Genomic DNA, 47,629 nt, shown 5'->3' with positions numbered 1-47,629 from the left:
AAAACTGACTCGATCCTCCCGAAGAAGAACCGAACATGTTTTACTGTGCGAGCACTTTATAACTTGTAAGCTCCRRTGCTTGCGCACCGGGCATCCGCTATCAAGCGCCCACACTTATCGGTTGTTTGTTTGTTAAAGAACTTGCCGCGGYTCGCTTTGCTTACCGCGYCGCTGCTTTGTTGTCAGCAGCAGAGAAACGAGATTATGAAGAACTTTCTACGTTTCGTCAACAKGTTTCGCAATCTTTTTTTGCTCCGGTTCGCCGCGCTRTYCGCACCGCCAACCTCACCCGTTCACCCCGCAACCCTTGTCCCGTCTGCTTTGCAGCCGCGCTTCGTGTTGCGAGGGAGCGAATATTAAGGCCCGCCCACGGTCCTGGCAAGCCTTTTCTGAAATCATTTTCTTGCGGCGCAAAAAGTATTTCTCAAGGCACACGGCGGCCCTGCACCGAGTCAGAATCGTGCTGTCGGGGCACCCCCAGGGATGCCGCAACTCACGTTCGCAGTGCTTCTATATATAAGGAGATGCAGCAATGACGATCCGTATCGTGAAACTGGGCTCGCMACGCGCGCCTGACGAAGGACTTCGGATTGGCACCGTGCGCCGGCCACCCCGAGGCGTACCCAAGGCGGAGTTCGCATCGCGCGACTACTACGATGTCTGGTACCCGGAGCTTTCGCCGTCGGCGGACCTCGTTGCCCAGGCGCTAGCCATCCAGGCAGACGGCGACGACAAGGCCTGGCGCGCGTTCGAAAAGCACTTTCGCGCGGAAATGGCCCGCCCCGAGGCTAGCCGGACGCTGGACCTGCTGGCCGCGCTGTCACGGCAGACAAATTTTTCGCTTGGATGCTACTGCKAGCAAGAAAGCCGCTGCCACCGCTCGATATTGCGGTCGCTGCTGGAAAAGAGAGGGGCGGCCATGGCGTAGCCGCCAAGCGCGGGACGAGTCAGATCGTCTTGTGGCTGCCGGCGCACTGCCGGCGGAACAGCGTGCGCAGCGCGCTCCACTGAATGGGGAGCAGCGGCGTGCAATGGCGCACGGCGTCGCGCCTGGCATAGTGGGCCAGCAACTGCTCTCCGACCGACTGCCGGAAATAGGAGGGCGTCGGGTAGCTCATGGTCAATCCCTATTGTGGTTCATCAGGATTGACAGTATACCAAATTTGGTGCGCTGCGTCATGACGGGGCAGGCAACGGCTCCGTTCTGGTGCATCCCGGCAGCCAATAGCACAATGAAATCAAGGGCTGGACCACTCTTCGCGCCCGGCCGCCTGCTCGTGCCGCATCCGGCATATCGTATACCGGAAGCGCCGAGATCCTCCACCAAGCCGGGACTAGCTGGCGCTCGCTACGCGACCGCTGCGCTTCGCCGGGCTGGTGGCGGTGCGCTCCCCGGCCACGTCAGGTGCGCCGCTCTCCGCCTGCGCCAGCTCTTCCGCGGCCTTCGCCGCGCTATAGACATGCCGGGTCGCCAGCAGGGCCGCAAGATCGGCATCCCCGGCAATGACGGCCTGAAGGATCTGCGCGTGTTCTTCCCAGTTCTGGCGGGCACGCGTCACATTGGCCGGCGCAAACAGCAAACCCGTACGCTCCCGCAGCGTCCGCACCATGTCCTGGAGCACGCTGTTGGCGGCGATATTGCCAAGCACCTCGTGAAAGTGGGAGTTCAGTTCGACAAAGCGCTCGGACCGGCCGCTGGCAGCCGCTTCGGTCCCCTGGCGCAGGACCTCGTTGAGCTCCGCGAGCAGGCCGGGATCGCGCCGCTGGGCGGCCAGCTTGGCATTGAGCCCTTCCAGAGTGGCCCGGACCTCGACCATTTCCTTGGCGATATTCGGCGACAGTGTTGCCACCGAAGCCCCGCGCCGCGGCTCGATGCGGACCAGGCCTTCCGCGGCCAGGGCGCGCAGCGCTTCCCGCACGGGGATACGCGACACGCCGAGTTCGGTCGAAAGCTTGTTTTCGACCAGCCGGTCACCCTGGTTGTACTCGCCGGCCAGGATGCGCTGCCGCAAGGTATCGGTGACGAGGGCGAACAGGGGCGAATGCTGGGCGCCAAGGCTGGTGCCGGCGGAATCCGAAGCGGCGTGAGCGTGTTCGGTACCAGGGGCGTCGGACATAGATTCTGGCTTTGCTCGGCAGGACACCGTCGCCAGGCTGGCCGCGCATGCGAGCCGTCGCGGACGGGTCAAAGGGATCAAGGACCGCGGCGCGCCCTGTAAAGGATGCCGCAGCGGCGATATTGTCCGCATTGTATACCGGCGCAACGCCGTTTTTGCGCGCCGCGGCGCACCCGGTCCTTGCCCGTGATCAATTGCGACACCCTGCAGCACCCGGTGGCCGGGATGGCTCGCCCGGCACGCTATGATGCGTGGGCCCGAACTTTCCACAAACCCGCCCTCCTCCGATGCGCAGATGGCACTGAATATCGTCTGGCTGTCCTTCTTCCTGCTTGCCTTCATCGTCGCCTGCATCCGCCTGGCCATGGGAGACACCAGCGTCTTCCCCGCCATGCTGACGAGCCTGTTCGACAGCGCGCGCACCGCATTCGAGATCTCCCTGGGGCTGGCTGGCGTCATGAGCCTCTGGCTCGGCATCATGCGGATCGGAGAACGTGCCGGCGTKGTCGATGTCTTCGCGCGCGCGGTCAACCCGCTGCTGCGCCACTTCTTCCCGGGCGTCCCGCAGGGCCATCCGGCCCAGGGCGCCATGATGATGAACGTCTCGGCCAATATGCTGGGCCTGGACAACGCAGCGACGCCGCTCGGCCTGAACGCCATGCGGGAGCTGCAATCGTTGAATCCGCGCCCGGATACGGCCAGCAATGCGCAGATCATGTTCATCGTCCTGAACACGGCCGGGCTGACCCTGATCCCGACCTCGGTGATCGCGATGCGGCAAGCGATCGCCGTCAAGCAGGGCCTGACCGGCTTCAACGCAGCCGACATTTTCCTGCCCACCCTCCTCGCCACCTGTGTTTCCTGCGTGGCCGGCCTGCTCGCGGTGGCCTGGGCGCAGCGGCTCAACCTGCTCAAGCCAGCGGTGCTGGGCGCCMTGGGCTTGCTGGCGGCCGCGGTCGGCGGTCTGTTCCTGTGGCTGCGTCATGCCCCGCCGGAGCAGGTCAGCACCGGCACGGCGCTGGCCGGTAGCGGCTTTATCATCACATTGATCATCGTCTTCCTGGTCTGCGGCGCCGTACGCGGCATCAACGTCTACGACGCCTTCGTCGACGGCGCCAGGGAAGGCTTCGGCGTGGCCGTGCAGATCATTCCCTACCTGGTGGCAATCCTGGTGGCGATCGGCCTGTTCCGCGTGACCGGATGCATGGATGTGCTGATGCGGGGACTTACCGCGGCCTTTGCCTGGCTGGGCCTGGACACGGCGTTCGTGCCGGCCCTGCCGGTCGGCCTGATGAAGATCCTCTCCGGCGCCGGCGCGCGCGGCCTGATGATCGATGTGATGAGCACCTATGGCGTCGCCTCGTTCCAGGGCAAGCTGGCCGCGATCATCCAGGGCTCGACCGAAACTACCTTCTACGTGCTTGCCGTTTATTTCGGCAGCGTCAACATTCGCGATACGCGGCACGCGCTCGCCTGCGCCCTGTTCGCCGACCTTGCCGGGCTATGCGCCGCGGTAGGCATTGCATACCTGTTCTTCCGCTAGGGGCATTCCCCCATCGGCCACTACGCCGCGAACACATCGGCAAATTGCCGACGGAATCAGGGCGTGAAATCAGGAAAAAGTGGAGGCGGATGTTGTAAACGGCTACTTTGTTGTGCACAAACAACATGTTTGTGAAGCMAGACACGCACAGCCAATATGACGCTTGGTGCGTCGCAACAAATCGTATATAGTGGAGTCTGTCTCCTCCACCACCTCGGTGGATTCCAGCCCGCGCACGAAACTGCGCGGGTTTTTTTTGCCCGATTTTCGGCGCGCACCTGCGTTTCCCCCTGAAACGCCAATGCATTACCGGCCGGGAACCAACCCGTCCCCACCGTCGTGCCAGGTTGGCGATTGCGCGCACCGGGACGATGCGGCGGCGCACCTCCCCAGTGCAAATCGCCCGAGATGACACGATATGTTGCAACGCACCATACGGTGATCTAGAGTCAAGCCATCGCTTGCATCCGCCGGCGTCCTTACTTAGTTGTCGACATGTTTTCCGTGCCGTACCTGCCCCGTCCCGACGCCTCGATGCTGCAAAGAGGCCTGGTCTACGCTTTCTCGTTCCTGGCCCTGGCCGGAGCGGGATGGCTCACGGATCAGCCGGGCTACTTGTGGGCAGCCACCGCCTCGCTCTGGACCTGCCTCGCCGACCGCGGCGGCACCGCAGGCGAGCGGCTCAGGGCGCTGGGTTCGGTCGGCATGGGCKGCACGGTGGCGTGCGCGGTGGGTGTGGCCGTCGCCGGGTCTGCGTGGGCGGCGCTCGCCGCGGTCGGGATTGCCGGGCTCGCKGCTGGCCTGGCAGAGACCCGTGGGCCCGGCGCGGCCCTGCCCGCCAAGCTGCTCTACGTCATCCTGATCGCCGCATGCCTCCAGCCGGCCGGCGATGCCGCGCTGGCCGTACACGTGTTCGAGCGTAGCCAGGAATTCCTGCTCGGCGGCGTGTTTGCCTGCCTGGTGAGCCTGGCGCTGATTCCGTCCGCGCGCGACCAGCGCCCGMGCGCGGAAGTCATGGCGGTGTTCGGCGCCTTGTCGCGTCTTGCCGGGGCGCTGGCCGGCACTGAAGCGGTCGGCGATGCGGCTGCCAGCAAGCGCGACATCCGCGAGCGGATCGAGGCCGCGCATCTGGCCGTGCGCGCGCGCCGCAGCCTGCGCGATCCGCTGGGGCGGATGCGCTATGCCTATATCGTCAGCCTGGCCGATGCCATTTTTGCCCTGCTGATCGTCGCCGCCGAGTTGCGCAGCCGCGCAGACAGCGCGCCGGCAGGCGACCCGGGCGAGGGCAACGTCAGCCCGCTGCCGCTCCAGTACCTGCAGCGCTGCGTGGCCGAGATGCGTTTGCAGGTGGACGAGGCCCTCGCCCGGCCCGCGCCTGACCTGCCTTCGCTGTGCGCCGCACTGGTCCGCGAGTTGCGGCGCCTGCATGCGCCCCTGGCCAATGCCGACGCGCCGGCCGTGTACCAGTCCGCGGTGGGCGCCCTGGCCCGCTACCCGGCCTTCGCCACCTGGCATGGCGCGCACCGCCGGCCGCGTCACACGTTCCGGCAAAGGTGGCAGCGCTGGCGTGCCGCCCTGGCCGAACACACTGCCCGCGACGCCCGCGTGGCGCGCCATGCGGTGCGGCTTGCGCTGGCCGGCAGCCTGAGCCTGCTGCCAGCACAACTGTGGCGGGTGGATCATGGCTACTGGGTAGCGGTCACCGTCATCATGGTGCTCAGTCCGCAACTGCAGACCACACGCAGGATCTCCTTCCTGCGCTTTGCCGGTTCGCTGGCGGGAGCGCTGCTGGCCTGCGCCATCGGCCTCGCCCACCCGCCGGCGCCGCTGGCGCTGGTGATCAGCGCAGCGTGTCTCGCGGCAGCCTATGTCTTGCGGCTCGCCGGAAGCCCGGGGCTGTTCGCCCTTTGCCTCACGCCGGCTGTCATCCTGTTCTCATGGGTGGGCGCCCCGGCGGCGGACAGCAGCCACTTCGCCGCGCTGCGCGGCATCGATACCGCGCTTGGCTGCCTGATCGCGCTGGCCAGTTACTACGTGCTGGCACCGCGCGCCGAGCTCTCGCGGGTGCATCGCCACGGCGTCGACGCACTCGCCGCGAATGCCGCGTACCTGCGCGCGGCATTCGCGGGCGCCGGCGCGTTCACGACTTCGCCCACGCGCTCGCCCGCGCCGACCGCGGCCCGCCTGGAAACACTGCGCATCGGCGCGGGCCGCGCGTCCGCCCGGGCCGAGCTGACGCTGCAGCAGGCGGAGGCGGAACTGATGCCGGAACTGGCTGCGGCCTACGCCGGGCTTCACCTCACCTCACGCCGCATGGCCGCGCTGGCCGGCGTGGTGCGCGCCGGGCTGGCTGCCGGGAGCGGCGCCGGTGCACCACTACCAGCCACGCTGGCGACGCTGCAGGCCCTGGCGGGGCGGCTTTCGTCACTGGCGGCGCGGCCCGGGGAAAGCGCAGGCCCCCTAGCCAGTCCCGCGGACCACGGAACCGCCGCACCGCTGGACCGCTTCCTGCTCGAGCAGGCCGCGTTCGCCGCGGCGCAATCTGAGGCCGCGCACGAGGCGCTMGCCAGCGTGCGCCAGTTGACGGCCGGGCTTGCCGTTGCCGGCCAGCACTTGCCCCATCCCGGTTGATGGCGGTCAAGGCGACGCGCCGCACGGCGTCGCTCGGCMGCGCGATCTCCTAGAATGGTGTCATCCTCAGCGACCGGTGTGAGGCACGCCATGCCCGAGATCTCGTTTCCCCGCAGCGTTCCCACCTACTGTGCGGCCAGTCTTACGCTTTCCTGCCCCGCCACCGTGAACGGCAAGCCCACGCTGTATTCCATTACCGCCGAGGCGCTCGAGACGCACTTTGGCGCCCGTTCTCCGCGCGAGGAAGACCTGGTGCGTGCGTTCACCAGCCATCGGCAACGCATCGAACATATTGCCGAAGACTTGTTCGAACTGACCCAGGCCAGGGAGATCGTGCTGCGCAGCGGGCACATCCGCTTCGCAGGATAGGCGCGCCTGCGCGCTGCCGCCTTGCGCTTGCGCCGGCGCCAGTACGCCGCCGCCGGCGATATCACTCGCCTCGTACTGCACTTGCCGGGACGGACGGATCCCGCGCGCCCGAGTCGACGATCACCAGATAGCGCCMCGGCCGCGACACCGGTGTGCGATCCGGCGCGAGAACCCAGAGCGCATCGCCCCGCTCCACGGCGTCGAGGTAGTCGGCGTCGATCAGGCCAAAGCGGTCGATCAGCCGGTTGAGGGCGGCAGGAATGCGCACGCAACCCTTCGAAGCCGGATGCCCGAGGCGCGCTTCGAGATGTTCGGGATCGGTCGCGTGCATCTGCAGGCGCATCTGGCTTTCGCCGCCCTTGCCCCAGCCGCGCTCTGCATCGACCCAGCCGAAGTCATAGACGCGCATGCCGCGCGCGCCATAGCCGCGGATGCCATTCTCGTTGACGGTGCCCTCGGCGCGGAAATCCATGTTCTCCAGGCTGTGGTCGAACACGCCGAGCGGCGTGATGAAATGATCGAAGGTGCCCGGCTTGCCGGTCGAGGTGGGTGCCGAACCCACCCACCGCCAGGGCGCATCGCCATCGGACCGGGCGAACAGCATGGCAGCCTGTACGCGCGGGTTGCGGTCGACCAGCACCACCCAGTCGCCGGCGTCGGCGTCGTGCCCCACAGCCTGCAGCGCCGAGGACAGCAGGCCGGCATACCGTTGCGCCTGCGCGGCCGGCAGCTCGAGGCGGTGCGGCACCTGCCGGGCAAACGCCTGCCGCACGGTACCGAACTCGTTGTTGGCGCTGGCGGCCTGGGGCAGGAGCGACAGCGCGGCCAGCAATATCCACAATGCCAGCCAGCCGAATCGGTGGCGCAGGCACGGGCCGAAAAGCCCGTCATGGGGACTGCATTGCATAATTGCCTCCTTGCACAAGATCTTGCACCGGCCGCTGCGATCATCATTCGCCCGTGCCCGACTTCGCGCACTGCCCTGCGTCAAGGCACATGCGCGAAGCCGGCGTGGCGAAGCCAGTAGCGAAGCGGCCTCCATATTTAGACTGCCGGCGCGGCCATGATTTCCCGACGCCGCACGGCCACAGCGTTTGTCAATGGATCAGACTCAAGTCATCAACCAAGCCCGCCAGCGTCTCGCCGCGGGTGATTTCGCCGGCGCCCGCGCGGCGCTCGAAGCCCTGCTTGCGCAGGAACCCGGGCACGGCGGCGCCCTGGAACTGCTGGGGCTGGCCGCAGGCAACCAGGGAGATTTCCGGGCCGCGGCGGCGCATCTCGACAGCGCCGCGCAGGCGGGTGCGGGCTCGCCGGAGCTCTACTACAACCTGGCGGTGGCGCGCCAGAAACTGGGCGAACACGAGGCGGCGATCGCTGCCTTCTCGCAAGCAGTGGCATTGCGCAGCTATTTTTTCGAAGCCCACCACGATCTCGGCCTGTCGCTCGCGGCATCCGGCAACGCATCTGCGGCCATCGCCGCGTTCGACGCCGCGCTGAAGCTGCGCCCGGGAAGCTTCGAAGCGCTCTACAACAAGGGCAAGGCGCTGAGCGAGCTCGACCGCTTCGCCGACGAGATCGACTGCTACCAGCGCGCCAWCCAGCTGCGGCCCAACTTCGCCGGCGGGTACGTCAACCTGGGCGTGGCGCTGCGCGACCTGCATCGTTTCGACGAAGCCATGCGCCACTTCAAGAAGGCCGTCACGCTGGACGCAAACGACGCGCTGGCGCGTTGCAACCGCGCCCAGACCAATCTGCTGATGGGGGTCTTCGATCACGGCTGGCGCGAATACGAATGGCGCTGGCTGGACGGCACGCCCGCGCACCGCCTGCCGGGCAAGCCCTGGCTGGGCGAAGGCAGCCTGGCCGGCAAGACCATCGTGCTGCATAACGAACAGGGATTCGGCGACACCATCCAGTTCGCCCGCTACGTGCCGGCCGTCGCGGCCATKGGCGCGCGCGTCATCCTGCAGGTGCAGCCCGCGCTGGTGCCGCTGCTGCAGGGCCTGCCCGGCGTCGCGGAGCTGATCGCCGAAGGCGACCAGCTGCCTGCCTTCGACTGCCATTGCCCCTTGATGAGCCTGCCGCTGGCCTTCCGCACCAGCCTGGCGACCATTCCGCCCGCGCCTTACCTCAACGCCGACCCCGCGCTCAGCGCAGCCTGGCGCGCCCGGCTGGAGGCGGACTCCGCCGCCGGCCGCCGGCCACGCATCGGCCTGGTCTGGTCCGGCAGCACCTGGCACCGCAACGACCGCAACCGCTCGCTGGCGCTGGACCAGCTGCGCCCCCTGCTCGCGGCCGATGCGAGCTTCGTCTCGCTGCAAAAGGACGTGCGCGCCGCCGACAGCGCCACGCTTGAAAGCCTGCCGCAGCTCATGGACGTATCCGGCGAGATCGCCAGCTTCGCCGACACCGCCGCCCTGATCGACAACCTCGATCTGGTCATCAGCGTGGACACCGCCGTCGCCCACCTGGCCGGCGCGCTCGGCAAGCCGGTCTGGCTGCTGCTGCCGTTCTCGCCCGACTGGCGCTGGCTGCTCGAGCGCAAGGACTCGCCTTGGTACCCAGGCATGCGCCTGTTCCGGCAGGCCGCGATGCGCGACTGGAACGGCCCGCTCGACGAACTTGGCGCTGCGCTTGCCGCCCTGCCAGAAGCTCACCCGCGCGGCTAGATATGCGTGCTTGCGGCCGGTGCTTCACGTGAAACGCCGGCCGCGCTGGGCCTCGGGAAAACACCATTCCCAGATAAAGTGACCGACCAGTCGGTTTATATATAATGCTCCTACCCGCTGCCAATCCATGAAAGCAACAAACGCGCGGCCCCGTCAAAGGAGGCGTTATGTACACCCAGAGTCTGGATCTTCCCGGCGGCGTAAACGCACAGGCCACGCCTGACGGACTGCGCGCCGCCCCGGACGCGGCCAGGCAGGAAGCCTTCKACACCCGCATCGCGGCCGATGCCAAGATCGAGCCGCAGGACTGGATGCCCGAGGCCTACCGCAAGACCCTGGTGCGGCAGATCTCCCAGCACGCGCATTCCGAGATCATCGGCATGCAGCCCGAAGGCAACTGGATCAGCCGGGCTCCGTCGCTCAAGCGCAAGGCCATCCTGCTGGCGAAAGTGCAGGACGAAGGCGGCCACGGCCTCTATCTCTATTCGGCGGCGGAAACGCTGGACGCTTCGCGCGACGACCTGGTCGACGCGCTGCACGCGGGCCGTGCCAAGTATTCCTCGATCTTCAACTACCCCACCCTGACCTGGGCCGACGTCGGCGTGATCGGCTGGCTGGTCGATGGCGCGGCGATCATGAACCAGATCCCGCTTTGCCGCTGCTCCTATGGCCCCTACGCGCGCGCCATGATCCGCATCTGCAAGGAAGAATCCTTCCACCAGCGCCAGGGTTTCGACGCGCTGCTGGCGATGATGGGCGGCACCGACGCCCAGCGCGAGATGGTGCAGGACGCGGTGGACCGCTGGTGGCTCCCGGTGCTGATGATGTTCGGGCCGCCCGATGCGGCATCCACCAACAGCGCCCAGACCATGGCCTGGGGCATCAAGCGCATCTCCAATGACGACCTGCGCCAGAAATTCGTCGACGCCGCCGTCGCGCAGGCCAAGGTGCTGGGCGTGACGCTGCCCGACCCGGGCCTGCGATGGAACGCCGAGCGCGGCCGCCACGACTACAGCCCGCTGGACTGGGACGAATTCTGGCGCGTCATCAACGGTGACGGCCCCTGCAACAAGGAGCGCCTCGCCACCCGCGTGAAGGCGCACGACGAAGGCGCCTGGGTGCGCGAGGCCGCGCTGGCCTATGCCGCGAAACAGAATGCAGGACAGGCCGCCCTGCGCGCGGCCTGAACCGCAGGCCAGAGGAGACAAGCAACATKACCCAAGACACTTCGACCCAGGACCGGGCGCGGAAAGATTGGCCGCTGTGGGAAGTCTTCGTGCGCAGCAAGCAGGGACTCGAGCACAAGCACTGCGGCAGCCTGCACGCCGCCGATGCACAGCAGGCGCTGCACATGGCGCGCGACGTGTACACGCGGCGCCAGGAGGGCGTGTCGATCTGGGTGGTCCCGTCGGTGGCCATCACCGCGAGCGCGCCGGACGAAAAGCCCGAGCTGTTCGACCCGATGGCCGACAAGATCTACCGGCACCCGACGTTCTACCAGCTGCCCGATGAAGTCAACCATATGTAAGGGCCCGGCACCATGACCAGCATGCCGACACTTGCGCCGCCCGCCGCGCCGGCCACCGCCGCCCTGCCCGCCACGCTCCAGTACATCCTGCGCCTGGCCGACAATGCCCTGATCCTCGGCCAGCGCAACGCCGAGTGGTGCGGCCACGGTCCCGCGCTGGAAGAAGACATCGCGCTCGCCAATATCAGCCTGGACCTGATCGGCCAGGCGCGCCTGCTCTACGCGCACGCCGGCGTGCTCGAGGGCCGGCTGGCCGGGCAGGCCGGCCCGGCGCGCCTGGAAGACGACTACGCCTACTGGCGCCCCGAGCGCGATTTCCGCAACTGKACGCTGACGGAGCTGCCGCACACCGGCCCGCTGGCCGGCACTGCCGCGGCAGAKCGCGACTACGCGGTCACCATCGTGCGCAACTTCCTCTACAGCGCGCTGATGGTGGAGCTGTGGACGCGCCTGCAGGCAAGCAGTGATGCCGAGCTCGCGGCCATCGCGGCCAAGTCGGTCAAGGAGGCACGCTACCACCTGCACCATGCCGCCGGCTGGGTCGTGCGCCTGGGCGACGGTACCGGCTTTTCCCATGCGCGCGCGCAGCAGGCGCTGGATCACCTGCTGCCCTATATGAACGAGTGCTTCGCCACCGATGCGGTGGAGCATGAAGCCGCGGCTGCGGGCGTGGGCGTGCCGGCGGCGGATTGCCGCGCCGCCTGGCAGGCCACGGTGGACGAGACCGTGGCGGCGGCGACGCTCGCCCTGCCTGCTGCCGGCGGCTTCGTCCCGACCGGCAAGCAAGGCGTGCACTCGGAACACATGAGCCGCCTGCTGAGCGAACTGCAAAGCCTGGCACGCGCCCACCCTGGCGCGCAGTGGTGAGCACCATGGCCACCGGCACCGGCACCGCCGCGCAAGCGCGCGCCACGCTCGCATGGAATGCGCTGGAAGGCGTGCCCGATCCGGAAATMCCGGTGGTCTCGATCCGCGACCTCGGCATCCTGCGCGATGTGGTGGTCGCCGGCGACGGCAGTATMGAAGTGGTCATCACGCCGACCTACTCCGGCTGCCCCGCCATGTCGCAGATCGCCGAGGATATCGGCCACGCCCTCGATGCCGCGGGCCTGGGCCCCTGGCGCATCCGCACGGTGCTGTCGCCGGCCTGGACCACCGACTGGATCAGCGCCGGGGGCCGCGACAAGCTGCGCGCCTACGGCATCGCGCCGCCGACGCGCTGCCACGATGCGCAGGGCACGCACGCCACGCCGCAGCCGCTGCGCTTCGTGCCGCGCGCGGCGGCGCCGGCCGCCTGGCAGGACCGGGTACCCTGCCCGCGTTGCGGCAGCCTGCATACCGAGCAGCTGGCGCGCTTCGCCTCGACCGCCTGCAAGGCGCTGCACCGCTGCCTGGACTGCCGCGAACCCTTCGACTATTTCAAACCCTATTGATGCGCTGGCGTCGCCGGCCCACGCTGCCATGACCCCTCAGTTCCACCCGCTGCGCGTGGCGCAGGTCCGCACCGAAACCGCCGACACCATCTCCATCGCCTTCGACGTGCCCGCGGCGCTGCGCGACGCCTACCGCTTCACGCAGGGCCAGTTCCTCACGCTGCGCGCGCCGGTGGACGGCAATGACCTGCGCCGCTCGTACTCGATCTGCTGCGGCGTGCAGGACTACGCCGAGCGCGGCGAATTGCGCGTGGCGGTMAAGCGCGTGGAGCATGGCGTGTTCTCGCAGCATCTGCACGACGGCCTCGCACCCGGCCACGTGCTMGACGTGATGACGCCCGACGGCCGCTTCCATGTGCCGCTGGAAAGCGATGCTAGCCGCCACTACGTCGCCTTTGCCGCCGGYAGCGGCATCACGCCGGTGCTGTCGCTGATCCGCACCACGCTGGCCACCGAGGCGAACAGCCGGTTCACGCTGGTGTACGGCAACCGCAGCGTCGACAGCATCATCTTTTCCGAAGCGCTCGAGGACCTGAAGAACCAGTACCTGGCGCGCTTCACGCTCCATCACGTGCTGTCGCGCCAGCCGCAGGAAGTGGACCTGCTGCACGGGCGCCTGGACCGCGCCCGCGTGGGCGCATTCCTCGAATCCCTGCTGCCTGTCGGCGACATCGACGCCGCCTTCGTGTGCGGGCCGGCCTCGATGATCGACGAGGTCGAGGCCGCGCTCAAGGCGGCCGGCCTCGACCCCCACCGCATCCATGCCGAGCGTTTCGGCGTGCCAGTGGCGCAGGCGCCGCGCCCGGCTGCGCGCGCGGACCAAGCCAGCCATGCCGGCACGGCGGAACTGGTGGTGGTGCTCGACGGCAAGCAGCACGCCATGCGCCTGCCGATGGCCAATGCCAATGTGCTTGACACCGCGCTGGCGGCCGKGCTGGACCTGCCCTACGCGTGCAAGGGCGGCGTCTGCTGTACCTGCCGCGCCAAAGTGCTCGAGGGGCAGGTCGAGATGGCGAAAAACTACACGCTCGAACCGTGGGAGATGGAAAAGGGCTTCGTGCTGACCTGCCAGGCCCGCGCCGTCACCGGGCGCGTGGTGGTGAGCTACGACKAACGCTGAGCAGCGCCGGGCTCCGGCGGCGCGCCGCAAGCGGCGCAACCGCGTGATTAAAATGGAAGCAGCCGCGCCACGCATCCATATACAATCACGCCCATGCAATACATCCATGTCGTCAACGGTGACGTAGCGGGCAACACGCTACGGCAAGCCCTCGCCCAGGCCGCCCGGCCCGACCCGGTCGTCGTGCTGCGCGACGACCTTGCCGTCGGCCCGATCGCCGACGTCGACAGCAGCGGCCTCGTCCGCTCCGGCTTCTGGCAGCGCGTGGCGCCGCGCAGCGACATCGACTTCGCCGCCGAGATGCAGCACGCGCTCACCCAGCTGCACGGCCTGCGCAAGGAAGAACTGGAGATCGCGCTCTGGCATGGCCAGAGCGCGTCCGACCAGCTGATGCTGCGCCGGGTGGTGTTCCATCTCTACCAGTCCCCCCAGCGCATCAACGAAGTCGCGATGGACCTGCGCGAACTGGAAATCCCCGCGCGCGGCAACCTGGCCGCCATCGGCATGTATCCCGCGGCGCGCCTTGCGCGGCGCTTTTCCACGATCGCCCCGGTTTCGGTGCTGCGCCTCGGCCGGCTTGGCTACGAGTGGCAGCAGAACGTCAAGGAGAACGCCGACGTGCGCCTGTGGAAGGGCAACACGCTGGTGCCCGCCGCGTACCACACGGTGGATGAGGTGATCCTGGAGCGCGCGCCGCTGGAATGGGCGCCGGCCGCGCAAGTGGTGGGCGCCGTGATGGGGGCCATCGAAGGGCTGCTGGCCAGCGACTGGTTCGTGTTCTGGCGCTGCCGGGAGCTGATCGGCGCCGGCCAGCTGGTGCTGCGCGGCAATGCCGAATCACTGCAGACCTGCGAGCTGCGCCGCAACCTGTCCGCCAGCGGCGAATAGGCCGGCAAGCCGGGAACAGCAGAATCAAGCTGAAACAAGCGGAAATAATCGGAAATAAGCGGACGTTTACATGGCCCGTACCAAGGCACCCGATTTCGAGGCGCAGCGCGAGCAGATCCTGGACCTGGCTGCCGCCGCTTTTGCCGCCAGCAGCTATCCCAGCACCTCAATGGCCGACCTGGCCGCCGCCTGCGGCACCTCCAAGGCGCGCCTCTATCACTACTACGAGAGCAAGGAAGCGATCCTGTTCGACCTGCTCGACCGCTACACGCGCCGGCTGATGCTGATCGTGACCGAGGTCGAGGCGGAGGCCGGACGCCGGGGACGCAGCGAGCAGGAGACCTTCGCCAACCTGATCCGCGCCTTCCTGGCCGAGTACGAAACCTCGCAAACCCGCCATGTCGCCCTGATCAACGACGTCAAGTTCCTGGCCGACGAGCAGCGCGACCAGATCCTCCGGCGCGAGCGCGACGTGGTGGCCGCCTTCTCGCGCCAGCTGCGCCGCGCCTACCCGGAGCGCGTCACCCACGACAACCAGGCCGCCCTCACCATGACGGTGTTCGGCATGATCAACTGGACCTTCACGTGGCTCAAGCCGGGCGGCAAGCTGTCCTACGCGGAGTTCGCCGAGATKGTGATCGACCTGCTGGCTGGCGGCCTGCCGGGCGCGCCCGCGGCCGCCGCCCCTTCGGCGCGCGGCGTAGCGTAGCGTCCGGGCGGCCGCCGCCCCCTCAGGACCAGTCCTCTTCCTCCTTGCGGCGGCGCTGGTCGCGGTCCTGGCGGAACATCTCCTGCAGCTCGTCGCGCGCCTGGCGCGCCAGCGAAACCAGCTTCTTCTGGTCCGTGTAATGCGGGTAGAAGCGATCGATGGCCGCGATATTGTGGCGGCGAAAGCGCAACGCCACCGAGCGCGCCTGGACCGGGTCGTAGCCCAGCCCCTCGAGCACGTGCCGCCCCAGCCGCAGCGATCCCTCGAACAGCTCGCGCTCGAACAGCTCCACGCCGCGGTCCTTGAGCTGGTAGATATGCGATACGTGCCGCGCCCGCGCGTAGATGCGCAGATGCGGGAAGCGCTCGCGCACTTTGTCGATCAGGGCCAGGCTCTCTTCCATGCCGTCGATGGCCACCACCAGGATGCGCGCGCGCTCGGCACCGGCCGACTCGAGCAGGTCCATGCGCGTGGCGTCGCCATAGAACACCTTGAAATCGTACTGCCGCAAGAATTCGATCTGGTCGGGATCGTGGTCCAGCACGGTGACGCCGATGCCTTGCGCATAGAGCAGGCGGCCGATGATCTGGCCGAAGCGGCCGAAGCCGGCAATCAGCACCGGGTTGTCCTGCGGCGCGATCACATCGTCAGGGCGCCGCGCCAGGCGCGCCAGCCGCGGTGCCACCAGGCGGTCGTAAGCCAGCAGCAACAGCGGCGTGACCACCATCGACAGCGCCACCACCAGCACCAGCAGGGCCTCGGTGCGCGCCGGCAGCAAGCCGGCGCCGCCGGCCACGCCGAACACCACGAAGGCGAACTCGCCGCCCTGCGAGATCAGCAAGGCGAACAACAGGCGCTGGCCGTGCGCGATGCCGAAGCGCGGCGCCAGCACGGCCAGCACCACGGTCTTCAACAGCACGAGGCCGGCCACCAGCGCCACCACCGTGCCCGGCGCCTGCATCAGCACGCCGAAGTCGATCGACATGCCCACCGCCATGAAGAACATCCCCAGCAGCAGGCCCTTGAACGGCTCCAGGTCGGCCTCGAGCGCATGCCGGTACTCGGAGTCCGCCAGCAGCACGCCGGCCAGGAAGGTACCCAGCGCCATCGACAGGCCCACGGCGTCCATCATCAGCGCAATGCCCACCACCAGCAGCAGCGCGAAGGCGGTGAACATCTCGCGCATGTCGGTGCGCGCGATGAAACGCAGCGCCGGGCGCACCAGGTAGCGCCCGCCCACGATCACGGCACCGATCACGCCCACCGCCTTGGCGGCGCCCAGCCAGCCCGCCGTGCCGGACGCGCCGGCTGCCCCGRCCTCGRCACCGCCGGCGGCAAGCAGCGGCAGCAGCGCGATCATCGGAATCGCGGCGATGTCCTGGAACAGCAGGATGCCGAAGCTGGCGGCGCCCGCCGGCGTGCCGAACAGGTTGCGCTCGGTCAGCGTGGCCAGCGCGATGGCGGTGGACGACAGCGCCAGCCCGAGCCCGGCCACCAGCGCCACCTGCCACGGCGCCCCCACCAGCGAGGCGACGCCGCCGATMAGCACCGCGCAGGCCGCCATCTGGCCGCCGCCATAGCCGAAGATCACGCGGCGCAGCTCCCACAGCTTCTTTGGCTCCAGCTCCAGCCCGATCACGAACATCATCAGCACCACGCCGAACTCGGAGAAATGCAGGATGGATTCGACATTGGTGACCAGGCGCAACGCCCACGGGCCGATCGCCACGCCGGCCAGCAGGTAGCCCAGCACCGCGCCCAGACCGAAGCGGCGGGCCACCGGCACAGCCACCACCGCGGCGACCAGGAAGACCACCAGCGCCACCAGGAAATCGTGTTGATCCATGGCGCGCTCCTCAGCCGGCCGCGACGCCGGCGGCGCCGCCGAGCACCATCGATACCCGGCCGATATGCTCGGCCAGCACGTCCTCGTCCACCTGGTTGGCGTCATGCAGGACCAGCGGCGTCAGCMAGTTCATGCCGCACAGCACGGCTGTCTGCGCCAGCGGCAGCATGTATTCGCCGATGCTGTGGCCGTGCGTGCCGTCGGGACCGTAGGAATCGGCATGTCCGCCGGTGCTGGCCACCACCAGCAGGGACTTGCCGCGCAGCGCCRTGCCGCCGGGGCCAAAGGCCCAGCCGCTTTCCAGCACATCGTCCATCCACAGCTTGAGCAGCGCCGGCATGCTGTACCACTGCACGGGGAACTGCAGCACCACCGTGCCCGCGCGCGCCAGCGCGCGCTGCTCCTCCACCACGTCGATGTCGTAGTCGGTATAGCGGGTGTAGAGATCGTGCACGGTGACAGCCGGCAACTTTTCCAGGGCCGAGGCCAGCGAGCGGTTGACGCGTGACTGATGCGGCCTGGGGTGGGCGTAGATGACGAGAATCGGTGGCTCGGCCTTGGGGTCCACAAAGAATCCTGAAAAACGTAAGGTGCGCCGCGCGAAACGACGGTCTTGCGATAAAAAAGAGGCCCAAGGCGCACCAGAATGGCACCCCGGGCCTGGCGCCSCGATGTTAAATCAGGGCAGGCCGGCTGGCGGCACTGGCGATGCCTCGATATGCGGCGTTGCAACAAACCCACATTCCAGGGGCTCGCCGGCTTCATGAAGCACAATTCAAGCTATTGATTTTATTGAATAAATCCCGATATTACAAAATGTAGCCAGCTTGGCCGTCCCGCTACCTTACGCGAGACTGACAATTCCACTACAATACTTTTTGCGTTGCAGCAAGATAGTGTTTGCCCTTGGCCAAGGCTTCCAAAGCCAGGCCGCACTCGAAAGTGCATGGACAAACACCTGCTGACTGCTATTTTTATACCTGATTACGTCGCGAGGAAAACAAAGTGAATCCGCTCGAACTGAGCAAGGCCGTCGGGGCCGTATCCGACGAAGATCTCCGCCGCGCAACCGCAGCCGCGCAGGCCTCGCATCGCCCCACCACCCTGGTGCGCGAGCTGGCCGCGCATCACCGCTCGCGTCTGCTCAAGCATTTCCTCGCCCTGGGCGAGGAGGATCGCCTGCTCCGTTTTGGCCAGTCGGTCGGCGACCATGTGATCGAGGCCTATGTCGACAGCATCGACTTCGACMACGACACCGTGTTCGGCGTCTACGACGAGCACCTTGAACTGATCGGCGTGGGCCACTTCGCCAACCTGCGCGACAACACCCAGGGCCGCGTTGCCGAATTCGGCGTGTCCGTGTCGCAGAGCGCGCGCGGCCGCGGCATCGGCAGCTCGCTGTTCGAGCGCGCCGCCATGCATGGCCGCAACAGCAATGTGCGCACGCTGTACATGCACTGCCTGTCGCGCAACGCCGCCATGATGCACATCGCCAAGAAAGCCGGCATGAAGGTGCAGTACGCTTATGGCGAGGCCGACGCCTACCTGGAACTGCCGCCCGCCGACACCGTCAGCCGCCTGACCGAGGCGCTCGACGAGCAGGTGGCCGACCTCGACTACATGGTCCGCCGCAACCTGCGCGATGCGCGCCGCTTCGGCCTGCGCTTCTGGCGCTCGATGCTGCCGCAAAAGCGCACGGCCTGACGGCATTGCGGCCTTGCCAGGATGGCGCGCCCGGCGGCGCGCCATTTTCATTGCCGCCCCGGCCGTCGCCTGCGCCCTTCAGCCCCCCGCCACCGGCAGCGCCGTCGTGTCCTTGATGCACTCCAGCGCGAAGCTCGAGCGCACGTCGATCACCGCCGGGTGGGCCAGCAGGTGGTCCTTCATGAAGCGCGCGAAGTGCTCCATGTCCTCGACGTAGACCTTCAGCAGCAGATCCATTTCCCCGGTCATGGCATGGCAGGCGGCCACCTCCGGCCAGATCGCGATGGCGGCGCGGAACAGGTCCAGCGGCGCCTTGCCCTTGGGCGCGCCACCATGCTTCTCCAGCCGCACGTTGATATAGGCCAGCAGCCCGAGCCCGATCCTGCCCGGCTCCAGCAGCGCCGCGTACTGGCGGATCACGCCAATCTCCTCCAGCCGCCGGATGCGCCGCAGGCAGGGGCTGGGCGACAGGTTCACGCGCTCGGCCACTTCCAGATTGGTMAGTCTCCCGTTGGCCTGCAGCACCTCCAGGATCTTCCTGTCGATCTTGTCCAGCTCCACCTTGCTCACGATATTGTTGCTCCGCAATATGTTTGACGGCAATTTTTTTGCGCAAATTTAGCAAGCTGTGCACAACTACGCAATTTTTTGTGTAGTCCGGACTATAGACGCAGCTTATCAGCCCCCCTCCCTGCCCCGGCCGCCGCCCCCCTGCACGGCCCCGTCGATCTGCGCGATCGCCTTCCGGGTGCACGATGCCGCCCCCGCCCATGGCCGTGCACTGGAACCGGGCGCCTGGGGCTTCGACAACAAGCGCGGCCCGATGGAACTGAACATCCCGGCCATCGAGGCCATCGAGGCCATCAAGGGTATCGGCGATTCGCTGATCTGCCTCGCCGACCGATGGGAAGGCAAGGATGGTGCCAAGGCTGGCGAGGCGGGCAATATCAGCATCTACGACGTGGACTTCGCACCGATCGCCCGCGCCAAAGAAAAAGCGCGACCACGGATGGTCGCGCTTTTTCTTGCCCGCGGCGCTGGTCTGCCGCGGGATCCTGCCAGGCATCGATCAGCCGCCGCGGCCCGAAGGCGCCGCCGGATTGGACGGGTTGCCGCGCTGGCCCCACTGGTCGTGCATCTTCTGCATGCCGGCGCGGATCTCGTCCATGGTCAGCTTGCCGTCGTGGTTGGCGTCGAGCTGGTCGAAGCGCTTGGCCAGGCGGGGAAAGCCGGCCTGGACCTCGGCCTTGGTCAAGGCACCGTCGGCGTTCTTGTCGGCCGCCTTGAAGCGCGCCTCGAAGTCAGCCTGCATGGCTGCGCGGCGCTGCTCCATGCTGGTCTTGTGGAACGCCGCCAGCTCGCTCTTGTCGAGCTTGCCGTCGTGGTTGGTGTCGATCTTGTTGAACAGCGCGTCGGCTTCGGCCTTGGAGATGGTGCCGTCGCCGTCGGTGTCGATCGACTTCATCCACATGCCGTCGCCGTGCCCCATATGGTGATGCATGCCGCCCTGTTGCGCCTGTTGCGCGCCGGGGGCGGGAGCTGCCGGCGCGGGTGCCGCGGTCTGCGCGAAAGCCGTGCCGCCCATCGCCAGKATCACCGCCGAAGCGGCCATGAAATTCCGGATCGAACGCGTCTTGAGATTGCCTTGCATGTCTTTGCTCCTTTTTCGTCTCGGTGGACTGGTAAGGATTAGAACGCACGGCAGGCAGGAAAGTTGGTCTCTCTAATACGTTGTTACGCGGCTCACAGTTAGGGMGCTCCTGCGTAAACCGCTGAAAGTATTGGTAAATATCCGGCCGATGGCGGTTACAAAGAGTCACCGCGGCAAACCCTGCCCTCGGGGCGGCAATCAGTCCTTCGCGGAAATGGGTTCGCCCGGGGCCCCGGTGGGCTGCGCCGGCGCCGGTTGCATGACCGGCTGCGCCTGCGGCGGCACGGCCGCGGGCATTGGCGTCGACAGCGGTGCCGCGGCGCCGGCCGGCAGCGAYGGCTGGCCCGCCGCGGCCGGACCGCGCGTGACGATGGCCGGCACCGGCAGCGCGATTTCCTGGCGCACGCCGTTGCGCTCGATCACCACGCCGCGGTCGCGGATCTCCACCAGGCGCAACTGCGCAGACAGCGCCGTGCCCGCGCGCACCGCCTTGGGCGGGCCGCCGTCGAGCGAGAGAATGGCCGCGCCAGCGCCGCTGCCGAGATCGGCCACCACGCCGATCAGCTGCACGTCGCGCACGCCCGACTGCGCGGCGCCGCCGAACAGCGTGCCGGCGGCGCCGGTCTCGACCGCCTCGGTCTGCGCCACGCGGGCGGTGCGCGGCACCGGGATCGTCTTCATCGCGCTGAACGTCAGCGCCCAGCGCGTGGCCAGCGCACACAGCGCGACGAACAGGACGAGCCCCGCCAGGCGCGGCAGCCAGAGGCCGGCAGGGTCGAGGCGAAAGGCGGGCCGCATGGAGAGTTGCACGGKGATCAGGGCTGCAGCAGGCTGCAAGGCGTGGAAAACGCCAAGCCTACCAGAGCCGCATGACAACTGTCTTCCCCGCGCCKGGACCTGGCAGGCCGCGCGCGGCCGGGATGCAGCGAGATGCCGCTTGCCCGCACGACCGGCCGCGGGTGAACATGCGGGCGCACGTCCGCAAAGCCGTCATGAAGTGGCGGTTATACTGTCTGGCGAGCCGCAGCGCCGCCMGCGTTCGAGGTCCCTGCGCTGCACCAGATATTCCAAAAGGCTATCCATGATGCGTAGGTTCGCTGCCAGCTTCGCCGATTCTTCCCGCCGTCCCGCCCGTTGCCAGTCCCGCCGCCAGTCGCGCGGCTTCACCCTGATCGAGATCATGGTCGTGATCGTGATCCTCGGCGTGCTGGCCGCGCTGGTGGTGCCCAAGATCATGAGCCGCCCCGACGAAGCCCGCATCGTCGCCGCGCGCCAGGACATCTCCTCGATCATGCAGGCGCTCAAGCTGTACCGCCTCGAYAACAGCCGCTACCCCACCACCGAGCAAGGCCTGGCGGCGCTGGTGGTCAAGCCCGCCACCGAGCCCATCCCCAACAACTGGAAGGGCGGCGGCTACCTGGAAAAGCTGCCCAAGGACCCCTGGGGCCATCCCTACCAGTACCTGAACCCGGGCGTGCGCGGCGAGATCGACGTGTTCAGCTTCGGCGCCGACGGCCAGGCTGGCGGCAGCGGCAATGACGCCGATATCGGCAACTGGGAATAGGGATCCGTCGCCAATGACCGCGGCGGGCATGCAGCCATGAACCTCCGGCCGCACGGCCGCCGGCGCCAGCCCGGCAGCCACGGCTTTACCCTGCTGGAGCTGCTGGTCGTGATGGTGATCGCCGGCATCGTGATCTCGCTGGTGGCCGTCAATGCCACACCCAACGAGCGCGGGCGCGTGCTCGACGACGGACAGCGCATCGCGCGCCTGTTCGAGCTGGCTCAGGAAGAAGCCCAGCTGCGCGCCCGCCCGATCGCCTGGGAAGCCAGTACGTCCGGCTGGCGTTTCCTGCAGGCCACCCCGGCCGGCTGGAGCCCGCTYGCCAGCGACGTCTTMGCGCCCGCCAAATGGCGCCTCCAGCTCGACAATGTCGCCGTGACCGAAGGCGGGCGCGGCAACAACGGCACGCGCCTTGTGTTCGGGCGCGAGCTGATCGACGGCCCCCAGCACGTGGTGCTGGTGCGTGGCGACATCCGCGTGGACGTGGCCGGCGACKGCACCGGCCGCTATTTCGCCAGCACGCCATGACGCGCCGCGCCGACGCACGCCGCGCGGCCCCGCCCGGGCGCGGCTTCACCCTGATCGAAGTGCTGGTCGCGCTGACCATCCTGGCCGTGGCGCTGACCRCCGCCATGCGCGCGATGGGCTCGATGATCGAGGCCAGCGCCTCGCTGCAGACGCGCATGCTGGCCGAATGGAGCGCCGAGAACCACTTCGCCACGCTGCGCCTGTCCAAGACCTGGCCMGAGCCCGGCACGCGCGGCTACGCCTGCCCGCAGGGCGGCGTCGCGCTGTACTGCGAGGAAACCGTCTCGGCCACGCCCAACCCCTCGTTTCGCCGCGTCGAGATCGCGGTCTACCCGTCCGGCGCCGACAAATCCGTGCGCMTGGCCTGGCTCGTCACCATCATTCCCAATGAAACGCGCAACCTGCTCTAGGCGCCCCGTGCGCCCCGTGCGCCGCGCCGCCGGCGCGCGTGGCTTCACGCTGCTGGAGATGCTGGTGGCCATCACCCTGCTGGCGGTGATCGCGGTCATCGCCTGGCGCGGGCTGGACGCGATGACGCGCAGCCGCGAGCGCCTGACCGACCACGACGAGCGCCTCAATTCGCTCAAGCTGCTGTATGGACAGTTCCAGTCCGACTGCGAGCACCTCGCCAGCCCCGCGCTGCTGCAGCGCAGCCCCGTCGAACTGGGCAACGGCCAGCTGCTGATGGTGCGCGACCGCCGCGACGAAGGCCGTCCCACGCAGTGGCAGGTGGTTGCCTACCGCCTCGACGGCAATACCGTGGTGCGCTCGGCCAGCCCCCCGGCGGACAACCGCAACGCTGTACAGTCGGCGCTGCAGACGCAGCGCCAGGCGGGCGGCGGCGGCAACCTGGCGCGCGCGCTGGTGGGCGATGCCGCCGGCCTGTCCGCACGCGTGTGGACCGAGCCGGGTGGCTGGCAGTCCGAGAACGGCCGCATCGCGGCGGCCCTGCTCAGCGGCAACGCCAGCGCCAGCGCCGTGGCCGCATCGGGCGCGGGCGCGAGCCTYGGCGTGGCCACCACGGCGGTGCGCGCCATCGAGCTCAGCCTCACGGCGCGCATGGGCGACGGCGACGCGCCCCGGCAGTTCCAGAAGATCTGCATGACCGGGCTATGAGCAAGCGCACCGCATCCTTCGCCCGCGCCCCGGGCCTGCCCTCGCGCCGCCGCCAGCGCGGCGCCGCCGTGGTGACGGCGCTGCTGGTGGTGACGCTGGCGGTGGTGGTGGTGTCCGGCATGCTGTGGCGCCAGCAGGTGCAGATCCGCTCCATCGAGAACCAGCGCCTGCTGGCCCAGGCCACCTGGATCGAGCGCGCGGCGGTCGACTGGGCCCGCCTGATCCTGCGCGACGACCAGCGCCGCACCAATGTGGACCAGCTCGGCGAGCCCTGGGCCGTGCCCATCGCCGAGACCCGGCTGTCCGACTTCCTCGGCGCCGCGCTGCGCACCGACCAGGAAGGCGAGACCTCCTTCCTCTCGGGACGTATCCAGGATGCGCAGGCCCGCTTCAACCTCAGCAACCTGGTGCTGTGGAGCGCCAGCGAAGCGCAGGGCCGCGTTGCCAGCGTCGACCCGTCCAGCCTGGCGATCTACCGCCGCCTGCTGCAGACGCTGGGCCTGAACGCGGCGCTGGCCGAGCCCACGGCGCGCTACCTGGTCAACGCAGCCATGGGCKGCGATGGCAACGGCGGCCGGCAAGGCCTGCGCGCGCCCGACGGCGCCGACGACCTGCTCGCCATTCCCGGCTACACGCCCGACATCGTGGCGACGCTGGAKCCCTTCGTCGACCTGCTGCCCGAGCGCACGCTGGTCAACGCCAACACCGCCGAGGCCGAAGTGCTGGCCGCGGTCATCGACAAGCTGCCGCTGGATCGCGCKCGCGAGCTGGTACGCCAGCGCGACCGCGCCTACTTCAACAACGTGGCCGACGTGCAGTCCCAGCTGCGCACGCTGGCACCGCAGGCCGACCCCAACACCGCCACCAGCACGCTCGATGTGCGCACCCACTATTTCCTGGTCTACGGCCTGATCCGCCACGAGCGCGCCACCCGCATGCAGGTCTCGCTGGTCTATCGCGGCGAGGTGATGGGCAATGCCAACACCACCCGGGTGGTCTGGGTACGCGATCTGGAGCGCATGCCCGAGCCACGCTGAGGCCCCGGCGCGCCCTTTGTTTCCCCCCTTCCGGGTGGCGCCCCGGATACCTCCGGCGACCCCGCCGGCTGCCGCCAAAGGCGCTTGCCTGCAAGCCTTGCGGGCGCTCGAGGGCAGCTGTCACACAGATACGTATTGACGCCAATTCGTCACACAGGCAAGGTATGCTCCGGCCCGGCGCAAGCGTAGTCCGAGCGGTAGTCCAGCTCTTGCGCTTCCATCAGTGCAGTGCCGCCGGCGGCAACGCAGCCGGCGTCTTTCGCGTAGCGGAGCGGTCCGCCGCGCGGGCCGCCCGTCCCCCGCCATCGTTCATCGACGCCATTGCTGGCGCAGTAGCAAGGAAATCTTGAGCACCACCCTGTACGTCCGCCTGCCGCACAGGCCGCACGACCAGCCGCAACCCTGGCACTTCGGCGCCTTGCCGTTCGCGCTGGTGCGTGCGGCCGTGGCCGGACGCGGCCGTCGCCAGGGGCCCCAGGCGGCCCCGCAGCTGTTGCGCGAAGGCCACGCTCCCATTGCCGAACTGCCCGCGGCCGAACGGCTGGTCCTGATCCTGGCCGCCAGCGACGTACTGCTCACCCAGGCATCGGTGCCGCCGCTGGCGCCGGCGCGCCTCAAGCTGGCGCTGCCCAACCTGGTGGAAGATGTGCTCGCCACCGACGCCCAGCTCAGCCATATCGCCGTCGGCCCCGCGCTGGATGCGCCGGCCGGCAAGCCTGTGGCCGGCGCCCGCAAGCGCCTGCTGATGGTGACCGACCGCGCCTGGCTGCGCGCCGTGCTGGACGCTTTCGCCGAGCACCGCCATCGCCGCCGGCACGTGCTGCCGGCGCAGCTGTGCCTGCCCTTGCCGGCGCAGGGTGCCGCGCAGGCCCCGCAGGACGACGGCGCAGCCGCCGAAGACAGCACGCCGATGGCGGCCCTGGCGCTCGAGGCCGCCACGCTGACCAGCGCCTCGCCCCTGTTCGACACAGCGGGCGTGCCCGCGGCCGAGCAGCCCCCCCGCTTCTGGCAGCTGACCGTGCGCAGCGGCGAGTACGCCGKCTACGGCCTGCTGCTGGGCAACGACGCCCTCGGCGCCTGGCAAGGCCTGGCCCCGCCCGGCGACTGGTATGCCGCGCCGCAGGCGCTGGCGCAGGGCGCCCCGCAAGGCGCGCGCGCGCTCGGCTGGCGCGTGTGGATCGAGGGCGCGCGGGCCAGCCTGCTCGATCCCGCGCTCGACCTGGCCCAGTTCGAATTCGCCCAGGGCCGTGCCGACCGCTGGAACCTGAAGGCCTGGCGCCTGCCGCTGGCGCTGGCCGCTGGCCTGCTGCTGGTGCAGCTGATCGGCATGAATGTGCAGTGGCTGATGATGAGCCAGGAAGAAAAGCGCCTGCAGGCCGGCCAGGAGCAGGTCTTGCGCAGTGCCTTCCCGCAGATCCCGGTAGTGATCGACGCGCCGCTGCAGATGCGCCGCCAGGTCGACCAGTTGCGCCTGGCCTCCGGGCGCAGCACGCCCGACGATTTCCTGCCGCTGGCCGACCGCTTCGGCCAGGCCGCCCGCCAGCTCGCGCCCGACGCGCTGCTGGCGCTCGAGTACCGCGGGCACACGCTCTACGCCACGCTCAAGCCCGGCGCCAATGCCGAGGCCCTGCGCAGCGCGGCGCGCCAGTCCGGCCTGGCCATGGAGCCGGACAACAGCCCGCCGGACGCCACGCGCGGCAATACGCCGGCCGGCACGCGCTGGTCGATCAAGCCCAGCCTGTGAGCGCGGAGCGCCAAGTGAACCCGATGAAAGACACCGCATCCAAGCCCGGCTCCGCCGCCCGCCCGCGCGCCGCCGAGCGGCTGGCGCGCCTGCGCCCGCGCGTGCCGCAGCGCTGGCAGGAGCGTTTCCAGGCCTTCTGGTCGGCACGCAACCCGCGCGAGCAGGCCATCCTGGCCGGCGGCGGCACCGTGCTGGCGCTCGTGATCGGCTACAGCGTGCTGTGGGAGCCCGCCGCCGACGGCCGCGCCAGGCTGGCGCGCAGCCTGCCGCAGCTGCGCGGCGACCTGKCCGAGATGGAAACGCTCGCGCAGGAAGCGCGCGGCCTGGCCGCCAGCCCGGCGCCATCGCTGCGCGGCGAGGCGCTGACGCAGGCGCTGCAGGACAGCCTGGCCCAGCACGGCCTGAAGGCCACGCGCCTGGCCAGCACCGGCGACAACGGCGTGCAGCTCCAGCTCGACAAGGTCCCGTTCGGCGCCGTGGCCAGCTGGCTGCAGGACGTGCGCCAGCAACAGCGGCTCAAGGTAACCGACACGCGCATCGTCTACGTGGGCGCCACCGMCATGGTGAACGTCACCGCTACCCTGCAAGGCCCGGCCGCCAATCCGGGCGGGCGAGGCTGATGGCGCGCCTGGAGGCGCTCCGGCTGGCCCGCCGCGGCATGCGCAGCCCGCGCGGCTGGCGCCGCCTGGGCTGGCTTGCGCTGGGCCTGGCGACGGTCGCGCTGACGGTGCTGGCGGCCTTTCCCGCGGCCTGGATCGCCGACGGCATMGCCACCCGGAGCCAGCGCCGCGTGCTGCTGGCCGACGCCGAGGGCTCGCTGTGKAACGGCAGCGCGACGCTGGCGCTGTCCGCCGGCGCCGGCAGCGAGACCGCCACCGTGCTGCCCGGGCGGCTGCACTGGTCGGTGGCGTTCTGGCCGCTGCTCACCGGCACCCTGCGCCTGGTGGTCACGCATTCGGAAGCGATGAGCGGCCCGGTGGGCGTGGCAGTCACGCCGCTGGGCTGGACCGCGCAGGCGGGCGCCATCCGGCTGCCGGCTGCGCTGCTCGAAGGCGTTGGCGCGCCGTTCAACACCCTGCGCCCGGACGGCCTGATGCGCATCGACTGGTCCATGCTGCAGGGCCGCTTCTTCCGCCGCGCGGGCGACAGCGGCGGCGGTGGCATGACCGGCCACCTGACGCTGCGCCTCGAGCAAGTATCATCGGCTGTCAGCCGGGTGCGCCCGCTGGGCAGCTACCGCGCGGAGATCGACTGGGGCGGCGCCGACGGCAAGATAGAGCTGACAACCCTTGCCGGGCCGCTGCGCCTGCAAGGCAGCGGCATCCTGGGCCGCCAGGCACGCTTCGAGGGCACGGCCAGCGCCGACCCCGACGCCGCCGCGCAATTGGTGGGCCTGTTGAGCCTGCTGGGACGACGTGAGGACAATGTGACACGGCTGCGCTTCTGACCCGGCGGCAGGCGCGCCCCGCGCGCTCMTGCCGCCCGCAGCCCGGAACCGATTATGAAAACCCAAGCTCTACGACTCTCGTTCAAGACCCGCTGCGCCCGCGCCACCGCGCTGGTGTGCGGCCTCTCCCTGCTGGCGCCGGCGCCGCTGTGGGCCCAGCAACCGGCCCCGCAACCGGCGCAGCCGCCGGCCCAGCCCGGCCAGCCACCCGACCTGACCCCGCGCAACCGCGACCAGGTCGTGCTCAACTTCGTCAACGCCGACCTGGAATCGGTGGTGAAGGCGGTGGGGCAGGCCACCGGCAAGAATTTCGTCATCGACCCGCGCGTCAAGGGCTCGGTGAACCTGGTGACCGAACAGCCGGTATCGCGCTCGCAGGCGCTGGAAACGCTGGGTTCGGTGCTGCGCATGCAGGGCTATGCGATGGTCGAGAGCAATGGCTTCACCAAGGTGGTGCCGGAAGCCGACGCCAAGCTGCAGGGTTCGCCGATCGTGGTCGGCGGCGGCCGCTCGCGCGGCGACCAGGTCGTGACCCAGGTGTTCCGCCTCAACTATGAGTCGGCCAACAACCTGGTGCCGGTGCTGCGGCCCATGATCGCCCCCAACAACACCATCACCGCCTACCCGGGCAACAACACGCTGGTCATCACCGACTACGCCGAGAACCTGCAGCGCCTGGCCCGCATCATCGCCGCCATCGACGCGCCGGCCTCCGGCGAGGTCGAACTGGTGCCGCTCAGGAACGCCATCGCCAGCGACGCCGCGCTGGTCCTGCAGAAACTGCTGGACCCGGGCGCGGCGGGCGGTGCCGGCGGCGCGGTGCCCGGCGGCGACGTCTCCCTGCGCACCACCGTGGTGGCCGAGCCGCGCAGCAATGCGCTGATGATCCGCGCGTCCAGCCGCGCGCGCCTGCAGCAGGCGCGCCAGCTGATCGAGAAGCTCGACCAGCCCTACGCGCKGGCGGGCAACATCTGGGTGGTGCCGCTGAAGAACGCAGAGGCCACCAAGCTGGCGCAGACCTTGCGCGCCATCGTGGCCGCCGACAGCTCGTTCAGCACCGGCCAGCCTGGCACGTCCGGCGCCGCCGGCGTGGGCTCCACCGGTACCGGCGGCCTGCTCAACACCTCCACGCCCGCCAGCGGCCAGTACACCGGCGGCACCACGGGCAGCATGCGCAGCGGTTCGGGCTCGGGCTTCGGCGMCGGCGGCGGCTCGGCCTTCTCGGCCTCGTTCGCCACCACCAACCTGCCCACCACGGGCGGCATCATCCAGGCCGACCCCGCCACCAACTCGCTGATCATCACCGCCAGCGAACCGGTCTACCGCAACCTGCGCGCCGTGATCGACGACCTCGACGCGCGCCGCGCGCAGGTCTACATCGAGTCGATGATCGTGGAGGTCTCCTCCACCCAGACCGGCCAGCTCGGCATCCAGTKGCAAGGCCTGATCAACTCGCGCGGCAGCAATACCAACGTCTTTGCCGGCACCAACTTCGGCACCGGCGGCCAGAACATCATCAACCTGACGGGCGCCGCCGCCGCGATCAATGCCGGTGGCGTCGCGGCCATTCCTGCGGTGTCGGKCCTGATCCCGGACCTGGCCGGCCTGAACCTCGGCCTCGTCAACAAGGCCATGGGCCTGGGGGCGCTGCTGCACGCGCTGGGCGCCGAYGGCAGTGTCAACCTGCTGTCCACGCCGAACCTGATCACGCTGGAGAACGAAGAAGCCAAGATCCTGATCGGCCAGAACATCCCGATCACCACCGGCTCCTATGCGCAGACCGGCAGCGCCGCCACCGTCACGCCGTTCCAGACCTTCGACCGCAAGGACGTCGGCATCACGCTGCGGGTCAAGCCGCAGATCACCGACKGCGGCCTGGTGAAGATGCAGATCTACCAGGAGTCGTCCTCCGTGGTCGCAGGCACCGCCTCGCTCACGCAGGGCCCCACCACCAATGTTCGCTCGATCGAGACCAACGTGCTGGTGGACGACGGCCAGATCATCGTGCTCGGCGGCCTGATCGAAGACACCTACGGCGACGGCGTGCAGAAGGTGCCGGGCCTGGGCGACCTGCCGCTGATTGGCGGCCTGTTCCGCTACGAGAACAAGAACCGCGGCAAGACCAACCTGCTGGTGTTCCTGCGACCCTACGTGATGCGCACCGCCGGTGCCACCGACCGCCTCACGCAGGACCGCTACGACTACATGCGCGGCCTGCAGCAAAGCTACGTCTCGCCCAACATCATGACGCGCGACACCAACACGCCGGTGCTGCCGCCGGCCGATGCGCCGATGACGCCCTTCGTCGACCCGCGTTCGCGCGGGCCGGTGCCGGGCCCGCTGCCGCTGGAGCAGACGCTGCCGCAGTCGCGCCAGCAGCCGGCGCCGGGCGCGCCGGGCGCCGGCAGCGGCACCGTGGACGCCGCCCGCGGCGGGAACTGAGACACGCCATGGCAACTAGCATCGCCCCTGCCGGCGCGCCGGCCGCAACGCCCGAGGCGGCGCTGGAGCCGCCTTCGACCATGGCCGCGCGCCTGGTCCCCTACGGCTTCGCGCGCGAGGCGCGCCTGCTGATCGCGCACCAGCAYGCGGACGGGCTGGAGGTCTGGGTCAGCCGCGCCACCTCGCCCGCGGCGCTGGCCGAGCTGACGCGMGTGCACGGGCCGCTGCACCTGCGCGTGCTGGAACCGGATGCGCTMGAACTGGCCATGTCCGAGGCCTACAACCGCCAGGACAGCGGCAGCGCCGCGCAGGTGGTGGGCGAGGTGGAGGGCGAAGTCGACCTGTCGCGCCTGATGCAGGACATTCCCGCCGTGGAAGACCTGCTCGAATCCGAGGACGACGCGCCCATCATCCGCATGATCAATGCGCTGCTCACGCAGGCCGCGCGCGAAGGCGCCTCGGATATCCATATCGAGCCGTTCGAGTCGTCCTCGGTGGTGCGCTTTCGCGTGGACGGCACGCTGCGCGACGTGGTGCGCCCGAAGAAGGCGCTGCACGGCGCGCTGATCTCGCGCATCAAGATCATGGCGCAGCTCGACATCGCCGAGAAGCGCCTGCCGCAGGACGGCCGCATCACGCTGCGCGTGGGCGGGMGTCCGGTGGACGTACGCGTCTCGACCCTGCCCACCGGCCACGGCGAACGCGCGGTGCTGCGCCTGCTCGACAAGGAAGCCGGCCGCCTCGACCTGGCCAAGCTCGGCATGGCGCCCGGCACGCTGGGCGGCTTCGATCACCTGATCCGCCAGCCGCACGGCATCGTGCTGGTGACCGGGCCGACCGGCTCGGGCAAGACCACCACGCTGTACGCCGCGCTGTCGCGCCTCGATTCGCGCACCACCAACATCATKACGGTGGAAGACCCGATCGAGTACGACCTCGACGGCATCGGCCAGACCCAGGTCAACCCGCGCATCGACATGACCTTCGGCAAGGCGCTGCGGGCCATCCTGCGCCAGGACCCGGACGTGGTGATGATCGGCGAAATCCGCGACCTCGAAACCGCGCAGATCGCGGTGCAGGCCTCGCTCACCGGCCACCTGGTGCTGGCCACGCTGCACACCAACGATTCCGCCTCGGCGGTGACGCGGCTGGTCGACATGGGCATCGAGCCCTTCCTGCTGTCGTYGTCGCTGMTCGGCGTGCTGGCGCAGCGGCTGGTACGCCGGCTCTGCCCGCACTGCAAGCGCGAGGAAGTGATCGAAGTCACGCCCGAGGAAGCCGATGCCCTGCTCGCCCAGGGCAAGCCGTTGCAGCGCGTGTGGCACGCGGTGGGCTGCGACAAGTGCGGACATTCCGGCTACCAGGGCCGCATGGGCGTGTACGAGCTGCTGAGCGTCGACGATGAGATCCGCACCATGATCCACCGGCAGTCGCCCGAGTCCGAGATCAAGAAGGTGGCACTCGCGCATGGCACGCACACCATGCGCGGCGATGCGCAGCGCTGGATCGACAGCGGCGCCACCGCGCTGGAAGAAGTGCTGCGCGTGACGCGCGACTAGCAGGACACCCGAGCAAAACCATGCCCGCCTATCGTTACGAGGCCGTTGACGCCGCCGGCAAGACCGACCGCGGGGTGATCGAKGCCGACAGCCCCAAGCAGGCCCGCGGCCAGTTGCGCGCACGCGGCCTGACCCCGCTCAACGTAGACCCGCTGGCCGGCGTCGGCGGCGTGCAGAAGAGCAGCACGGCGTCCTTCGTGCGGCGCCTGTCCACCCAGGAGCAGGCGCTGTTMACGCGCCAGCTCGCCAGCCTGATCGTGGCCGGCCTGCCGCTGGACGAAGCGCTGGCCGCGCTGGCCGACCAGGCCGAGCGCCGCTACGTGCACGAGCTGCTGGCGGGCATCCGCGCCGAGGTGATGGGCGGCAGCTCGCTGTCGCTGGCGCTGCAGCAGCATCCGCGCGATTTCCCCGACATCTACCGCGCGCTGGTCTCGGCCGGCGAGCACTCCGGCCACCTCGGCCTGGTGCTGGAAAAGCTGGCCGACTACATCGAGACGCGCAACACGCTCACCGCCAAGATCAGGCTGGCCTTCACCTACCCGGCCATCGTCACCGTGGTGGCCTTCGCCATCGTGATCTTCCTGCTTTCCTACGTGGTGCCGCAGGTGGTGAGCGTGTTCGCCAACACCAAGCAGAAGCTGCCCACGCTGACCATCATCATGCTGGCGCTGTCGGATTTCGTGCGCAACTGGTGGTGGGCCGCGCTGGCCTTCATCGTCGCGGTGGCGTTCGGCATCCGCAGCCTGCTGCGCCAGCCCGGGGTGCGGCTGTCGTGGCACCGCTGGCTGCTGACCGCGCCGCTGCTGGGCAAGCTGATCCGCGGCTACAACACCGCGCGCTTCGCCAGCACGCTGGCCATCMTGGTGTCGGCCGGCGTGCCCATCCTGCGCAGCCTGCAGGCAGCCGGCGAGACCCTGACCAACGAAGCGCTCAAGGACAACGTGGACGACGCCACCACGCGTGTGCGCGAAGGCGCCTCGCTGGCGCGCGCGCTGGCCGCGCAGAACCAGTTCCCGCCGGTGCTGGTGCACCTGATCCGCTCGGGCGAGGCCACCGGCAACCTGCCGGTGATGCTGGAGCGCGCCGCCCAGGGCGAAGGCCAGGAACTGGAGCGGCGCACGCTGTTCCTCACCAGCCTGCTGGAGCCGCTGCTGATCCTGAGCATGGGTGTGGTGGTATTGCTGATCGTGCTGGCGGTGCTGATGCCGATCATCGAGATCAACCAGCTGGTGCGGTAGCGCCCGAGGCCGGCTGAGGCAGGCAGAAATGAAAACGGCGCCGGAATGACMGGCGCCGTTTCTCCTTGCTTCTCTTCTGCCCTTGACGGCGTGCGGGCCGCGGCGCGCCACACATGGCACGCCTGTTACCCGCGGTCCCTGGCCTATTCGGCAGCCTTGGCCGTCTTCTTCGGGGCGCGCTTGGCCGGTGCCTTCTTGGCGGCCGGCTCGGCAGCCTTCTTCGCGGGCGCAGCCTTTTTGGCGGGTGCGGCCTTTTTGGCGGGCGCGGCCTTTTTCACCGCCGCGGCCTTCTTGGCAGGTGCCGCGGCCTTCTTGGCCGGAGCCTTCGGCTTGGCTTTCGCCTTGGCCTTCGGTTTTGCCTCGACCAGGGGCTYGGCGCCTTGCGCGGCTTCGGCGGCTTCGGCGGCTTCGGCTACTTCAGCAGCTTCGGCCACCGGGGTCGCCTCAACCGTCTCGACCGTCTCGACCGTCTCGACCACTTCGTCCGCCTTGCGCGCTTCGGCCGGCTCGACCGCTTCGACCGGCCTGGCCGGCTTGACCGGCCTGGTCACCTCGACCCGCTCTACCACCGGCGCGATCACGGTCGCGGAAGGCGCTACGAAGAGCGACCGGTCCATCGGCCACGGGGTCTCGCTCAGCGTGACTTCGGGCTTGGGCGGCTTGCGGCGGCGCGCGGCGTTCGTCGCACCGGCATCGCCTTCCGTCAGTTCGCCTTCCATCGACTCGGCATCATCGAAGCCGTCCTGCGCCAGCGCGAGGGCGTCCAGCGGATCGACCACGAACGAAGGCACGTCATCGCTCTCGTCCGCCTGCGCAGCGTGCTCGGGCAGCGGCGCGGGCTGGATCGGCAGCGCAGGCTGCTGCGCCGGCGCGGGACGCGCACCGTGCGCCTGCTGGGAAGCATGGCGATCGCCGCCCTGGCGGCCGTCGCCGCGGCGGTTGTCGCCGCGACGGCTGTCGCGGTTTTCACGGTTGTCGCGGTTTTCGCGGTTGTCGGGCTGGCGGCTTTCGCGGTTGTCGCCCTGGCGATTGTCCGGCTGGCGGCCTTCGCGGTTGTCGGTCTGGCGATTGTCGGGCTGACGGCCTTCGCGGGTGTCGGCCTGGCGATTGTCGGGCTGACGGCCTTCGCGGGTGTCGGCCTGGCGATTGTCCGGCTGACGGCCTTCGCGGTTGTCGGTCTGGCGATTGTCGGGCTGACGGCCTTCGCGGTTGTCGGTCTGGCGATTGTCGGGCTGACGGCCTTCGCCTTGGCGGTTGTCGCGGTTGTCGCGGTTGTCGCGGTTCTCGCCCTGGCGGGCGTCACGATTGTCGCGGCTCTCCACCTGGCGGCTTTCGGTCGGCCGGCTTTCTGCCGGGCGGCTCTCGGCCGGGCGATTGTCGCGGCTGTCGCCCTGGCGGCCTTCGGCCGGGCGGCTCTCGCCTTCGCCTTGCTTCGAACGGCGCTTGAGGCGCACCCACAGCGTCTTGTTGTTGCCGCCGTTACGCGTCTCGACTTCGAACAGGCCAGTGGCGGCCACCAGCTCGGAGAGCTTGCCGTAACCGTAGTTGCGCGAGTCGAATTCCGGCGCCTGCTTGGCGATATGGGTACCCATGCCGCCCAGCGTGGACCAGCCCTCTTCGTCGGACACGGCCTGCGAAGCGTTCTGCAGCAAGCGCACCAGGCGCGAATCCTGGCGCAGCTCGCCGCTGTTGCGCTTGCGCGCGGGCGCGGCGGTGCCATCCGCCTCCGTGTCGGTATCGGCATCGCTGTCGGCGGCGCGCAGCACGTCGGCGTAGATGAATTTGTCGCAGGCGGTGACGAACGGCTTGGGCGTCTTGCGCTCGCCGAAGCCATACACGGTCAGGCCCTGCTCGCGGATGCGCGAGGCCAGGCGCGTGAAATCGCTGTCGCTGGAGACGATGCAGAAGCCGTCGAAGCGGCCCGTGTACAGCAGGTCCATCGCGTCGATGATCATCGCGCTGTCGGTGGCGTTCTTGCCCACCGTGTAGCGGAACTGCTGGATCGGCTGGATCGAGTGCGAGAGCAGGCGCTCCTTCCAGCTGGCGAGATTGGGCTTGGTCCAGTCGCCGTAGATGCGCTTGACGGCGGCCACGCCGTACTTGGCGACTTCGGCCAGCAAGCCTTCGACGATGGCGGGCGCCGCATTGTCGGCGTCGATCAGCACGGCCAGGGTGGCGGTGCCCTGGCGGGAGGAAATGGTCATTTAGGATCCTGGAGGCCGGTCGGCCTCGGGTAGGGCGGGTTGCACCGTGGCGCGCTCCCTCGGGATATGGCGCACGGTCCGCATCTGCCCGTTCGTTGTGCAAACTGTTTGCAGCGCAGTGTACACGCGAAGCCGTGACAACATGGGAAAGCGCGCCCGCGGCTGGCGCATTTATTGCTGCATCGCAAGGTGCCGCCTCTCCGGGGCCGGTGCTACCATGCTGCAAAGAGACACGGTCGTCCTATGCCTTCACGAGAGGCTGCGCACGGCCGCCCACAACTGAAGTGAGTCGGCGATCCCGACTGCATTCCCCATAGAGGAGCACCTATGAATGCCCCCTTGACTCCGCCGGTCAGCGACGCCATCCGCCGCGCGCTCGAAAACGTTTCCCTGGACGACAAATACACGMTCGAACGCGGCCGCATCTATATCAGCGGCATGCAGGCCCTGGTGCGCCTGCCGATGCTCCAGCGCGAACGCGACCGCGCCGCCGGGCTCAACACCGCGGGCTTCATTTCCGGCTACCGCGGCTCGCCGCTGGGCGGGCTGGACCAGTCGCTGTGGAAGGCCAAGAAGCACCTRGCCGCCCACGACATCGTGTTCCAGCCGGGCCTGAACGAAGACCTCGCCGCCACGTCGGTATGGGGATCGCAGCAGGTCAATATGTACCCGGACGCGAAGTTCGACGGCGTGTTCGGCATGTGGTACGGCAAGGGCCCCGGCGTGGACCGCACCGCCGATGTCTTCAAGCACGCCAATTCGTCCGGCTCCTCGAAGCATGGCGGCGTGCTGGTGCTGGCGGGCGACGATCACGCCGCCAAGTCCTCCACGCTGGCGCACCAGTCCGAGCACATCTTCAAGGCCTGCGGGCTGCCGGTACTGTTTCCGTCCAATGTGCAGGAGTACCTCGACTTCGGCCTGCACGGCTGGGCCATGAGCCGCTATTCCGGACTGTGGGCGGCGATGAAGTGCGTAACCGACGTGGTGGAATCGTCGGCCTCGGTCGAACTCGATCCGCATCGCGTGGAGATCGTGCTACCCGAGGATTTCGCGGTGCCGCCGGGTGGCCTCAATATCCGCTGGCCGGACCCGCCGCTCGAACAGGAAGCCCGCCTGCTGGACTTCAAGTGGTACGCCGGCCTGGCCTATGTGCGCGCCAACAAGATCGACCGCATCGAGATCGATTCGCCACAGGCGCGCTTCGGCATCATGACCGCCGGCAAGGCGTATCTCGACACCCGCCAGGCCCTGTGCGACCTGGGCCTGGACGAAGAGACCTGCGCGCGCATCGGCATCCGCCTGTACAAGGTGGGCTGCGTGTGGCCGCTGGAGGCGCACGGCGCGCGCGCGTTCGCCGAAGGCCTGCAGGAAATCCTGGTGGTCGAGGAAAAGCGCCAGATCATGGAGTACGCGCTCAAGGAAGAGCTGTACAACTGGCGCGACGACGTGCGCCCCAAGGTCTACGGCAAGTTCGACGAGAAKGACAACGCCGGCGGCGAGTGGTCGATMCCGCAAAGCAACTGGCTGCTGCCGGCGCACTATGAGCTGTCGCCGGCCATCATCGCGCGCGCCATCGCCACGCGCCTGGAGAAGTTMGAACTGCCGTCCGACGTGCGCGCACGCATCGCCGCGCGCATCGCGGTGATCGACGCCAAGGAGAAGAGCCTGGCGGTGCCGCGCGTGACGGCCGAGCGCAAGCCCTGGTTCTGCTCGGGCTGCCCGCACAACACGTCGACCAACGTGCCCGAKGGCTCGCGCGCGATGGCCGGCATCGGCTGCCACTACATGACGGTGTGGATGGACCGCAACACCAGCACCTTCAGCCAGATGGGCGGCGAAGGCGTGGCGTGGATCGGGCAGATGCCGTTCGCCGGCGCCAAGCACGTGTTCGCCAACCTGGGCGACGGCACCTACTTCCACTCCGGCCTGCTGGCGATCCGCGCCTCGATCGCGGCCAACGTCAACATCACCTACAAGATCCTCTACAACGACGCGGTCGCCATGACCGGCGGCCAGCCCATCGACGGCAAGCTGTCGGTGCAGGACGTGGCCAACCAGGTCGCGGCCGAAGGCGCGAAGCAGATCGTCATCGTCACCGACGAGCCGGACAAGTACAGCGCCGCCATCAAGCTGCCGCAAGGCGTGGAAGTGCATCACCGCGACKAGCTGGACAAGATCCAGCGCGAGCTGCGCGAAGTGCCGGGCTGCACGATCCTGATCTACGACCAGACCTGCGCCACCGAGAAGCGCCGCCGCCGCAAGCGCGGCACCTATCCGGACCCGGCCAGGCGCGCCTTCATCAACGATGCGGTCTGCGAAGGCTGCGGCGACTGCTCGGTCAAGTCCAACTGCCTGTCGGTGGAACCGCTGGAGACCGAGTTCGGCACCAAGCGGCAGATCAACCAGTCGTCGTGCAACAAGGACTTCTCCTGCGTCAACGGCTTCTGCCCGAGCTTCGTCACGGCCGAAGGCGCGCAGGTGAAGAAACCCGAGCGCCACGGCATATCGATGGAGAGCCTGCCTGCGCTGCCGTTGCCTGAACTACCCGGCCTCGATCATCCGTACGGCGTGCTGGTCACCGGTGTCGGCGGCACCGGCGTGGTCACCATCGGCGGCCTGCTCGGCATGGCTGCGCACCTGGAGGACAAGGGCGTCACCGTGCTCGATATGGCGGGCCTCGCGCAGAAAGGCGGCGCCGTGCTCTCGCACGTGCAGATCGCCGCGCGGCCCGAGCAACTGCACGCCACCCGCATCGCCATGGGCGAGGCGGACCTGGTGATCGGCTGCGACGCCATCGTCAGCGCCACCGACGATGTCATCTCCAAGACCCAGGTCGGCCGCACGCGCGCCATCATCAACACCGCGCAGACACCCACGGCCGAGTTCATCAAGAACCCGAAGTGGCAGTTCCCCGGCGTGTCGGCCGAGCAGGATGTGCGCAACGCGGTCGGCGAGTCCTGCGACTTCATCAATGCCGGCGCCCTGGCCGTGGCACTGCTGGGCGACACCATCTACACCAACCCGCTGGTGCTGGGCTATGCCTGGCAAAAAGGCTGGCTGCCGCTGTCGCTCGACGCCATGGTGCGCGCGATCGAACTCAACGGCGTCGCGGTGGAGAAGAACAAGGCCGCCTTCGACTGGGGCCGCCACATGGCGCACGACCCGGAACACGTGCTGTCGCTCACCGGCAAGCTCAAGAGCACCGCCGAGGGCGCCGACGTGGTCAAGCTGCCCACCTCCTCCGGTGCGCTGCTGGAGAAGCTCATCACGCGCCGCGCCGAGCATCTCGCCGCCTACCAGGACGCCGCCTACGCGCAGACCTTCCGCGCTGCCGTGAACAACGTGCKCGCGAAGGAAATCGAACTGGTCGGCAGCGCCAAGCCGCTGCCGCTGACCGAGGCAGTGGCACGCAACCTGTCCAAGCTGATGGCCTACAAGGACGAGTACGAGGTCGCCCGCCTCTACACCGATCCGGTCTTCCTCGACAAGCTGCGCAGCCAGTTCGAGGGCGAGCCCGGGCGCGACTACCAGCTGAAGTTCTGGCTGGCACCGCCGCTGCTKGCCAAGCGCGACGAAAAGGGCCACCTGGTCAAGCGCGCTTTCGGCCCGTCCACCATGACCCTGTTCCGCCTGCTGGCGAAACTCAAGGGCCTGCGCGGCGGCCCGCTCGACGTGTTCGGCAGGACCGCCGAGCGCCGCACCGAACGCGCGCTGATCGGCGAGTACCGCGCGCTGCTCGACGAGCTGACACGGGACCTGAGCCCGGCCAACCACGCGACCGCTGTCGCGCTGGCAAACCTGCCCGACGACATCCGCGGCTTCGGCCACATCAAGGATGACAACCTGGTCAAGGTGCGCTCGCGCTGGTCGGCGCTGCTGGAACAGTTCCGCCATCCGGAGACGGCGCAGCAGGTGGCATGAGGTGAAGCTCGGKCGCAGCCTTGCGGCGGCGCCCCGGTTGTCGTCAAACCCCGCGTTATTCGTAGCGCGGGGTTTTTTTTGGCGGCGCCATGTTCCGATCCGTTCCGGTCGGCCCGCCCGCCAGCGCGCACGCMCTCACGCCGGCTGCGCCAGCGTCGTCTCGTTTTCCTTCACGTACATCGAGTTGCGCGGCCGCGCGAACACGCGCCGCACCATCGGTTCGAAGAACGACAGCGGCAGGTTGTCGTAGTCCTGCATGAAGGCGGCGCCGTCGTACTTGGCGCAGAACTCGGCGGTGCGCGCGAACAGCTCGGGCTGGCCGCGGAATTGCTCGCGCAGGTTGCGGTCAAGGCCCAGGTGGTGAAAGAAGTAGTAGCCCTGGAACACGCCGTGCTTCTCCACCATCCACAGGTTCTCGGGGCTGACGAAGGGCTTGAGGATGGCCGCGGCGATGTCGGGATGGTTGAAGCTGCCGAGCGTGTCGCCGATGTCGTGCAACAGCGCGCACACCACGTATTCCTCGTCGCGGCCGTMACGGTGCGCCAGCGTGGCGGTCTGCAGGCTGTGGGCCAGGCGGTCGATGGGAAAGCCGCCGCAGTCGCCGTCGAGCAGCTTGAGGTGGGCCAGCACGCGGTCGGCCAGGTTTTGCGCGAAGGGCATGAACTCGGCGGAAATGGCGGCCCAGTCCTCGCGTGTGCCGTTTTCCATATGGCTGAAGGTGGCGCGGGCGTGCTTTGTGGTTTCGCTCATGGGGGTGGTCTCCTGTGGCGGGTTGTCCCCGCTTGTCTTGATATTGGCGAAGCCGATTCTGGCACAGCTTTCGCGGCTACACTGTCAAGGACTCGACATTACCGCCGCCGCGCGGCGCCTCGACCCAGCATGCAGATCCGCCCTTACCTGGCCTCCGACGAGCACGACATCATCGCCCTGTGGCAGGCCTGCGGCCTGACCCGGCCCTGGAACGACCCGAAGAAGGACATCGCCCGCAAGCTCACCGAGCAGCCCGAGCTGTTCCTGGTCGGGGAAGTGGATGGCCGCGCCGTGGCCTCCGCCATGGTCGGCTTCGACGGCCACCGCGGCTGGGTGTACTACCTGGCCGTGCATCMGGACCACCGGCGCCGCGACCACGGCCGCCGCCTGATGGCGCACGCCGAGCAGCTGCTGATCGAGCGCGGCTGCCCCAAGATCAACCTGCTGGTGCGCACCGGCAACCACYAGGTGATCGATTTCTACCGCAGCCTCGGGTACGCCCAKGACGAGGCGKTCAGCCTGGGCAAGCGGCTGATCCCGGACCTGTAGCCACACCACGCCACCGGCAGGCAGCCATGTTCCGCATCCTCGCCATCGATCACCTGGTCCTGCGCAGCGCCGATGTGCCCGCGCTGCTGCGTTTCTACGTGGAGGTGCTGGGCTGCAGCGTGGAGCGCGAGCAGCCGGCCTTCGGCCTGACCCAGCTGCGCGCCGGCAGCGGCCTGATCGACCTGGTCACGCTGGACGGCCCGCTCGGCCGCGCGGGTGGCGCCGGGCCCGGTGCGCAGGGGCACAACCTGGACCATTTCTGCCTGCGCGTCGATCCCTTCGACGCCGATGCCCTGGGCACCCACCTGCGCGCGCATGGGGTGGAGCCGGGTCCGGTGGAGATGCGCTTCGGCGCCGAGGGCAAGGGGCCGTCGATCTACGTGCGCGATCCCGATGGCAATGTCGTCGAGCTGAAGGGGCCGCCAACGGATACGGTTGCGTAGCCTGTGCGGCGAACTAGGCATGCGGGCCGGATAGCCCTACAATTCCCGCTTCMCTCCGCCGCCGCTCCGGGCGCGCCATGACCGCACAAGACGCTGCTTCCGCACCACCTGCCGGCCGGCCTCCCATTTCCCCGCGCCAGCTGGTCTGGACCCTCGGCATCACCGAGACCATTTCCTGGGGCACCCTCTATTTCGCTTTCACCGTCTTTATCGGGCCGATGAGCGCCGCGCTGGGCTATTCCAAGCCCTTCCTCGCCGGCGGCTATTCGCTGGGCCTGCTGGTGTGGGCAATGTGCTCGTTCGCCGTGGGCCGGCTGCTGGACCGCGTGCCGGCGCGCATCGTCATGACCACCGGCTCCGCGCTGGCCGGCTGCGGGCTAATGCTATGGGCCTGGAGTCCGAGCCAGGCGGCTTTCCTGCTGATGTGGATACCGCTGGGCCTGGCCATGTCCACCACGCTGTACGAGCCGGCCTTCGTGGTGCTGCGCCAGGCCTTCGGCGACGGCTACCAGAAGTCCATCATGACGGTGACGCTGATGGCCGGCTTCGCCAGCACGATCTTCGTGCCGCTGGCGCAATGGCTGGTGCTGCATCTGGGCTGGCGCGAGACGCTGCTGTGCTTCGCCGCGCTCAACCTGCTGGTCTGCGCGCCGCTGCACGCGCGCCTGCGCTACCTGGCGCACGCCAGCTACGCCGCCGCCCCGGCACCGGCCATGCCGCTGGCCGACCCGGCACAGCCCGGCATCGCGCGCCTCGCGCTGCGCCAGCCGGTGTTCTGGGCGGTGGTGCTGGCCTTCACKGCGCTGGCGGTGATTGCCTCGCTGCTGGGCGYCCACCTGATCCCGATGCTGACCGAGAAGGGACTGCCGCTGGGCGAGCAGTTGATCGTGGCGGCGCTGATCGGCCCGGCCCAGGTGGTGGGCCGGCTGGTCATGATGCGCTTCCCGGCGCGCCATCCGCTGCGCCTGTCGCTGCCGGTCTACGCGGTGATGAGCGTGGGCCTGGTGTGCTTCGCGCTCGGCTACGGCAAGTGGCTGATGGCGGCGGCCGTGCTCTACGGCTGCGCCAACGGCATCAACACCATGCTGCGCGCCATGGCCATGCCGGAGCTGATCTCGCGCCATCACTACGCCACGCTCAACGGCCTGATGATGACGCCGGTGCTGCTGATGCAGGCCGCCGCGCCCTGGCTGGGCGCGCTGCTGTGGCGCGCGGCCGGCGGCTACTGGCTGATGCTGTGGGTGATGGTGGCGCTGGCGCTGTCGGCGCTGGGGGCCTTCGCCTTCGCGCTGCACCAGCGCGGCCTGCTGCGCCMGGCCACGACCGCGCTGGCATAGCGCCGGCGAGCGCCGCATGGCGCGCACGTCATGCGGCCGACGCACCGATGTGCGACGATGCGGGGCTCGAACACTTCGCTGCGCCCGCCGGGGCACGGCGCGCCATGCCGGCGCGGCGGTGCGTGCCCTTCGCCAATATGCCCGATTCCTCCCCTGCCGAACTGACCCGGCCGTCCGCTCCCGACCCGTCTCCTGCCGTGCCCGGCGCGCGCCGCGTGGAGCACGCCGCGCGCGCCACCATGGCGCTGTTCTTCGTCAACGGCGCCACCTTCGCCACCTGGGGCGTGCATATCCCGACCATCAAGGCCCGCTTCGGCCTGTCCGACGCGGTGCTMTCGCTGGCCATGCTGGCGGTAGCCGGCGGCGCCATCGCGGCGATGGGCCCGGTGGGCCGCTGGGTAGCGYGCGCCGGCAGCGCCCGCGCCAGCCGCGCGAGCGGGCTGGTCTACGCGGCGGCCACGGTGGCCATCCTGGCCATGCCGGCATTCGCCCTGCTGATCCCCGCGCTGATCGCCTTCGGCATGGCCAACGCGGCCTTCGATGTCGGCATGAACGCGCAGGCCGCCACGGTGGAGAACAGCCGCGCGCGGCCCATCATGTCGGCACTGCACGGCATGTTCAGCCTGGGGGGCATGGCCGGCGCCGCGGCCGGCGGCCTGCTGATGGGCCTGGGCGTGCCGCCGCTGGCGCATGCCGCCGGCATGGCGCTGCTGACGGCAGCGGTCACGGCCGGCGTGGCGCCCCGGTTGCTGGAKGATCACCCGATGCCGCCGCCGTCCGCCCACCACCGCGACCATGCGGTGCGCGCGCTCTGGCTGCTGGGCCTGATGGCCTTCCTCGGGCTGGTTGGCGAAGGTGCGATGTACGACTGGACCAGCGTCTATATGCGCGAAGTGGCGCAGGCACCGCAAGCATGGATCAGCGCCGGCTACGCCGCCTTCTCGGGCGGCATGGCGTGCGGCCGCTTCGGCGGCGACCGCCTGCGCGCGCGCTGGTCGGACGCGCGCACGCTGAAGATCAGTGCCTGGGTCGCCTTCGCCGGGATCGCGCTGGCGCTGCTGTGGCCGTCGCCGCGGGCGGCGCTGGCCGGCTTTGCGCTGATGGGGCTGGKGGCGGCGAACATGGTGCCGGTGTTCTTCGTGGCGGCCTCGCGCCTGCCGGGCGTGGCACCGGCCGAGGCGATCGCGCGGGTCGCGCGCTTCGCCTACGTGGGCCTGTTGCTGGGGCCGGTCATCATCGGTGGCGTGGCCCACGTCAGCAGCCTTCGCTACGGGCTGGGCGTGGTCGCCATCACCATGGGCTGGATCGCGCTGGTGGGCGCGCGGCTGGCGCGGCCCTACCTGGGCGCAAGGAAGCAGCCGGCCAGGTAGCCGGCCGCCCGTCAGGCCGCCGCCCCGAGCGCGGCCGGGGCGGATGCGCCCTGCCCCTCGAACACGAAGGTGTCCATCGCCAGCACGCCGTAGGTGACATCGTCGGCCACGCGCGCCACCCCCGCGGCGGGCTGCCCGGGCCGCGCGCCGTCACGCGGCCCCAGCGCCGCGCCCAGCGCCACGAAGAACGGCAGCAGGTGTTCGTCGGTCGGGTGGGCACGGCGGGCATATGGCGCCTGCGCGCGGTAGTCGGCAATGCGGGTGGTGTCGCCGCTGGCGAGCGCCTCGGCAAGCGCCTCGCCCATCCAGTCGCGGAACGCCTCCACATATGACTCGGCCACCTCGCCGTGCTGCTCGCGCCGCCCGCCGGGGCCGAACACTTCCTGCAGGTTGTGGGTAAAGCTGCCCGAGGCCATCACCAGCACACCCTCGTCGCGCAACGGCGCGAGCGCGCGGCCAATCTCGATCTGGGCCGCGGGCGGCAGGTAGGGGTTGAGCGCCAGTTGCACCACCGGTACGTCGGCCGCGGGGAAGAAATGCCGCAGCGGCATCCATGCGCCGTGGTCCAGCGGGCGATCCTCGTCCTGCAGCACCACCGCGGCGCCAGGCACGTGCGCCGCCTCGACCAGGGCCTTGACGCGGCCGGCCAGCGCCGGCGAGCCGGGCGCGTTGTAGCGCAGTTCGTAGAGCGCGCGCGGGAATCCGCCGAAGTCGTGCCAGGCCTCCTGCCGCTCGCGCGTGCCGACCACCAGCGTGCTGTAGATCCAGTGCGCCGAGATCACCAGCACCGCGCGCGGCTGGCGCGCGCGCAACTGCTCGCCGAGCGCGTCGAGCGCGGCGCCGCTGGGGCCCGGCTCGAGCGCGAGCATGGGAGAGCCGTGGGAAACGTAGATGGCGGGAAGCATGATGTCTGCCTTCTGATCCATTGATACATCCGAGTGTGACAAAACGCGGCGGCGCTGGCAGCGGCCATTTGCGGACTCCTCCATCAAAAAACTTGAAGCCAGCGTGCATGGACCGCGCCGGCTAACGTTGGGTGCCCCACACAACGCTTTAAAGATCCCGGCACTTCCCCGGCAATCGGCTTATGATGGCAAGCGTGGGGTCCGGCACGGCTCCGGCAAGCCCCGCAACCCGCAACCTATGGTGACGACGCGCGCCCCGGCGCGTCCGGTTGGAGAACATCGTGGTCAAGCGCCMCGCCCGCAGCCCGAGACTGCCCCATGCGAACTGGTGGCAACCGGGTGTGTATGCAAGCGGACCGGCCGTGCTCCTGTGGATCGCAGCCCGCATCCCGGCTCCCTGGCTGGCCGGCTTCCTCAACTTCCCCGCTGCCACCGCGCTGCTCAATCACTGCGGCGATACCCTCTTCGTGACCGGCTGGCTGGCCAGTKCGCTGTGGCTGTGGCTGACGCGCAAGCGCGATCCCGCCGAGAGCGCGCCGCGCCACGTCGCGCAGGACAATGCCACCAAGCCCGGCGATCACAGGCCGCACCGCGCCGGCTGACGCCGCGGCGGGCAGCGCCGATCCGTCCTTGCCGCGCCCGCCGGGAACGCCACGCGCCGTACGGGTGTAACCTTGGGGCCACACGCAAGGGCCGGTCGCGCGCCGGCCCGTTTTTCCTGGCCGGCCGCCCGATCCCTTAACATGTTGCCTTTCAGTCCCCGCCGCATGCTGTTGCGCGCACGCGGACCGCAAGCCTGTTCCTTATCGCACCAGAAGCATCAGACGCATCATGCAAGCCAACACAGCAACATCCCCGATCCCGGATATCTCCAAAGCCCAGCGACGAAAAGCCATCCTGGCCGCCACCATCGGCAACGGCCTCGAATGGTTCGACTTCACGGTCTACAGCTTCTTCGCGCTCATCATCGCCAAGCTGTTCTTCCCCACCGGCAATGACCTCACCTCCTTCCTGCTGACCGTCGCCACCTTCGGCGTGGGCTTCTTCATGCGCCCGGTCGGCGCCATCGTGCTCGGCGTCTACGCCGACCGCGTTGGCCGCAAGGCGGCGCTGACGCTGACCATCCTGATGATGGCGCTCGGCACCGCCATCATCGGCCTGGCGCCCACCTATTCGTCGATCGGCCTSTGGGCMCCGGCGCTGATCGTGCTGGCCCGCCTGATCCAGGGGTTCTCGGCCGGCGGCGAGGTCGGCGGCGCCACCGCCTTCCTGATCGAGCACGCGCCCGACGAAGAGCGCGGCGCCTACGCCAGCTGGCAGCAGGCCAGCCAGGGCATCTCCTTCATGCTGGGCGCGGCCATGGGCGCACTGGTGATCAACGGCCTGGAGCCGGAGCAGATCGACGCCTGGGGCTGGCGCATCCCGTTCCTGTTCGGCCTGCTGATCGGCCCGGTCGGCATGTACATCCGCTCCCACCTGGAGGAGCCGCCCGCCTTCGAGGTGCGCCGCGCCGAGCGCAAGGCCAGCAAGGTCAAGTTCTCGCCGCTGACGCAGGTGCTGCGCGACCACCCGCGCGAAGTGCTGGCAGGCCTCGGCGTGACCATCCTGTGGACGGTCTGCACCTATGTGCTGGTGTTCTACATGCCGTCCTACGCCAAGCAGCAGCTCGGCCTGCCGCTGGGCGCCACGTTCCAGTCCACGGCCATCTGCGGCGCCATCATCCTGGTGCTGTGCCCGCTGATGGGCATGCTGTCCGACCGCGTGGGCCGCAAGCGCATGCTGGGCACCGTGGCGCTCATCATCGGCGTGCTGGCCTACCCGCTGTTCCACTGGCTCAACGTCTCGCCGACCACGCAGACGCTGCTGATGGTGCAGGTCATCCTGGGCATCCTGCTGGCTGCCTTCACCGGCCCCGCGCCGGCGGTCCTGGCCGAGCAGTTCCCGACCGAAGTGCGCTCCACCGGCCTGTCGCTCGCCTATAACTTCGCGGTGACCATCTTCGGCGGCTTCGCCCCGCTGATCGTGACCTGGCTGATCACCTCGAGCGGCAGCAAGCTGGCACCCGCCTACTACGTGATCGCCGCCGCCGTGGTGAGCTTCATCGCGCTGCTGTTCATGCACGACCGCACCGGCAAGCCGCTGCAATGACGGCCGCGCCGGCGCCGGATTGCGCCGGCGAGCCATGAACGGATAAAAAGAAGCCAACCGCGAGGTTGGCTTTTTTTTCAGGGCGGCGGATCGCGGGCGGGCGGCGCCGCCCCGAGCGAGCGCAGCAACCGCCAGGCCATGAAGCCGAGCACGCCCACCGCCACCAGCAAGGCGCCCCACAACACCAGGCGCCGCGTATMGGCGGACACCGCCGCGGACTGCGGCGAGGCCGTCATGCCCGCGATATGCGCGTTGCCGATTACCGGCGCGGGACCGGCGAGCAGTTCGTCGCGCGCAACGCGCCCGGGCTCCGGCGCCGTCCCCTGCGCCTCGCCCACCGCCAGCGAAAACGGCGCCGCGCCGCGCGCAACAAAGGTCAGCACGGCTGGCCGCCAGCCCAGCGCCAGCTCCGGCATGCCGCTGCCCAGGCCGCCACTGCGCCCCGCTACGCTCAGGCGCCAGAAACGGTCGGCATTGCGGCTGATCGCCAGCGGCGCATTTTCCTGCTCGGTACCGCCGGCGCCCGCCAGGCGAAAGAGTTGCATGCTGCTGGCCAGGCGCCAGGCCGATTGCGCATCGGGGCGCGACCACAGCGTGGCCTGCGCCACGGTATTGGCCTGCGGCAGGCGGATGCGCACGCGCTCGGCGGGAAAGCGGCCGCCGCTGTCGAACAGGTACTCGTCGCCGGTTCCCGCCTGTGTGGCGACGATACCGTCGCGCCATTGCAGCGACAGCGGCGGCGGCGCGCTTGCCGCCACGGTTTCGACCTGTACGCGCAGCGGGACCGGCKGCGTGCCCAGCCACTGCAGCCGCAGGTAACGCGCGCGCACGCGCGCAAGCGTCACGCGGTCCTGTGTGAGCGTGCTGCCGTCGCGCGTCAGGCGCAGCAGTTGCGCCGTGCCCGCGCCCTGCCATTGCTGCAAGTCGTCGCTCGTGGTCACTTGCACGCCGCCCTGGAAGTCGCCTTCGGGCAAGCCGATCACCACCGCGCTGGCCGCCGCGCGCAGCTGGCTCAGATCCAGCAGCCAGGCCGCCGGCTTGCCGGCGGGCGGCGGCGGGCTGGCCGCGCGCAGCGCGCCGTCGCTGCCGATCACCACGCCCATGGGCGCGCCCTGGACC

General features: G+C 69.1%; 43 protein-coding genes and 1 pseudogene. 32 read left to right on the top strand and 12 right to left on the bottom strand.

Translation table 11 applies throughout. The features are described 5' to 3' along the window. Window positions 1-532 precede the first annotated feature (532 nt). Window positions 533-928, top strand: coding sequence for a DUF488 domain-containing protein (locus tag AC1DKV_RS29080; RefSeq protein ID WP_477138585.1), 396 nt, complete (start codon window positions 533-535; stop codon window positions 926-928). A 19-nt stretch (window positions 929-947) separates the two neighbouring features. Here the strand turns inward: AC1DKV_RS29080 and AC1DKV_RS29075 are convergent, their stop codons facing one another. Both AC1DKV_RS29075 and AC1DKV_RS29070 read right to left on the bottom strand, forming a co-directional pair. Continuing rightward, complete coding sequence (locus tag AC1DKV_RS29075; protein ID WP_441613042.1) at window positions 948-1,118, bottom strand: hypothetical protein; 171 nt, start codon at window positions 1,116-1,118, stop codon at window positions 948-950. Between the two features lie 216 nt (window positions 1,119-1,334). Continuing rightward, window positions 1,335-2,117 carry a GntR family transcriptional regulator gene (locus tag AC1DKV_RS29070; RefSeq protein ID WP_441613041.1) on the bottom strand — a complete coding sequence of 261 codons (783 nt, stop codon included), beginning with the start codon at window positions 2,115-2,117 and terminating at the stop codon, window positions 1,335-1,337. A 295-nt stretch (window positions 2,118-2,412) separates the two neighbouring features. On the opposite strand from AC1DKV_RS29070, the gene AC1DKV_RS29065 reads away from it, so the two are divergent. From AC1DKV_RS29065 to AC1DKV_RS29055, 3 genes are all read left to right on the top strand, one after another. Next, window positions 2,413-3,660, top strand: coding sequence for a nucleoside recognition domain-containing protein (locus AC1DKV_RS29065; protein ID WP_477138584.1), 1,248 nt, complete (start codon window positions 2,413-2,415; stop codon window positions 3,658-3,660). A gap of 495 nt (window positions 3,661-4,155) precedes the next feature. Next, window positions 4,156-6,291: an FUSC family protein gene (locus AC1DKV_RS29060; RefSeq protein ID WP_477138583.1), complete on the top strand. Its 2,136-nt coding sequence runs from the start codon at window positions 4,156-4,158 to the stop codon at window positions 6,289-6,291. A gap of 90 nt (window positions 6,292-6,381) precedes the next feature. Then, the gene (locus AC1DKV_RS29055) at window positions 6,382-6,660 is read left to right on the top strand and encodes a DUF1488 family protein (protein WP_441613038.1); all 279 of its coding nucleotides are present in this window, start codon (window positions 6,382-6,384) and stop codon (window positions 6,658-6,660) included. A gap of 61 nt (window positions 6,661-6,721) precedes the next feature. Here the strand turns inward: AC1DKV_RS29055 and AC1DKV_RS29050 are convergent, their stop codons facing one another. Next, window positions 6,722-7,567, bottom strand: coding sequence for a L,D-transpeptidase (locus AC1DKV_RS29050; RefSeq protein WP_477138582.1), 846 nt, complete (start codon window positions 7,565-7,567; stop codon window positions 6,722-6,724). A gap of 193 nt (window positions 7,568-7,760) precedes the next feature. On the opposite strand from AC1DKV_RS29050, the gene AC1DKV_RS29045 reads away from it, so the two are divergent. The 8 genes from AC1DKV_RS29045 to AC1DKV_RS29010 all read left to right on the top strand — a co-directional run bounded on the left by AC1DKV_RS29045 (window position 7,761) and on the right by AC1DKV_RS29010 (window position 15,007). Then, window positions 7,761-9,329: a glycosyltransferase family 9 protein gene (locus AC1DKV_RS29045; RefSeq protein ID WP_477138581.1), complete on the top strand. Its 1,569-nt coding sequence runs from the start codon at window positions 7,761-7,763 to the stop codon at window positions 9,327-9,329. Between the two features lie 167 nt (window positions 9,330-9,496). Continuing rightward, a complete protein-coding gene (gene paaA / locus AC1DKV_RS29040; RefSeq protein ID WP_477138580.1) occupies window positions 9,497-10,516 on the top strand; it encodes a 1,2-phenylacetyl-CoA epoxidase subunit PaaA in 1,020 nt (339 codons plus the stop codon). A 26-nt stretch (window positions 10,517-10,542) separates the two neighbouring features. After that, entirely contained in the window at window positions 10,543-10,857 is a 315-nt protein-coding gene (paaB, locus tag AC1DKV_RS29035) for a 1,2-phenylacetyl-CoA epoxidase subunit PaaB (RefSeq protein ID WP_441613034.1), read from the top strand. Window positions 10,858-10,869: 12 nt separating this feature from the next. Next, window positions 10,870-11,724 (top strand): 1,2-phenylacetyl-CoA epoxidase subunit PaaC, encoded by an 855-nt coding sequence (gene paaC / locus AC1DKV_RS29030; RefSeq protein WP_477138579.1) that lies wholly within the window; start codon window positions 10,870-10,872, stop codon window positions 11,722-11,724. Between the two features lie 5 nt (window positions 11,725-11,729). Next, window positions 11,730-12,290 carry a 1,2-phenylacetyl-CoA epoxidase subunit PaaD gene (gene paaD / locus AC1DKV_RS29025; protein WP_441613032.1) on the top strand — a complete coding sequence of 187 codons (561 nt, stop codon included), beginning with the start codon at window positions 11,730-11,732 and terminating at the stop codon, window positions 12,288-12,290. Window positions 12,291-12,318: 28 nt separating this feature from the next. Beyond that, entirely contained in the window at window positions 12,319-13,410 is a 1,092-nt protein-coding gene (gene paaE / locus AC1DKV_RS29020; RefSeq protein WP_477138578.1) for a 1,2-phenylacetyl-CoA epoxidase subunit PaaE, read from the top strand. A gap of 93 nt (window positions 13,411-13,503) precedes the next feature. Then, a complete protein-coding gene (locus tag AC1DKV_RS29015) occupies window positions 13,504-14,298 on the top strand; it encodes a DUF1835 domain-containing protein (RefSeq protein WP_441613030.1) in 795 nt (264 codons plus the stop codon). A gap of 70 nt (window positions 14,299-14,368) precedes the next feature. Beyond that, window positions 14,369-15,007: a TetR/AcrR family transcriptional regulator gene (locus AC1DKV_RS29010; RefSeq protein WP_477138577.1), complete on the top strand. Its 639-nt coding sequence runs from the start codon at window positions 14,369-14,371 to the stop codon at window positions 15,005-15,007. 22 nt (window positions 15,008-15,029) lie between these two features. On the opposite strand, the gene kefC is transcribed toward AC1DKV_RS29010, so the two are convergent. After that, window positions 15,030-16,853, bottom strand: a complete 1,824-nt coding sequence (gene kefC, locus AC1DKV_RS29005) for a glutathione-regulated potassium-efflux system protein KefC (RefSeq protein WP_477138576.1) — start codon at window positions 16,851-16,853, stop codon at window positions 15,030-15,032. A gap of 10 nt (window positions 16,854-16,863) precedes the next feature. Beyond that, window positions 16,864-17,421 (bottom strand): glutathione-regulated potassium-efflux system oxidoreductase KefF, encoded by a 558-nt coding sequence (kefF, locus tag AC1DKV_RS29000; RefSeq protein WP_477138575.1) that lies wholly within the window; start codon window positions 17,419-17,421, stop codon window positions 16,864-16,866. A gap of 437 nt (window positions 17,422-17,858) precedes the next feature. On the opposite strand from kefF, the gene AC1DKV_RS28995 reads away from it, so the two are divergent. Further along, on the top strand, window positions 17,859-18,557 hold the full coding sequence (locus AC1DKV_RS28995) for a GNAT family N-acetyltransferase (RefSeq protein WP_477138574.1): 699 nt from the start codon (window positions 17,859-17,861) through the stop codon (window positions 18,555-18,557). Between the two features lie 78 nt (window positions 18,558-18,635). Here AC1DKV_RS28995 and AC1DKV_RS28990 read toward each other — a convergent pair whose 3' ends face one another. Next, complete coding sequence (locus AC1DKV_RS28990; RefSeq protein WP_441613025.1) at window positions 18,636-19,127, bottom strand: Lrp/AsnC family transcriptional regulator; 492 nt, start codon at window positions 19,125-19,127, stop codon at window positions 18,636-18,638. Window positions 19,128-19,278: 151 nt separating this feature from the next. Here AC1DKV_RS28990 and AC1DKV_RS28985 point away from each other — a divergent pair. Next, window positions 19,279-19,545, top strand: a pseudogene (locus AC1DKV_RS28985) (VOC family protein); the annotation flags it as partial. A gap of 81 nt (window positions 19,546-19,626) precedes the next feature. Here the strand turns inward: AC1DKV_RS28985 and AC1DKV_RS28980 are convergent. Beyond that, the gene (locus AC1DKV_RS28980) at window positions 19,627-20,208 is read right to left on the bottom strand and encodes an EF-hand domain-containing protein (RefSeq protein WP_441613024.1); all 582 of its coding nucleotides are present in this window, start codon (window positions 20,206-20,208) and stop codon (window positions 19,627-19,629) included. 198 nt (window positions 20,209-20,406) lie between these two features. Next, window positions 20,407-21,006 (bottom strand): hypothetical protein, encoded by a 600-nt coding sequence (locus AC1DKV_RS28975; RefSeq protein ID WP_441613023.1) that lies wholly within the window; start codon window positions 21,004-21,006, stop codon window positions 20,407-20,409. A gap of 286 nt (window positions 21,007-21,292) precedes the next feature. Between AC1DKV_RS28975 and gspG the strand changes: the two genes are divergently transcribed. The 11 genes from gspG (at window position 21,293) to gspF (ending at window position 32,883) form a co-directional block, all read left to right on the top strand. Then, window positions 21,293-21,772, top strand: a complete 480-nt coding sequence (gene gspG, locus AC1DKV_RS28970; protein ID WP_441613059.1) for a type II secretion system major pseudopilin GspG — start codon at window positions 21,293-21,295, stop codon at window positions 21,770-21,772. Window positions 21,773-21,808: 36 nt separating this feature from the next. Beyond that, window positions 21,809-22,300 (top strand): GspH/FimT family pseudopilin, encoded by a 492-nt coding sequence (locus AC1DKV_RS28965; protein WP_477138573.1) that lies wholly within the window; start codon window positions 21,809-21,811, stop codon window positions 22,298-22,300. Beyond that, window positions 22,297-22,710 (top strand): type II secretion system minor pseudopilin GspI, encoded by a 414-nt coding sequence (gene gspI, locus AC1DKV_RS28960; RefSeq protein ID WP_477138572.1) that lies wholly within the window; start codon window positions 22,297-22,299, stop codon window positions 22,708-22,710. The genes AC1DKV_RS28965 and gspI overlap by 4 nt, the downstream gene beginning before the upstream one ends. Then, window positions 22,688-23,416, top strand: coding sequence for a PulJ/GspJ family protein (locus tag AC1DKV_RS28955; RefSeq protein WP_441613020.1), 729 nt, complete (start codon window positions 22,688-22,690; stop codon window positions 23,414-23,416). Before gspI ends, AC1DKV_RS28955 begins: the two co-directional genes overlap by 23 nt. Continuing rightward, window positions 23,413-24,453, top strand: coding sequence for a type II secretion system minor pseudopilin GspK (gene gspK / locus AC1DKV_RS28950; RefSeq protein WP_477138571.1), 1,041 nt, complete (start codon window positions 23,413-23,415; stop codon window positions 24,451-24,453). Before AC1DKV_RS28955 ends, gspK begins: the two co-directional genes overlap by 4 nt. 346 nt (window positions 24,454-24,799) lie before the next feature. Continuing rightward, entirely contained in the window at window positions 24,800-26,197 is a 1,398-nt protein-coding gene (gene gspL, locus AC1DKV_RS28945) for a type II secretion system protein GspL (protein WP_477138570.1), read from the top strand. A gap of 23 nt (window positions 26,198-26,220) precedes the next feature. Beyond that, window positions 26,221-26,817: a type II secretion system protein M gene (locus tag AC1DKV_RS28940; RefSeq protein ID WP_477138587.1), complete on the top strand. Its 597-nt coding sequence runs from the start codon at window positions 26,221-26,223 to the stop codon at window positions 26,815-26,817. Further along, entirely contained in the window at window positions 26,817-27,644 is an 828-nt protein-coding gene (gspN, locus tag AC1DKV_RS28935; RefSeq protein ID WP_477138569.1) for a type II secretion system protein N, read from the top strand. The genes AC1DKV_RS28940 and gspN overlap by 1 nt, the downstream gene beginning before the upstream one ends. 54 nt (window positions 27,645-27,698) lie before the next feature. Next, window positions 27,699-30,086 (top strand): type II secretion system secretin GspD, encoded by a 2,388-nt coding sequence (gene gspD, locus AC1DKV_RS28930; protein ID WP_477138568.1) that lies wholly within the window; start codon window positions 27,699-27,701, stop codon window positions 30,084-30,086. Window positions 30,087-30,094: 8 nt separating this feature from the next. Continuing rightward, window positions 30,095-31,645, top strand: a complete 1,551-nt coding sequence (gene gspE, locus AC1DKV_RS28925) for a type II secretion system ATPase GspE (protein WP_477138567.1) — start codon at window positions 30,095-30,097, stop codon at window positions 31,643-31,645. 20 nt (window positions 31,646-31,665) lie between these two features. Beyond that, a complete protein-coding gene (gspF, locus tag AC1DKV_RS28920) occupies window positions 31,666-32,883 on the top strand; it encodes a type II secretion system inner membrane protein GspF (RefSeq protein ID WP_477138566.1) in 1,218 nt (405 codons plus the stop codon). Between the two features lie 143 nt (window positions 32,884-33,026). On the opposite strand, the gene AC1DKV_RS28915 is transcribed toward gspF, so the two are convergent. Next, entirely contained in the window at window positions 33,027-35,087 is a 2,061-nt protein-coding gene (locus AC1DKV_RS28915; RefSeq protein WP_477138565.1) for an NYN domain-containing protein, read from the bottom strand. A gap of 327 nt (window positions 35,088-35,414) precedes the next feature. On the opposite strand from AC1DKV_RS28915, the gene AC1DKV_RS28910 reads away from it, so the two are divergent. Next, complete coding sequence (locus AC1DKV_RS28910) at window positions 35,415-39,008, top strand: indolepyruvate ferredoxin oxidoreductase family protein (protein WP_477138564.1); 3,594 nt, start codon at window positions 35,415-35,417, stop codon at window positions 39,006-39,008. Window positions 39,009-39,143: 135 nt separating this feature from the next. On the opposite strand, the gene AC1DKV_RS28905 is transcribed toward AC1DKV_RS28910, so the two are convergent. Next, window positions 39,144-39,758, bottom strand: coding sequence for an HD domain-containing protein (locus AC1DKV_RS28905; protein WP_477138563.1), 615 nt, complete (start codon window positions 39,756-39,758; stop codon window positions 39,144-39,146). Between the two features lie 129 nt (window positions 39,759-39,887). On the opposite strand from AC1DKV_RS28905, the gene AC1DKV_RS28900 reads away from it, so the two are divergent. The 4 genes from AC1DKV_RS28900 to AC1DKV_RS28885 all read left to right on the top strand — a co-directional run bounded on the left by AC1DKV_RS28900 (window position 39,888) and on the right by AC1DKV_RS28885 (window position 43,457). After that, window positions 39,888-40,307 carry a GNAT family acetyltransferase gene (locus tag AC1DKV_RS28900; protein WP_477138562.1) on the top strand — a complete coding sequence of 140 codons (420 nt, stop codon included), beginning with the start codon at window positions 39,888-39,890 and terminating at the stop codon, window positions 40,305-40,307. Window positions 40,308-40,333: 26 nt separating this feature from the next. Then, window positions 40,334-40,750, top strand: coding sequence for a VOC family protein (locus AC1DKV_RS28895; RefSeq protein ID WP_441613009.1), 417 nt, complete (start codon window positions 40,334-40,336; stop codon window positions 40,748-40,750). A gap of 77 nt (window positions 40,751-40,827) precedes the next feature. Next, window positions 40,828-42,087, top strand: a complete 1,260-nt coding sequence (locus AC1DKV_RS28890; protein ID WP_477138561.1) for an MFS transporter — start codon at window positions 40,828-40,830, stop codon at window positions 42,085-42,087. A gap of 239 nt (window positions 42,088-42,326) precedes the next feature. Then, a complete protein-coding gene (locus tag AC1DKV_RS28885; RefSeq protein WP_477138586.1) occupies window positions 42,327-43,457 on the top strand; it encodes an MFS transporter in 1,131 nt (376 codons plus the stop codon). A gap of 11 nt (window positions 43,458-43,468) precedes the next feature. On the opposite strand, the gene AC1DKV_RS28880 is transcribed toward AC1DKV_RS28885, so the two are convergent. After that, on the bottom strand, window positions 43,469-44,362 hold the full coding sequence (locus AC1DKV_RS28880; protein WP_441613056.1) for a dioxygenase family protein: 894 nt from the start codon (window positions 44,360-44,362) through the stop codon (window positions 43,469-43,471). Between the two features lie 362 nt (window positions 44,363-44,724). On the opposite strand from AC1DKV_RS28880, the gene AC1DKV_RS28875 reads away from it, so the two are divergent. Both AC1DKV_RS28875 and AC1DKV_RS28870 read left to right on the top strand, forming a co-directional pair. Next, complete coding sequence (locus AC1DKV_RS28875; protein WP_477138560.1) at window positions 44,725-44,964, top strand: hypothetical protein; 240 nt, start codon at window positions 44,725-44,727, stop codon at window positions 44,962-44,964. A gap of 229 nt (window positions 44,965-45,193) precedes the next feature. After that, window positions 45,194-46,510 carry an MFS transporter gene (locus AC1DKV_RS28870; protein ID WP_441613006.1) on the top strand — a complete coding sequence of 439 codons (1,317 nt, stop codon included), beginning with the start codon at window positions 45,194-45,196 and terminating at the stop codon, window positions 46,508-46,510. Window positions 46,511-46,587: 77 nt separating this feature from the next. On the opposite strand, the gene AC1DKV_RS28865 is transcribed toward AC1DKV_RS28870, so the two are convergent. Further along, a partial coding sequence (locus AC1DKV_RS28865) for a DUF3999 domain-containing protein (protein ID WP_477138559.1) occupies window positions 46,588-47,629 on the bottom strand: 1,042 nt, incomplete at its 5' end.

The sequence above is a fragment of the Cupriavidus sp. 05T41 genome, assembly GCF_056396525.1.
This window is presented reverse-complemented; position numbering and strand designations above follow the sequence as displayed.

Coding starts and splice junctions, on each gene's coding strand:
- AC1DKV_RS29055 (WP_441613038.1), top strand. CDS start 6,382: ATGCCCGAGATCTCGTTTCCCCGCAGCGTTCCCACCTACTGTGCGGCC.
- AC1DKV_RS29015 (WP_441613030.1), top strand. CDS start 13,504: ATGCAATACATCCATGTCGTCAACGGTGACGTAGCGGGCAACACGCTA.
- AC1DKV_RS29075 (WP_441613042.1), bottom strand. CDS start 1,118: ATGAGCTACCCGACGCCCTCCTATTTCCGGCAGTCGGTCGGAGAGCAG.
- AC1DKV_RS28895 (WP_441613009.1), top strand. CDS start 40,334: ATGTTCCGCATCCTCGCCATCGATCACCTGGTCCTGCGCAGCGCCGAT.
- AC1DKV_RS29070 (WP_441613041.1), bottom strand. CDS start 2,117: ATGTCCGACGCCCCTGGTACCGAACACGCTCACGCCGCTTCGGATTCC.
- AC1DKV_RS28880 (WP_441613056.1), bottom strand. CDS start 44,362: ATGCTTCCCGCCATCTACGTTTCCCACGGCTCTCCCATGCTCGCGCTC.